General features: G+C 38.3%; 51 protein-coding genes, 1 pseudogene and 1 riboswitch (1 of these 53 running past the window's edge). Of the genes and pseudogenes, 16 read left to right on the plus strand and 36 right to left on the minus strand.

The annotated features are described in order from the left end of the window. Positions 1 to 242: 242 nt before the first annotated feature. The 5 genes from SFC47_RS17895 to SFC47_RS17915 form a co-directional block, all read right to left on the minus strand. Positions 243 to 1709, minus strand: coding sequence for a protein adenylyltransferase SelO (locus SFC47_RS17895; protein WP_411255684.1), 1467 nt, complete (start codon positions 1707 to 1709; stop codon positions 243 to 245). Positions 1710 to 1817: 108 nt separating this feature from the next. Next, positions 1818 to 3725, minus strand: coding sequence for a ribosomal protection-like ABC-F family protein (gene abc-f, locus SFC47_RS17900; protein ID WP_411255685.1), 1908 nt, complete (start codon positions 3723 to 3725; stop codon positions 1818 to 1820). Between the two features lie 560 nt (positions 3726 to 4285). Next, complete coding sequence (locus SFC47_RS17905) at positions 4286 to 5413, minus strand: C40 family peptidase (RefSeq protein ID WP_411255686.1); 1128 nt, start codon at positions 5411 to 5413, stop codon at positions 4286 to 4288. A 198-nt stretch (positions 5414 to 5611) separates the two neighbouring features. Beyond that, entirely contained in the window at positions 5612 to 5983 is a 372-nt protein-coding gene (locus SFC47_RS17910; protein ID WP_411255687.1) for an MmcQ/YjbR family DNA-binding protein, read from the minus strand. A 9-nt stretch (positions 5984 to 5992) separates the two neighbouring features. After that, positions 5993 to 6388 carry a VOC family protein gene (locus tag SFC47_RS17915; RefSeq protein WP_411255688.1) on the minus strand — a complete coding sequence of 132 codons (396 nt, stop codon included), beginning with the start codon at positions 6386 to 6388 and terminating at the stop codon, positions 5993 to 5995. A 218-nt stretch (positions 6389 to 6606) separates the two neighbouring features. Here SFC47_RS17915 and SFC47_RS17920 point away from each other — a divergent pair, with 218 nt between their 5' ends. Together SFC47_RS17920 and SFC47_RS17925 are read left to right on the plus strand one after the other, a co-directional pair. After that, positions 6607 to 6990: a CidA/LrgA family holin-like protein gene (locus SFC47_RS17920; protein WP_411255689.1), complete on the plus strand. Its 384-nt coding sequence runs from the start codon at positions 6607 to 6609 to the stop codon at positions 6988 to 6990. After that, entirely contained in the window at positions 6987 to 7676 is a 690-nt protein-coding gene (locus SFC47_RS17925) for an LrgB family protein (protein ID WP_411255690.1), read from the plus strand. Before SFC47_RS17920 ends, SFC47_RS17925 begins: the two co-directional genes overlap by 4 nt. 125 nt (positions 7677 to 7801) lie before the next feature. Here the strand turns inward: SFC47_RS17925 and SFC47_RS17930 are convergent, their stop codons facing one another. Next, a complete protein-coding gene (locus SFC47_RS17930; protein ID WP_411255691.1) occupies positions 7802 to 9070 on the minus strand; it encodes a mechanosensitive ion channel family protein in 1269 nt (422 codons plus the stop codon). Between the two features lie 276 nt (positions 9071 to 9346). On the opposite strand from SFC47_RS17930, the gene SFC47_RS17935 reads away from it, so the two are divergent. Further along, entirely contained in the window at positions 9347 to 10900 is a 1554-nt protein-coding gene (locus SFC47_RS17935) for an ABC-F family ATP-binding cassette domain-containing protein (protein WP_411255692.1), read from the plus strand. Positions 10901 to 11252: 352 nt separating this feature from the next. On the opposite strand, the gene SFC47_RS17940 is transcribed toward SFC47_RS17935, so the two are convergent. The 5 genes and pseudogenes from SFC47_RS17940 to SFC47_RS17960 form a co-directional block, all read right to left on the minus strand. Then, positions 11253 to 12170: an alpha/beta fold hydrolase gene (locus tag SFC47_RS17940; RefSeq protein ID WP_411255694.1), complete on the minus strand. Its 918-nt coding sequence runs from the start codon at positions 12168 to 12170 to the stop codon at positions 11253 to 11255. A gap of 515 nt (positions 12171 to 12685) precedes the next feature. Further along, positions 12686 to 13387 (minus strand): FAD-dependent oxidoreductase, encoded by a 702-nt coding sequence (locus tag SFC47_RS17945; RefSeq protein WP_411255695.1) that lies wholly within the window; start codon positions 13385 to 13387, stop codon positions 12686 to 12688. Between the two features lie 64 nt (positions 13388 to 13451). Next, positions 13452 to 13823: pseudogene (locus tag SFC47_RS17950) on the minus strand (iron chaperone). Between the two features lie 47 nt (positions 13824 to 13870). Further along, positions 13871 to 14263 (minus strand): SRPBCC family protein, encoded by a 393-nt coding sequence (locus SFC47_RS17955; RefSeq protein ID WP_411255696.1) that lies wholly within the window; start codon positions 14261 to 14263, stop codon positions 13871 to 13873. Between the two features lie 3 nt (positions 14264 to 14266). Next, positions 14267 to 14590, minus strand: a complete 324-nt coding sequence (locus SFC47_RS17960; protein ID WP_411255697.1) for an ArsR/SmtB family transcription factor — start codon at positions 14588 to 14590, stop codon at positions 14267 to 14269. A gap of 768 nt (positions 14591 to 15358) precedes the next feature. Here SFC47_RS17960 and SFC47_RS17965 point away from each other — a divergent pair. After that, the gene (locus SFC47_RS17965; protein WP_411255698.1) at positions 15359 to 19519 is read left to right on the plus strand and encodes a S8 family serine peptidase; all 4161 of its coding nucleotides are present in this window, start codon (positions 15359 to 15361) and stop codon (positions 19517 to 19519) included. Positions 19520 to 19819: 300 nt separating this feature from the next. On the opposite strand, the gene rlmD is transcribed toward SFC47_RS17965, so the two are convergent. The 7 genes from rlmD to cax all read right to left on the minus strand — a co-directional run bounded on the left by rlmD (position 19820) and on the right by cax (position 28393). After that, complete coding sequence (gene rlmD / locus SFC47_RS17970) at positions 19820 to 21217, minus strand: 23S rRNA (uracil(1939)-C(5))-methyltransferase RlmD (protein WP_411255700.1); 1398 nt, start codon at positions 21215 to 21217, stop codon at positions 19820 to 19822. Positions 21218 to 21303: 86 nt separating this feature from the next. After that, a complete protein-coding gene (gene pdaA, locus SFC47_RS17975) occupies positions 21304 to 22113 on the minus strand; it encodes a delta-lactam-biosynthetic de-N-acetylase (protein ID WP_411255701.1) in 810 nt (269 codons plus the stop codon). 63 nt (positions 22114 to 22176) lie between these two features. Beyond that, the gene (locus SFC47_RS17980) at positions 22177 to 23142 is read right to left on the minus strand and encodes a nuclease-related domain-containing protein (RefSeq protein WP_411255702.1); all 966 of its coding nucleotides are present in this window, start codon (positions 23140 to 23142) and stop codon (positions 22177 to 22179) included. Positions 23143 to 24117: 975 nt separating this feature from the next. Beyond that, positions 24118 to 25662 (minus strand): fumarate hydratase, encoded by a 1545-nt coding sequence (locus SFC47_RS17985; RefSeq protein ID WP_411255703.1) that lies wholly within the window; start codon positions 25660 to 25662, stop codon positions 24118 to 24120. Between the two features lie 131 nt (positions 25663 to 25793). Further along, positions 25794 to 25991 carry an SE1561 family protein gene (locus SFC47_RS17990; RefSeq protein WP_411255704.1) on the minus strand — a complete coding sequence of 66 codons (198 nt, stop codon included), beginning with the start codon at positions 25989 to 25991 and terminating at the stop codon, positions 25794 to 25796. A gap of 97 nt (positions 25992 to 26088) precedes the next feature. Further along, the gene (locus SFC47_RS17995) at positions 26089 to 26898 is read right to left on the minus strand and encodes a YfkD famly protein (protein WP_411255705.1); all 810 of its coding nucleotides are present in this window, start codon (positions 26896 to 26898) and stop codon (positions 26089 to 26091) included. A gap of 457 nt (positions 26899 to 27355) precedes the next feature. Beyond that, positions 27356 to 28393 (minus strand): calcium/proton exchanger, encoded by a 1038-nt coding sequence (gene cax, locus SFC47_RS18000; protein WP_411255856.1) that lies wholly within the window; start codon positions 28391 to 28393, stop codon positions 27356 to 27358. Between the two features lie 191 nt (positions 28394 to 28584). On the opposite strand from cax, the gene SFC47_RS18005 reads away from it, so the two are divergent. Then, on the plus strand, positions 28585 to 29763 hold the full coding sequence (locus SFC47_RS18005; RefSeq protein ID WP_411255706.1) for an MFS transporter: 1179 nt from the start codon (positions 28585 to 28587) through the stop codon (positions 29761 to 29763). 178 nt (positions 29764 to 29941) lie between these two features. Beyond that, the gene (locus SFC47_RS18010; protein WP_411255707.1) at positions 29942 to 31858 is read left to right on the plus strand and encodes a heavy metal translocating P-type ATPase; all 1917 of its coding nucleotides are present in this window, start codon (positions 29942 to 29944) and stop codon (positions 31856 to 31858) included. A 205-nt stretch (positions 31859 to 32063) separates the two neighbouring features. On the opposite strand, the gene SFC47_RS18015 is transcribed toward SFC47_RS18010, so the two are convergent. Together SFC47_RS18015 and SFC47_RS18020 are read right to left on the minus strand one after the other, a co-directional pair. Further along, positions 32064 to 32900 carry a YihY/virulence factor BrkB family protein gene (locus tag SFC47_RS18015; protein ID WP_411255708.1) on the minus strand — a complete coding sequence of 279 codons (837 nt, stop codon included), beginning with the start codon at positions 32898 to 32900 and terminating at the stop codon, positions 32064 to 32066. Positions 32901 to 32931: 31 nt separating this feature from the next. Next, positions 32932 to 33312 (minus strand): YtxH domain-containing protein, encoded by a 381-nt coding sequence (locus SFC47_RS18020; RefSeq protein ID WP_411255709.1) that lies wholly within the window; start codon positions 33310 to 33312, stop codon positions 32932 to 32934. A gap of 231 nt (positions 33313 to 33543) precedes the next feature. Here SFC47_RS18020 and SFC47_RS18025 point away from each other — a divergent pair, with 231 nt between their 5' ends. Beyond that, complete coding sequence (locus tag SFC47_RS18025) at positions 33544 to 33771, plus strand: DUF1128 domain-containing protein (protein ID WP_411255710.1); 228 nt, start codon at positions 33544 to 33546, stop codon at positions 33769 to 33771. 28 nt (positions 33772 to 33799) lie between these two features. Here SFC47_RS18025 and map read toward each other — a convergent pair whose 3' ends face one another. Next, positions 33800 to 34552, minus strand: a complete 753-nt coding sequence (gene map / locus SFC47_RS18030) for a type I methionyl aminopeptidase (protein ID WP_411255711.1) — start codon at positions 34550 to 34552, stop codon at positions 33800 to 33802. A gap of 206 nt (positions 34553 to 34758) precedes the next feature. Here map and SFC47_RS18035 point away from each other — a divergent pair, with 206 nt between their 5' ends. After that, a complete protein-coding gene (locus SFC47_RS18035) occupies positions 34759 to 35091 on the plus strand; it encodes a helix-turn-helix domain-containing protein (protein ID WP_411255712.1) in 333 nt (110 codons plus the stop codon). A gap of 53 nt (positions 35092 to 35144) precedes the next feature. Here the strand turns inward: SFC47_RS18035 and SFC47_RS18040 are convergent, their stop codons facing one another. Further along, positions 35145 to 35294: an anti-repressor SinI family protein gene (locus SFC47_RS18040; RefSeq protein WP_411255713.1), complete on the minus strand. Its 150-nt coding sequence runs from the start codon at positions 35292 to 35294 to the stop codon at positions 35145 to 35147. Between the two features lie 32 nt (positions 35295 to 35326). Further along, positions 35327 to 35413: riboswitch (cyclic di-GMP riboswitch) on the minus strand. 615 nt (positions 35414 to 36028) lie between these two features. Between SFC47_RS18040 and SFC47_RS18045 the strand changes: the two genes are divergently transcribed. Then, positions 36029 to 36193, plus strand: coding sequence for a hypothetical protein (locus tag SFC47_RS18045; RefSeq protein ID WP_165979187.1), 165 nt, complete (start codon positions 36029 to 36031; stop codon positions 36191 to 36193). A 512-nt stretch (positions 36194 to 36705) separates the two neighbouring features. Here the strand turns inward: SFC47_RS18045 and hutH are convergent. Next, complete coding sequence (gene hutH, locus SFC47_RS18050) at positions 36706 to 38223, minus strand: histidine ammonia-lyase (RefSeq protein WP_411255714.1); 1518 nt, start codon at positions 38221 to 38223, stop codon at positions 36706 to 36708. Between the two features lie 330 nt (positions 38224 to 38553). Next, positions 38554 to 40743, minus strand: coding sequence for a DNA topoisomerase III (locus tag SFC47_RS18055; RefSeq protein WP_411255715.1), 2190 nt, complete (start codon positions 40741 to 40743; stop codon positions 38554 to 38556). A gap of 170 nt (positions 40744 to 40913) precedes the next feature. Here SFC47_RS18055 and SFC47_RS18060 point away from each other — a divergent pair, with 170 nt between their 5' ends. From SFC47_RS18060 to SFC47_RS18075, 4 genes are all read left to right on the plus strand, one after another. Beyond that, positions 40914 to 42185 carry an MDR family MFS transporter gene (locus SFC47_RS18060; protein WP_411255716.1) on the plus strand — a complete coding sequence of 424 codons (1272 nt, stop codon included), beginning with the start codon at positions 40914 to 40916 and terminating at the stop codon, positions 42183 to 42185. Positions 42186 to 42546: 361 nt separating this feature from the next. Continuing rightward, positions 42547 to 43779, plus strand: a complete 1233-nt coding sequence (locus SFC47_RS18065) for an aminopeptidase (RefSeq protein WP_411255717.1) — start codon at positions 42547 to 42549, stop codon at positions 43777 to 43779. A gap of 78 nt (positions 43780 to 43857) precedes the next feature. Then, the gene (mscL, locus tag SFC47_RS18070) at positions 43858 to 44232 is read left to right on the plus strand and encodes a large conductance mechanosensitive channel protein MscL (protein WP_411255718.1); all 375 of its coding nucleotides are present in this window, start codon (positions 43858 to 43860) and stop codon (positions 44230 to 44232) included. A gap of 92 nt (positions 44233 to 44324) precedes the next feature. After that, positions 44325 to 44933: a Bax inhibitor-1/YccA family protein gene (locus SFC47_RS18075; RefSeq protein WP_411255857.1), complete on the plus strand. Its 609-nt coding sequence runs from the start codon at positions 44325 to 44327 to the stop codon at positions 44931 to 44933. 30 nt (positions 44934 to 44963) lie between these two features. Here SFC47_RS18075 and SFC47_RS18080 read toward each other — a convergent pair whose 3' ends face one another. The 8 genes from SFC47_RS18080 to safA form a co-directional block, all read right to left on the minus strand. Further along, a complete protein-coding gene (locus SFC47_RS18080) occupies positions 44964 to 45470 on the minus strand; it encodes an RNA polymerase sigma factor (RefSeq protein WP_411255719.1) in 507 nt (168 codons plus the stop codon). Positions 45471 to 45567: 97 nt separating this feature from the next. Continuing rightward, positions 45568 to 46896, minus strand: coding sequence for an oligosaccharide flippase family protein (locus SFC47_RS18085; RefSeq protein ID WP_411255720.1), 1329 nt, complete (start codon positions 46894 to 46896; stop codon positions 45568 to 45570). Between the two features lie 162 nt (positions 46897 to 47058). Then, positions 47059 to 47691, minus strand: coding sequence for a response regulator transcription factor (locus tag SFC47_RS18090; RefSeq protein WP_411255721.1), 633 nt, complete (start codon positions 47689 to 47691; stop codon positions 47059 to 47061). After that, a complete protein-coding gene (locus tag SFC47_RS18095; RefSeq protein ID WP_411255722.1) occupies positions 47684 to 48736 on the minus strand; it encodes a sensor histidine kinase in 1053 nt (350 codons plus the stop codon). The genes SFC47_RS18090 and SFC47_RS18095 overlap by 8 nt, the downstream gene beginning before the upstream one ends. Next, complete coding sequence (liaF, locus tag SFC47_RS18100; protein WP_411255723.1) at positions 48733 to 49467, minus strand: cell wall-active antibiotics response protein LiaF; 735 nt, start codon at positions 49465 to 49467, stop codon at positions 48733 to 48735. The genes SFC47_RS18095 and liaF overlap by 4 nt, the downstream gene beginning before the upstream one ends. Before the next feature lie 88 nt (positions 49468 to 49555). Next, complete coding sequence (locus tag SFC47_RS18105) at positions 49556 to 50200, minus strand: PspA/IM30 family protein (RefSeq protein ID WP_411255724.1); 645 nt, start codon at positions 50198 to 50200, stop codon at positions 49556 to 49558. An 18-nt stretch (positions 50201 to 50218) separates the two neighbouring features. Beyond that, on the minus strand, positions 50219 to 50566 hold the full coding sequence (locus SFC47_RS18110; RefSeq protein ID WP_411255725.1) for a lmo0954 family membrane protein: 348 nt from the start codon (positions 50564 to 50566) through the stop codon (positions 50219 to 50221). Positions 50567 to 50706: 140 nt separating this feature from the next. Beyond that, positions 50707 to 51321, minus strand: a complete 615-nt coding sequence (gene safA / locus SFC47_RS18115) for a SafA/ExsA family spore coat assembly protein (protein WP_411255726.1) — start codon at positions 51319 to 51321, stop codon at positions 50707 to 50709. Positions 51322 to 51416: 95 nt separating this feature from the next. Between safA and SFC47_RS18120 the strand changes: the two genes are divergently transcribed. Together SFC47_RS18120 and SFC47_RS18125 are read left to right on the plus strand one after the other, a co-directional pair. Continuing rightward, positions 51417 to 51791: a DUF1360 domain-containing protein gene (locus tag SFC47_RS18120; RefSeq protein ID WP_411255727.1), complete on the plus strand. Its 375-nt coding sequence runs from the start codon at positions 51417 to 51419 to the stop codon at positions 51789 to 51791. A gap of 53 nt (positions 51792 to 51844) precedes the next feature. After that, positions 51845 to 51988 carry a hypothetical protein gene (locus SFC47_RS18125; RefSeq protein ID WP_411255728.1) on the plus strand — a complete coding sequence of 48 codons (144 nt, stop codon included), beginning with the start codon at positions 51845 to 51847 and terminating at the stop codon, positions 51986 to 51988. 40 nt (positions 51989 to 52028) lie between these two features. Here the strand turns inward: SFC47_RS18125 and SFC47_RS18130 are convergent, their stop codons facing one another. After that, positions 52029 to 53168, minus strand: a complete 1140-nt coding sequence (locus SFC47_RS18130; RefSeq protein WP_411255729.1) for a trans-sulfuration enzyme family protein — start codon at positions 53166 to 53168, stop codon at positions 52029 to 52031. Positions 53169 to 53343: 175 nt separating this feature from the next. On the opposite strand from SFC47_RS18130, the gene SFC47_RS18135 reads away from it, so the two are divergent. Continuing rightward, positions 53344 to 54876 (plus strand): FAD-dependent oxidoreductase, encoded by a 1533-nt coding sequence (locus tag SFC47_RS18135; protein WP_411255730.1) that lies wholly within the window; start codon positions 53344 to 53346, stop codon positions 54874 to 54876. A 935-nt stretch (positions 54877 to 55811) separates the two neighbouring features. Here SFC47_RS18135 and SFC47_RS18140 read toward each other — a convergent pair. The 3 genes from SFC47_RS18140 to SFC47_RS18150 form a co-directional block, all read right to left on the minus strand. Next, a complete protein-coding gene (locus SFC47_RS18140) occupies positions 55812 to 55946 on the minus strand; it encodes a hypothetical protein (RefSeq protein ID WP_260631726.1) in 135 nt (44 codons plus the stop codon). Between the two features lie 54 nt (positions 55947 to 56000). Next, the gene (locus SFC47_RS18145; protein ID WP_411255731.1) at positions 56001 to 57470 is read right to left on the minus strand and encodes an amidase family protein; all 1470 of its coding nucleotides are present in this window, start codon (positions 57468 to 57470) and stop codon (positions 56001 to 56003) included. An 89-nt stretch (positions 57471 to 57559) separates the two neighbouring features. Then, positions 57560 to 57671, minus strand: partial view of a DEAD/DEAH box helicase gene (locus SFC47_RS18150; protein ID WP_411255732.1) — the final stretch only. The gene runs 1025 nt beyond the window's last position; the window shows 112 of its 1137 coding nt (coding positions 1026-1137); the start codon falls outside the window, past its right edge — the gene reads right to left on this strand; it ends in the stop codon at positions 57560 to 57562.

The following is a 57671-nucleotide window of genomic DNA, read 5'->3' on the forward strand; positions in this document are numbered from 1 at the left end:
CTTTTTATGATGTTTCGGGCTCTCATTGCTCTTATGAGTGACCGCAGCAACTCTTTTTATAAGGTTTCGGGCTCTCATCGCTTTTATGAGTGACCGCTTCTTCTCTTTTTATGAGGTTCCGGGTTCTCATCGCTCTTATGAGTGACCACTTCTTTCCTTTTTATATGATTACAGTCTCTCAGCTCTCACAAAAATAAAAAGCCTTTCTTAGGAAAGGCTTTTGCTTTGTTAATTCCGTTTTCTCATGTTCCGCAAAAGGTACGATAAGGACGAGCTGCTGGTGCAGGCAGAGTAGTATATTCTAGCTGTTCTGGAGAGTACGCATACGGATTGGATAGGACCTCAAGCAGCTTCTCCATCACTCTATAGTCTCCATTATTCGCCGCTTCGAGTGCCTCCTCTACCCGGTGGTTCCGGGGTATAACAGCTGGATTACTGTTTTTCATCAACTGAATATAAGATTCCTTTGATTCCTGCTGCCTGCCAAGCCTCGCCTTCCACCGTTCCAGCCACTGAGTAAATTCTGCTGTTCCCATGAGAATGGTTTCTTCTGGTTTATCCAAGGTTAGTGCTCTGAAGGTGTTCGTATAGTCCGCCCCGTGCTTCTGCATCATATCCAGCAAGTCTTTGATAAGAGGTTTATCTTGTTCCTCCTCATTAAATAAGCCCAATTTTGCCCGCATGCCCTCGAGCCAGTTCAATTCAAAAAACTGAGCGAAGTCAGAGAGCTTATCTTGTGCAAGGGTGACGGCTTCCTCCTGATTTTCATGCAGCAGCGGCAGGAGAGCTTCTGCTAATCGGGCTAAATTCCATACACCAATATTCGGCTGGTTTCCATAAGCATAGCGTCCTTCTCGGTCAATAGAGCTGAACACAGCAGCAGGATCATAGGTATCTATAAAAGCACAAGGTCCATAATCAATACTTTCTCCACTTATCGTCATGTTATCGGTGTTCATTACCCCGTGGATAAAACCAACCAGCTGCCATTTCGCAATCAGCATCGCTTGTCGTTTAATCACTTCATGAAGAAAAGTCAGATACCGGTTATCATTCTCTTCAATTTCAGGATAATGGCGTTTTATTGCATAATCAGCAAGCGTGCGAAGTTCATCTGCGCTGCCCCATCTTGCTGCATATTGAAAGGTTCCAACCCGAAGATGACTAGCTGCTATTCGCGTTAAAATAGCACCAGGCAAGTAGGATTCACGGGCGATTTCTTCACCAGTTGTTACCACTGCCAAACTGCGGGTAGTAGGAATACCTAAACCATGCATACCTTCTGAGATAATATATTCGCGCAGCATAGGTCCGAGTGCTGCCCGGCCATCTCCCCCGCGAGAGTATGGTGTTCTTCCGGACCCCTTTAGCTGGATATCGAATCGCTCATCTGTTGGTGTTATCTGTTCTCCAAGAAGCACCGCCCGGCCGTCGCCCAACATTGTAAAATGACCAAATTGGTGTCCCGCATACGCTTGTGCAAGAGGGGAAGCACCATCAGGTATTTTGTTCCCAGCAAACACCTGAGCCCCTTCTTCACTTTCCAATTTCTCTCTGTCTAATCCCAGTGACATAGCCAATGATTTGTTAAACATAACAATCTTAGGTGATTGGACAGGTGTTGGGTTCTGGCTGGTGAAAAATACCTTTGGCAAACGAGCATAACTATTATCAAAATTCCATCCTTTTTCACTTAAGTCCTTCGTCATCGAATCCCCCTATTCTTCTAACATCGAAATATTTCGTCATACTCGACTAACTTTTTCTTACTGTCTGCTTATGCTGCTTTATTATACCCAATGATGTCCATGTATAAATTAACTTATGCTTATCCACCATTCCATCGCTGACTCAAGTTCTTCACTTAAGTGGTTTTTCTTCCGGTAAAGATTATTAAGTTCTTCATAATCCATGTGTTCTTTGGCCATAGATATGTCAATTTCTTCAATTTCCTTCTCCAGATATTCTATCCTTGCCAGCGCACTAGTCCTTACTTCCTCTTGGTTTATATTTTCAGACTTCATTCTTTGTTTCTTCTCTTTTTCTAGGCTAACAATTGGTTCCTCTTTAGGCTGCTGACTTTTATAATAAACGTAATTACCTGAATAGCTTTTAAAGCCATAGTCCTCTAATGCAATTACTCTTTCAGCAATTTTATTAATAAAATATCGATCATGAGAAATAAAGAATATCGTACCTTTGAAATCTTCAAGCGCTTCCTCAAGGGTCTCAATCGAATCAATATCAAGATGATTGGTCGGCTCATCGAGTATGAGTAAATTGATGTCTTGATGTAAAAGCATAGCCAGCTTCAGCCTGATTCGCTCCCCGCCTGATAAGTGCTTTACTTTTTTGAAGGGGCTCTTTTTATAAAACATAAATTTTGATAGATATTCTCTTGCCTTCCCTTCCAGGATAGAAATATCTTCCCGAAAAGCTTCAAGAACACTGAGCTCTTCATCTTTAAAGGTAATTTTCTGCGGCAGGTAAGCAGCCATCACATTCGCACCTAATTCGACTATTCCTTGATCTGGCTGTTCCTCACCTAATAACATTTTTAAGAAGGTAGTTTTCCCGCTTCCATTAGGACCTACCATCCCCACTCTTTCACCATACTGAATCATTAAATCAGATTCCCTAAAAATCAACTTATCTTGATACCTTTTTGTAAGCCCAATGGCTTTAATGGTTTCATTTCCAGAGCGCTGTCCTTCCTTGAAGTCTAGTCTCATATTTCGTCTTTCAAAAATGGGTTTATCAATTCGTTCCATTTTATCGAGCTTTTTTTGTATACTGGCAGCTCTTCTGAAAAACTTATTATTATCCGCTCTCATAGCCCAGTCTCTTAAGCTTGTAACTTGCTTTTCCATATTATTGACTTTTTTCTGCTGCTCACGGAAATGTTCATATTGAATCCGCATATTTTCTTCTTTTTGGCTTACAAAAGCTGAGTAATTACCTTTATAAGAAATTGATGCCATATCCTCGATTTCAACGATTTTAGTTGCAACATTGTCGAGAAAGTAACGGTCATGAGAAACGATAATGACAATTCCTTTATAGTTTCTTAGATATCCTTCCAGCCACTCAATTGCCTCCATATCCAAATGATTTGTTGGCTCATCCAGCAGCAGGATATCTGGATTATGAATCAACATCTTTCCAAGGACAACCGTTGTTTTTTCTCCGCCGCTTAATAAATCAAATTCCTTGTTTAAAAAACTTTCCGTAAAATTAAGACCTGTACAAACCTTGCTTACTTTTTCTTCACGTTCGTATCCGCCCTTTACTTCAAAAAGTATAACCAGATCGCTATATTTATTAAGGGCTCTTTCTAGGGCTGTATCCTCAAGCGTTTTCATCTGTTCTTCTAATTGACGCATTTGAAGTTCTAGAGTTTCAATTTCCGCAAAGGCTAAGTGTAAGACATCGATGACTTTTAAGCCTTTAGGATATACAGGCGATTGTTCCAGGTAAGCCTTTGTTGCTCCTCTTGGCAAGTTAATTAAACCTTCATCATAACCATAGCTTGAGGTTTGCGGGTAACCTGGATAATAATGCATCTGTTCGATTCCTGCGATGAGTTTAAGAATTGTGCTCTTGCCGCTGCCGTTTGCACCGACGATACCAACTTTCTCTCCTTCATATGCCTCAAACGTAATATTTTCAACCACAAGGGCAGCTTCCATAAATTTCTTAACGCCATGCAATTTCATCTCTAACATAATATCTCCTCTTTCATCCATAATCTTAGTTATGCATTTATGGACAAGGCTAAGAAGAACCTGCATTTACCTATTAATTTTTTATAATTAAAAAAGACCGTAAGAAGATAGTTCTTCTTACGGTCTGTATAATCAGTGGATAGATTTATTTAAAGTAGTTTCATAAAATACGCACAGTAAAAAAGCGCATATTTATGCCTAACACCTTCCTCAAAAATGGAGGAATACTTCAAATAAACGATTATCTCGATTTCAGTAAAGTAAGTTACCTTCTAAATTGCCATGATTCCATAAGAGCATAACAAATAAACCTACGTCTCATAGGTGAATTTACACTCTCTACAAAATCCATATTCATTTTAAATTGAATGAATATTAGCAATTAGTTGGTTCCATAAACTTACTTTCCCCCTTCAAAATTTTCTATATTATCTCACTTTTTCATTTTATTGTAAACAATGATTCGCCAATATTTTTTTAAAAAAAGAAAAAGGCAACGCCCAATCAGGGTCAGTTGCCTTCATTATTTATATTCGTAATTTCAATTTGATAGTTGAATTCTATTTTAAGACTCTAGATGCTGATGAGAATTTAGACGGATTAAATGGAGCAATTTTCACCACATCACCCGTTTGAGGAGCATGGATATATTGTCCTCCCCCAATATAAATTCCAACATGATAAGCAGGAGATCCCCTGAACACTAAATCCCCAGGCTGTACTTGACTTAGAGATATTCTTGTTCCAACATTTTGCTGTGCACGAGAAGTTCTTGGAAGACTTATGCCAACAGACCGAAACACATAGGATGTAAATCCAGAACAGTCAAACCCGCTTGGCGTTGATCCGCCCCAAACATATGGAACACCCAAATACTGTTTTGCAGTGGCAATAACACTATTGGCTGTTGCAGAATTTGTCACATTGGGCACTGCGACTGATGGTGGTGTTGATTGTGCAGCTGCTGAGTTTTGCACTTGTGGTTGAGTTTCTTGTGCGGTTACTTGTGATGCTTCCCGCTCTGCAGCCTGTTGTGCCTCTTGTTCAGCCTGCTGTTGTGCTCTCAATTCCTGTAGTGTGCCTTTAGCAGCCTCTAAATCTTGTTGAATTTGTTTTTTGTTTTCTTCAATTTGTTTGTGTTCTGAAGCTAATTCAACTTTACTCTTTTCTAATTCGTTAATATGATTTTGTAATTGTTCCTTCGCTTCTTTTAATGTTACTTCCTTTTTTCTTAAACCTTCTAGTAGTTCATTGTCATTTTCAATTATTTTAGAAATCGCAGTAAAACGATTAAAGAACTCAGAAATACTTTCAGCTGAAAGTAACAGTTCTGCGTATGTAACAACTGACTGGTTTCCTTTTACCTGAATGCTCTTTAGTCTTTCTGAATAAACTTCCTTATGATTAGCTAAATCTTCGTCAGCTTCTTTAATCTCAATCTCTGTTTCTTTAATATTTTCTTGTTCTGTGGTAATTTTTTCATTTAATATTTGACTCTTCTCCATAGCTAAAGCAATTTGGTTGTCCAATTGCTGAATCTTTGTTTCAAAGTCTTCAATATTAACTTCAATCGTATTGATTTGTCCATTCGTTACTGGTACTTCTGGATTTGCAAATGCAGGTGCGGCCTGAATTGTTGTCGCTATAACGGTAGAAGCGACGACATATTTTATTAGTTTTTTTATCATTACATAGTCTCCTCTGGTAAACTATCATTTTTAATTTTCTAATATATTCCTAGTTTATATTCCAAAAGGACTAAAAACAATAAACGAGTCGATTTTGTAATTAAAATGTAATTTAATGTAGAAAAATCTGACACAAAGTTAACTCTTTGTCATATACACAACAGTAAAGAAAAGAAGGGCAGATTATTCCGCCCTTCTTTAGCCTTTATGTAATTCATTCCATTCCTTAATTATCCGCTTTGGTGCAGCACGTAAATAGGCTTCTTGCAGCAGGTCTTTCAACTCATCCCAGTCACTATCAGTTGGGTTCTGGATCGACACCCACCCGTGGTGACCAATATAGGGAGTCTTGTAGAAATGCTCCTTCTGCAGCAATATTTCTTGCGTTTCTCGGTCTGACTTGAATGATAGGCTGAAGCCATTCTCGTTTTCACCCGATATTACAAATGACTTTCCATTAATTTTAAAAGTATTATGACCAAAACCGTCGATATGTTCAACTGCTTTAGGCAGGGCAAGACAGATATCCCGTATTTTTTCAAGTATGGCTTCCGATTCTATTGATTTCATCTGCAATTACTATTTCGCATTCGCATCGGGTTGATGAATTCCGAATATGTTACCTTCTGTATCAATATAATACCCTTGCCAAGCCATCCCTGGCAGTGCATATTTTGGCAGTGCCACTTTGCCGCCATTCTCAAGGATCTTAGCTTCCACTGAGTCATAATTTTCGACACCCATTGTACATGCAAATCCATTCAAAGCTTGGCCAGCTTCAGGACCGGCACCTTGACGCTGCATCAATGCACCGTTGATACCAGGTTCACTATCATCACCTGTTACAGCTCCAAAGTATGGCATTCCTGCATACTCACTATAGTCTTGATAGGTCCAGCCAAATACCTCGCCATAAAACTTTTTTGCTCGTTCCATGTCATTCACATGAATTTCAAAATGAACTAACCTGCCCATAATTTTCTCCTCCTCATCCTTTTAGTATTTATTTGTACTTATCATTTCCTATCCTAATTATATCCATAAAAGGTATAATTTAAATATTTAAAATAATTTCATATAGTAAAAATATTTTCACCCAACCTCATCCAAATGAAATACATTGAGCAGGTTGATTGTTAGGAGTAAACTAAAAAAATAATAAATAAACGTTTTTTTTATTTTGGAGGTTATTTATGAAAGTCATAAAAATAATAGTTCAAGTATGTCTGATTTATTTGATTTCATTATTTGGAAATTTCATTCAGGAGCAACTAAATTTACCTATCCCCGGAAGTATTTTGGGATTGCTGATCTTATTTATTTTATTATCCTTCCATATACTTCCTGAAAAATGGATACAAGAGGGGGCGGGTTTTTTACTATCAACCATGATGTTCTTTTTTATTCCCGCAACAGTTGGCTTTATTAATTACTTAGATTTCTTTCAGGGGAAAGGACTATTGTTGGTAGTTGTACTCATTTTAAGTACTTGTCTTGTTTTAATCTGTTCTGGTTACTTAGGTGAAAAGTTGGGGCAAGATAGAGTAATTGAAGATAGGGAGAAATTTTCAGCATGATAACATTTATTATCGGCATAGGTATGGTTTTACTAACAATTTGTTTATTTTTCTTGGCAAAAAAACTCTATAAAAAGTATCCATACCCTTTATTCAATCCCTGCCTTTTCGTTAGTTTTTTTATCATTATGATCCTATTAATATTCAATATTCCATACGAAACATATATGATTGGCGGCGAATGGATTAATAATTTATTAGGTTCAACTGTTGTTACACTTGCATACCCTTTATACAAATATAAGAAAATAATCGTGAAATATATTCGTATCATGTTAACAAGTATCCTTATAGGGGTTTTAGTAAATTTCATCAGCTTATTAATCATTTTGAACCTATTTGGGTATTCAAAAGATATCATGTTTTCGTTTTTTCCAAAGTCTGTTACAACTCCAGTTGCTATTCAAATTGCTGAACTGACTGCAGGCGTTCCTTCATTAACGGTAGTTGCTGTCATGGTTACAGGATTTAGCGGCATGATATTAGGGCCATATATCATAAAAATATTTAAGTTTGAGAGCGATATCGCAAAAGGAATGGCCTTAGGAAACGCAGCCCATGCAATTGGTACAGCAAGGGCGTTTGAATACAGCTTAGAAATCGGTTCGATTAGTTCAGCCGGAATGATTCTATCTGCGATAATAAGTTCGGTATTCATTCCTTTATTTATTTTGATGTTATTCTAATCACTTAACGGTCCCAGAATATAAGAAGAAGCAGGTTATTCCGTTGTCGGAAGCCTGCTTCTTCTTTTAGGACTACCTGCGGCATGCAGTTAACAAGTCCAGATTGTATGTGTATAAAGCGAATATCAATAGCTTCTTTCGCCAATCAAAGTTTTGCTGCTTGATTCGTCTGCCACGGTTTTTAAATCAGCCCCAGATGGATTCTGGAAAATTCTAAGTCCAAACTCTGGTGCAACGGCGAATAGATGGTCAAAAATATCAGATTGCACCGTTTCATACACGGCCCACTGTACATCATTGGTAAAGGCATAAATTTCTAGTGGCAATCCGTTTTCATTATGTGCCAGCTGTCTCACTATAATGGTCATATTCTGATTGATTCCAGAATGATTTTTTAGGTAATTGCTAATATATGCCCTAAATACACCAACATTTGTTAGGGCTCTTCCATTCACACGATTGTTTCGATCTATTTCATTTTTTGCATTGTATTCTGCAATTTCCCTTTCCTTATGAATAATGTAGTCTGAAAGGTAATGCACCTGTATAAATTTCTCAATCATTTCCTCATTGCAAAACGTAATACTATTTGTATCGATATACAAAGACCGCTTGATTCGCCGGCCTCCGGAGCTTTGCATCCCTCTCCAATTGATAAAAGAATCAGAAATAAGTGCATAACTAGGAATCATCGTAATTGTTTTATCGAAGTTTTGAACCTTTACTGTATTTAAAGAAATATCAATAACATCACCATCAGCACCATACTTTGGCATTTCAATCCAATCACCTACCCGAACCATATCATTGGCCGTTAACTGAATTCCTGCGACTAGACCTAATAACGAATCCTTAAATACTAACATTAGAACGGCCGAGAGAGCACCAATACCACTTAATAGCAGAAGTGGACTCTTTCCTACTAGGTTCGAGATCACTAAGATCAACCCGATCGTCATGATAATAATGTTAACCACCTGAATATATCCTTTAATAGGCTTAACCTTGGATATTTCAAAGGTTTGATAAATATCATTGAAGGCATTCAGTAAGCTTTGTATAAACACTAACCCTACAATAATCGTATAGGCAATGGCCAACTTCTCAATGGTTGATTGATAGGTTGGAAAGGTTGAAGAAAACGAGTAAATAATAATTGAAGGGACAATATGGGATAACTTTCGAAAGACTTGTCTATCCAGGATGATTTGACCCCACTTGACCTTCGAGTTTGTCACGATACGAGTAATGATCCTAATCACGATTTTCTTTGAAATAAAATTAGCTGCGATACAGATAAGCCCGATTAGCAGAATCTTGATGATTACCGAAAGATATTCTACTAATCTAGGATCTAGTTCCATATCTAGAAGCAGATTATTAATGAATTGCATCTTTTCTCCTCCGTTTTCAATTGCATCATAAGCAACTTTACGGGGAAAGCATCCGAACTGTCAATTCCTACTTCATCAATAATGAAAAAATGGTACCATAGCCCTGAGTTACTGACATGTACTCGTCTATTTGGTTACCAATGAATGTTTTTTCTGGGACAGACTACAATTTTGTTCAAAACTCAAATAACATTTTTTACAATAAATTCAAGATAGAAAAAGACGCCAAAATCTAGTATGATATCCACATGTGATATTAGATAAGGGGTTAAAAAAATGAGTGTATTAAACGTAAAAAATTTAAGCCACGGTTTTGGTGATCGTGCGATTTTTAATAATGTGTCTTTTCGACTTTTAAAAGGTGAGCACGTTGGATTAGTTGGAGCAAACGGTGAGGGTAAGTCTACTTTCATGAATATTGTTACCGGGAAGCTGCAGCCCGACGAAGGGAAAGTTGAGTGGTCACGAAAGGTGCGTGTTGGGTATTTAGATCAGCATGCTGTCCTTCAAAAGGGTATGACGATGCGCGAAGCTTTGAGTACTGCATTTCAATATCTTTTTGATGCTGAAGCAGAAATCAATGAACTTTATGCAAAAATGGGTGATGAAGGTGCTGATATTGATGCACTGCTTGCAGAAGTTGGAGAGCTGCAAGAAACGTTAGATAGTAATGATTTCTATCAAATTAATTCAAAGGTTGAGGAAGTTGCTCGTGGTCTAGGATTAGACGACGTTGGACTTGATCGAGATGTAGATGATCTTAGCGGCGGGCAGCGTACGAAGGTTTTACTTGCTAAGCTTTTGCTAGAAAAGCCTGAGATCCTATTACTGGATGAGCCTACGAACTATTTAGATGAACAGCATATTGAATGGTTGAAGCGTTACCTGCAGGAATATGAGAATGCATTTATCTTGATTTCACATGATATTCCATTCTTGAACAATGTTGTTAATTTGATCTATCATATGGAAAACCAAGAGTTGAATCGCTATGCTGGTGACTATGATAACTTCTTAAATATATATGAAATGAAGAAGCAGCAGCTAGAGTCTGCTTACAAGCGCCAACAACAGGAAATTGCTGATTTGAAGGATTTCGTTGCACGTAACAAGGCAAGTGTGGCGACTCGTAATATGGCGATGTCTCGTCAGAAGAAGCTTGATAAAATGGAAATTATTGAATTAGGTAGAGAAAAGCCGAAACCAGAGTTTAACTTTAAAGAAGCTCGTGCAGCCAGCCGTTGGATTTTCACAACTGAAGATCTTGTGATTGGTTACAATGAACCACTTTCCCGCCCTTTGAATTTGAAAATGGAACGCGGACAAAAAATTGCATTCGTTGGTGCAAACGGTATTGGTAAGTCCACTCTTTTAAAAAGTATTCTTGGGTTGATTGATCCCCTATCAGGTAAAGTGGAACGTGGTGAGTATCAGCACATCGGCTACTTCGAGCAGGAAGTGAAACAGTCCAACTACAACACTTGTATTGAAGAGATTTGGAGCACGTTCCCAAGTATGAATCAAGCTGAAGTCCGAGCTGCTCTTGCAAAATGTGGATTAACAACGAAACATATTGAAAGTAAAGTCGAAGTCCTTTCCGGCGGCGAAAAAGCCAAAGTTCGATTATGTAAAATTATTAACACAGAAACGAACTTATTAATTCTAGATGAACCTACCAATCACTTGGATGTGGATGCTAAAGAAGAATTGAAGCGTGCTTTAAAGGCATATCGCGGAAGTATCTTGATGGTATCCCACGAACCTGATTTCTATCGTGAAATTGCCACTGATATTTGGAATTGTGAGGATTGGACGACGAAAGTATTTTAAATAAAAGATTAAGGGGTACCTAATGAATAAACCTTCATATTGGTACCCCCTTTTTATTACTAAAGGAGCATTTCCCATGTCTCACCGACTAAATCTTTTCAACCGTTCTAGCGCTTACTAATTGTTGACGTTCACTTTCGGACAATTCTTCAAGGAGCTGAATATTCAAATTTTAATTCAAGAAATATATTATTTTAATGATATCTTCAAGCATAAGAAAACCCTCAAAAACAAAGATTAATTTGCGTTTTTGAGGGTTCACTTTTCCTATTCTCCAACCAAAAGAGTGGTTGCCTCCATATGTCCAGAGGCTGTAACTGCTTGTGTATCGTTTAATACAAGGTTTAACATATCACGAAGACTCTGCTCTATGTATCAGATTCGCAATTTTCCTTGCAAACACTGACCATAAGGGCTTGGGTAGATCATGCCCCATTCCTTCAAATGCGGCAAGCTCAGCACCTGGAATAGCGGCCGCAACGGCACGTCCTCCACTTATATCAATCATTTTATCACTTTCACCGTGGATAACTAGAGTTGGTATCTTAATAGAACGAAGTTGTTCTGTTCTATCACCGGATTTTATTACTGCAACCGCTTGTCGCATCATGCCCAGTGGATCATGGTCCCTATCCCAGGCAAGACCTGCAATTTGGGCAATAAATTTTTCGTTTAAAGGGTATTTTGGAGAACCAATAGCTTTACGTGATTGAATTTGCCATTCGATGTAGGCTTGACGATCATCATAAGGAGGCGAACTAAGATTTGCTAACACTGCGTAGTCAGGCTGTCCTACTGAATGATCCCCAGTAGTTGACATTATAGAGGTCAGTGACCGAACCCTATGAGGATACTCTATAGCTATTGTTTGAGCTATCATTCCACCCATTGATGCACCAACCAAGTGTACACTATCATATCCAAGAGCATCCATAAGACCTACTGTGTCTTGTGCCATGTCAGAAAGAGTATAAGTCACTGTAGAGAAATCACCAGATTGTATCGCGGGAAAATTTGGAACAGGTGCATCTGAAAAGTGAGTTGTAAGTCCAGCATCTCTATTATCGAATCGAATTGGATGCAGATCGTGACTAGCCAGTTCTAAGCAGAATCCTTCTGGCCAGTTAATCATTTGAGCACCAGCACCCATAATCAGGAAGACAGGCTGTAAAGCAGGATTACCAAAGCGCTGATAAGCCATCTTTATTTTCGATGGTCCAACATTTTGAAGACTTTCTTCACCATGAATTTGAACTTTATTTGTGTTCATGATTATATCCTCCCTCTACTAGTATTAATTAAATCAGTAATCTGTAAGTATATTATATGAGTATGCTCTAAAATAAATAGTCTATTATATATTTTTTTACTATATTATAATTAAAGTAGCAGAGATTATTTTTATATCTAAATCCCGTATTCCAGTGTATCAGTTAACGAATTTCGATAAATATAATCAATTCAAACATAAAAGGTTACTTCATCCTGTTTCCTCAACCTTATGCTTTATCTATACTATCAACTCACCACTTGCCAACTATAGAATCATATTTTATAAAAAAAATAAACCCCCGATATTTCGTATACAAATATCAAGGGCTTTGAGCCGAATGGATAGATTCTTTAATTTTTTGAAGCCAGTATTTTCACGGCTTTTCGAACTTTACTTTTTACCCATGCTCCATTAAATTTCATTCAAAAAGGATATTTTTATTATCTCTTCGCTTCATAATTCAATACGGTGGTGTGGTTCCATATATGAATTCAACCACCTCAACTCATCCTTTAATAACCATAAAAAGCATCTTTTTTAATATTCTTTTTTGAAATACTATTACTTTGTAAGCTACTAGAGATTGAATCCACCATTGACTTCGGCCCTGCAATCAGATATTGACCATTGTTCTGATAAAGATTAGAAAACTTAACAATCTCCTGATGTAAGTTATTACTAGAGTCAAGATACGTGGTACTAATTGAGTCATTGTAAGCATCAAGTTCATCTTTAAATATATAAGACTTTTCACTATCCATATAGAGTAGGTGTATTGGCTTCTTATTACCTTTTCCTTCTGTCTCGATTTGTTTTAGTATGGATCGAAATGGCGTGATTCCAATTCCTCCAGCAATAAGGACAGTAGGAAGTTCCTCGTTTAAATTAAATGCCCCTAAAGGTCCAGACATCCCCATTGTCATTCCCTTTTTTAGTTCTAACATTGCCTTCTTAAATTCACTTGGGTTATCATTTATTTTCATTGTTAATTTGACTACATTTTCACTTGGAGCAGATGCAATTGTAAATGGTTTAGTAGGATTTTTCACTTTTTTATGAGTAATACTAAATAAACCATGCTGCCCTGCTTTCCAGGTTAGATCTTTCTCTTTTTCAAAAACAAAGGTATATACATTCTCTGATTCTTTGTAGCTCTCAATAAATACTAATTGTCTCTTTTTAAATACAGCAATCATATCTTGAAAAAAACTCATTTCGCCATCTCCTTTAAGCCTCACAGAATCCCTCATACACTTTCTAAGGCTACCTTATATTTTTTTATTTCCTCCAGGGAGTTGTACAGTTTGCCTTGTCTTTAATATTAAAATCAATCATTTTCTCTATTAGTGTGTAGTCTACCGGACTCTTCCAAGGGATACGTATGATTTCCTTTGTGTAATCATAGCCAGCCTTTACAATAGCATCCTCTACATGTGCAATCGTTACCTTTCAGGAGCGACAGCTAAATGCTTTTTAGATACGCTAAAAGCCTATAATATATGTGCCATGATCCGTAAACATTGGTTGCTTCCATTTAATTTCTTTCTTTAAATTTGGATATTTTTCTGTTATCCAAGTAAGTACTTCTTCCGTTCTTTCTCTGTGAAAAGGGTCATCTATTCCCGCTAAAAAGTCAGCAAAAACTTCCAAGTAATTCCCTCCTAAAAATTAAATTTATGCCGTTCAAAAGTTGGGTCTTACAGTTCCTCTAACAATTTTTTTAGCTCTTCAATTTTATATTGCCAACCATATTTCGCACCGTTGAAGGCTGGAATATTTTCATTTTCAAATCCAGTTTGCTCAAGTTGTACGTAAGTTGTTCCATTCTCTTCTTTCAATGTCCATGTGACTATCGTGTTAATCGGACCCCCCACCCATGTGTAAGATAGCTTATGAGGCTTGTCTACTACCAATACTTCACTATCCACGATTAAATCTATTTCCTCATTTCGAAACTGACATTTATATCCTACAATTGGTTTAAAATTATTTTCCATTACCCATTTTGCAAGTGTATTCGAATCTGTTAACGCATCCCATACCTTATGTATTGGTTTTTTAAATTGGAAATCTAATGATAAATCTGCCATATTTTATTCCTCCTCCAATATATTTTTTAGCAACAATACTCTTTCATTCCAAAACTTTTCATAAAAAGATAACCAATCTTTCACTTCCTGTAAGGGAGCTGGATTTAGTTTGTACTTTGTTTCTCTACCTATTTTACGGTTAGTAACTAAATCTGCATCTTTTAGGATAGCCAAATGTTTAGATACAGCAGTACGACCCATTTGAAAATGAGGAGTTAATTCGTGAAGAGGTAACTCCTCAGCACTAGCCAACAAACGTATTAATTTACGTCTAGTAGGATCTGCAATTGCTACAAAAACATCATGCTTTTGGTAAGTAGTGTTCAAAATCCTCCCCCCTTTTAATGAAACCGACACTTATTGGTGTCATAAATTATATGACACCAATAAGTGTCTAGTCAATAGTTTATTAACTATAGAACATACGCTGCACGAACCTTCTAATTAATTTTGTCATATTGTGCAATAATTTTGAGACTTGAGCAGACCAAAGAATATTATTAATTCTCAATTCATATCCACTCATGAGTGGATTCCTTTTCTTCGACATCTCAATAAAGAAACTGAACCCATATTGGATTCAGCCTGAATTTGAATAGATTTGATTTAAAGAATGATTGACTGCATTTTTACAATTTCAACACTAACTGCGACACGCACTCAACATGTGCCGAGTGTATGTGGCAACAGGAGTGCTGGTGAGTTATTTTGTTTAACAACAATTTTCCCTTCTCTTCTTCTTCTTCAATAAAAGGTGTTAGTACATTTTAAACTTCATAAGTATCTCCTGAAAAATCATCTGCACTACTATCACATCAAACCAATCGTCAAATAAATATGAATTGTATTAAAGGTATCCAGTATGTCTAATACATAATTCATCATCAGTTTTCAAATTTATTAATCTTAGTTCAGCATAATTTTTTAGACACTCAAAAACAGGTATGGTTTCTCCATAAGTTAACTGGTATTTAATGATTGTTAACTATCATGTATTTTACTCTAAAATTATTAAAAGTTAAAATATAAAAAATATTATATATATTTCTATTAGTATAATATTTTTTTTATTTTACGATGATGAGGAGAAATGAAATGAAGAAAATAAAGACTAGCAGGATTCTTGCAGGCGCTCTACTTGTTGGAATGACATTATCACAAGTGCAGCCGTATAACGTGTTAGCACAAAATAATATTAGGTTAGAATCAACTGACACTATTAACCTACTAAAGAATTTGACACCTGCACAACGTGAAGCTCTTCCGAAGTTGGCTGCACTAGATCAAGAAGGGCTACAACTATCGTCTGATGTAAATTTAGATAGTTCAAAACCTGTATCAGTTATCGTACAGTTCAAAAACAAACCTCATAAAGTGGCTGTATTAAACGCTGCTGTAGACGGACATGTCTTATCTGAAGCTCAAGCGAAAAAGAATGTTGATGGCGATCATGCAACATTTAATAATGATTTGAAAGCTAATTTTAAAACGAAATCTGATGGTTCTTATAAAGTAATACGCGAATACAAAAACGCATTTAACGGAGTAGCGTTGGAAGTTCCTGCAAACAAACTGGAAGGTTTAGTGAAATCAAAAGCAGTACAAGCGATTTACAGTAATTCAGTAGTAACGGTAGAACAACCTGTTCAAGAAGCTGCACCTTCAAAAGAAGCAAAAGGACAAGGTATGGCAGCAGAACGTTCTTTCCTAAATATTGACAAATTACATGAAGAAGGTTTCACAGGGAAGGGAATAAAAGTAGCAGTATTAGATACTGGCATTGACCACAAGCATCCAGACCTTAAAGATGCTTATGTAGGTGGATACGATTTCGTTGATAACGATAACGACCCAATGGAAACAACATATGATGATTGGGTAAATGCTGGTAAACCAGGAGGCACTTCAGGATCAGCAGCTTATGTGACAGAACATGGAACACATGTATCTGGTACGATTGCAGGCCAAGGAACAGCTGATAGCGCTTATGCCACTACTGGTGTCGCTCCTGACGTGGACCTTTATGGGTATCGTGTACTTGGTCCTGGTGGTAGTGGTACATCTGAAGCTATCATTGCAGGAATTGAAAAAGCAGTTTTAGATGGCGTAGACATTATGAATCTATCATTAGGTGCCAATTATAATGACCCTTTAACACCACAGGCAATTGCAATTAACAACGCAGTATTAAATGGTGTAACCGCAGTTGTTGCAGCTGGTAATGCAGGCAGTGAAATGTACACAGTAGGTACTCCAGGTAACGCACCATTAGCACTGACTGTTGGGGCAAGTACTGTTCCAGGTGAAATTGCTACAATGAAAGCAACTGTAGATACTCAAACCGCTGACTTACGATTAATGGCAAAAGGATATGAAAGTGATTTGAACACATTATTATCACCAACTCAGCCATTCCAATTCGTATATGTTGGATTAGGTCTAGGATCTAATTACACTGGAGCAAATACTCGAGTAGACGGGAAAATCGTTGTTGTTCAAAGAGGAAGCAATACAATGAACGATAAAATTTTACAGGCGAAAAACCGAGGTGCTGTCGCGGTGATTGTGATTAATAACAATCAAACCGAAGGACACTTACCTTTTAATATAGGGGAAGGCGTAGATTTTGTTCCTGCTTTCTCAATGACGTATACAGACGGGGTTGCTTTACTACAAAAACTAAATACTGGTAAAAATCAAATTTCATTTAGCGATATCGGTGAACTGCCTACACCAGGAGATGTGTTAGCAGACTTTAGTTCTCGTGGACCCTCTCGTTTAACGTATGATATTAAACCAGAAGTTGTAGCTCCTGGAGTAAATATGTTATCAACAGTACCGGGGTTTATTAATAGTCCAAATGATCCTACGAATTACGATTATGCATATGGTCGTATGTCAGGAACATCAATGGCAACTCCGTTTACATCAGGCGTTGCGGCATTACTTTTAGAAGCTAAACCAGAGCTGCAACCTGAAGATGTGAAAGCGATTTTAATGAATACTGCTGACCCATTAAGTAAGCCATACAGTGTATATGAAGTTGGAGCTGGACGTATTAATCCTTACAATGCCATTCACTCAAATTTTGAAATTGTGGTAGATGACAAAGCGCCTACTATCGTAAATGGCAAGCAAAAATTAATAAACGAAAAAACAGCCGCAATAAGCTTTGGGAATAAAGCTTATAACGACAGAAATATAACAGATAGTCGTTCTGTTACATTGTTTAACCATGGCGCAAACACAAAAACATTTAACGTAAGTGTTAAATTTAATCCGGATTTACGAGGTTCAAAGGATGCATCAGCAAACGGAGTAACACTAACTACAGATTCTAGCATTACAGTAAAAGGAAACGCTAAAAAGAAAACAACGGTTGCGTTGAGAATTCCGAAAACAGCTGAAAAAGGAATTTACGAAGGATATATTGTTTACACAAACAAAGATGATTCTTCAGAATCATATGAAGTTCCTTTTGGTGTTCATTTTGTTGAGTCAGGTATTGAAAACTTTACATTATTTAAACAATCTGGCCCAGAATCACGTGTTAGGACATCTCAAAAATATGATCCATGGACTGGTGCTTTTGTAACTTTAAAATCGCATATGAAATATATCGATGTGATTATTTCAGACGCAAAAACTGGCAAGGATTTAGGCTACCTTGGTACGTTTAACGGTTTGGCAATGTTAGAAGGCGTACAATACGGTGCAGCTGATTTCTATCGAGGCTATTACTTCCCGTTTACAAATAATCCAGCTAATCCAATCGATACGAACGTTGATAATATTGTCGTTCCAAAAGCAGGACACTATCTAATGAAGTTAGTTGCGGTAGATGATTATGGAAAAACGTATACAGTTACACAAGACTTCTTTGTAGATGGAACAAAACCAAAGTGGGACATGCACATCGAAGGTGAAATTCCAGGAAAGCAAGTCGTTGAATACAAAGATGGACAATCATTACTTGATGTAACAGCGCAAATTACAGACGATAACGTTGAACTAAAACAAGCGATTGGTATAAAAACGGATCAATCACAAAACGAAATTTATTACACTTATAATAGTTTCTTCCCAAACGGGAATTTAACACTTGATAAAGATGGTAATGCAACTGATCAAATCGCTATGCTGCCTCAATTACAAGTGCTGGATGTGAAGTTTGAAGGAATGGATGAAGCGACAAATGGTTATCTTCAAAAACAATATTACTTTGTAAATGAACATACACCATATGTGCATGCTCAGCCAAATATCTCGACGATCCACAATCGTGTAATGATTGAAACAGGCAAGACATTCACGATGACATTAACTGCAAATAATGTTAGCAAACTAATGAAAGCGAACTACAAGTTCCAAGATACAGATGCAACAAAAATTACAAACATTTCTTTAAACCCGGAGGCACAAAAGCTTGGCGGTACTCTAGATGTTAAACAAACGGCATTAGGAAGCGCAACGTCATCAGACGTTACCGTAAACTTTAATAGCACTACAGGTGTAGATGGTGATATTCCAATGGTTGACTTAACGGTTCAAGTTCCAACATCATTATCGCCATTTAAGCTTCAATCGTTTGATATGTACGGAGTAACATCAACTTTTACGAATGTAGATAATGTATCAACTAAACCATTTACAGACGTACCACCAATCGTTGTCTTAGGAGATCAAACAGAAGTAAAAGGTTTTGTGCAAGCACAAGGATTGTTAAATGCACAAGGCGGCAAAGACATAACAAGAGATTTCTCGAAAATATCTCCAATTGTTACGGTTACTGATAGTAAAGGCAAAGAAGTAAAAACAGAAGTAGTCACGAAAGGTGGTCAGTTTGTTATCGCAGGACTTGATCCATCCAAAGATGATTACCTGGTTAAACAAGACATTCCAGGCCATTTCAATACGTATAAAACGTTCAATGCTCACTTTGAATTAGATGGAAAAATTTATGGACATGGTATTAACAATCTAGGTTCAGCAAAAGTCCCAGTAGCAATTGCTGGAGACGTAAACAAAGACGATGTAATCGATATTATGGACGCATTAGCAATCCAAACTTACTGGGGCACAAATAAACGTAGTACTGATATTAATTTCGATGGCACTGTCGATGCAAAAGACTTTGCGTTTGTTGAAAAGAATTTCTCAATGCAAAATCCATGGGTAACAACGCCACCAAAAGCTAAAGAGAAATACAAAGGTAAGACGTTAGAAATTATTAAAACAGAATTAACAATTAAATAATAAGTTTAAATTGCCTGATTTCTTAATGGAACAATGTCTTTTGGTTCATCTTCCAACACGCAGCTAAATAATGCAATAGCCCTTCTCGATATGAGAAGGGCTTTCCATTCCTAGTATAAAAGGGAATCGCGTCTCTATTGTAAAGACAAATTAATAGTCAAACCGTTTTCATCTGCTGTTGGACGGTATCTGAAATCTTGCACGAATGGTAAAGTGTATTGAAGTAAACGCTAATGGAATACCTGGTATGCACCTATCTATTTTCGGCTCCAAAAATGGAATAAATGCAGCAGGAATCCCCTATTTTGGGCCTGCTGCTTCTTTTAAAACTATCTGCGAGACGCACTCAACGTGCGCTGTCTGCGGGAACATATCCACAGGCTGCATATATTTCACATCGTATTTAGCACTCAACATTTGGATATCTTTCGCCAAAGTAGATGGATTACATGAGATGTAAATCAGCTTTTCAGGTGCTGTCTGCAAAATTGTTTGGATTAACTGCCCGTCAAGCCCTGTTCTTGGTGGATCCACGATAATCACATCTGGTTTCCAGCCCTTTTTCACCCATTTCGGCAATACTTCTTCTGCTTTTCCCGGAACATATTTGGTGTTGGTGAACCCGTGACGCTTTGCATTTTTCTTTGCATCATCAATTGATTCTGGGATTACGTCCATACCCCGTACTTCCGCTGCCTGGTCTGCAAGCCATAAACCAATCGTTCCAACTCCACAATAGGCATCCACGATTTTTTCCTTCCCTGTCAACGCCGCAGCCTTTTTCACTTCATTGTATAGCTTAATCGTTTGAACAGGATTTAATTGAAAAAACGTTCTAGCAGACAGTTCAAATTGAAGGTCTCCTAATGTTTCTTGGATAAACTCTTCTCCCGCTAACGGCAATGTTTCCTCCCCAAAAATAAGTGATGTTTTTTGTTCATTGATGTTTTGAACGATGGATTTGACATTAGGCAATCGTTTTTGAATTTCCTGCACAATTTGTTCCTTTTTCGGTAATTCTTGTTGATTGGTAATGAGCACCACCTGAAGTTCACCACTTTGAACCCCTACACGGGTAACAATCGTACGAACGATTCCTTTACGTGATTTTTCATTATAGATGGTAATTTTAAGCTCTTCGAGAATCTTTTTCACCGCATTAACTGCTTCGTTTGTTTTTGAATGCTGAACGGCGCAGTGTTCGATATCAATGAGCTGATGCGAGTTTAAACCATACAAACCAGCTAAAACCTTTCCATCTCTCCCAGCGAGTTGAAAGCTGCTCTTGTTCCTGTAGCCCCACGGATTTTCCATGCCAATGGTTTCCCGAATATCGAGTTTGTCCACTTGCAGCCTAGTATGACGTTCAAGCGATTGGATTACAATATCTCGCTTTTCTTTCAATTGCTGGCTATATGCTAAATGCTGAAGCTGGCAGCCGCCGCATTGCTCATAGACCGAACAAGGCGGCTGAACACGATGCGGCGATTTAATCCGTATCTTTTTAATTTTTGCCTCAGCAAATTTAGGGTTAATTTTTGTTGCCTCAACCACTACCTCTTCACCCGGAAGAGCCCCAGGCACAAAAACTACTTGCTTTTTGAAATACCCCACACCTTCCCCATTAATGCCAAGTCGTTTGATGGTTAAAGGAAAAGTCTGTTTTTCTTGTATTTTAATTGATTGATTTGTTTTCATTTATTCACTCCACATTTCGCTTCCAGTTTGATTCACCGTATTATAGCATTATTAACAGAGAAAAGCCGAATTCATTCGAATCCGGCTTAGTTTTTACCCAATCTTTGGAAAAACGTCGCAATTTTATTCTTTTTCTTCTTTGGAAAGTCGTCGAGACTTTTAAATTTATAGCCCTTCTTCTTTAAATCTTTAATTGCTGTTTCAAGGGCATCTGCATTATCCTTTGAAACGGTATGAAGAAGTAAAATACATCCTGGATGGATTTGCCTCATAATATTATCGTATGAATATTGCCAGCCTCTTTGCGCATTGGTATTCCAGTCCACAAATGCCAATGACCAGAACACATGCGTATAGCCCTCTTCCTTCGCAATTTCCATGGTTCTCTCACTAAAAACCCCTCGAGGTGGACGCAGATACTTCATTTTCTTCTGCCCCGTGATCTCTTTCGTTTTATCTTTCACTTTTTGAAGTTCTTCCCGGATCCGTTCATCACTGATTTGTGTCATATCGGGATGATGCCAGGAATGGTTTCCGATTATATGGCCTTCATCGACCATCCGCTTTGTCAATTCAGGCTGAGAAAGCAAATAATGCCCCGTCACAAAAAAGGTTGCCGGCACTTTCTCCTTTTTTAATACATCTAAAACCTGTGCGGTATACCCCGCTTCATATCCATTATCAAATGTAAGGTATAGCGTCTTTGATTCTGGATCTCCTACAAAAAAGGCACCATATTTTTCAAGTACTTTTTCATACTCCGCCCCGGCATCTGGCGGCTGTTCATCGACAGCTTTCTTAAATCCCCAATGAATAGGCTTATTGGGAGCGGAACCATAAGTGACCTGAGGCACCATTAACAGCAGCAAACTAAGGATGCATAATAATTTCTTCATCCATGTTCCCCCTATTTTGTTTTTTATAGTGTTTGTTTGTAATTGGGAAACATGATTAGTATTTTAAGGAAAAAGTAGTGGCTGGCGGTAGATGCTGTCACTAGTGCGGCCTGTTCGAGAAAGTTTAAGGAATGATAATATGTATCCAGCGGCTCTTGGGGAAGGTAGATTGAGGAATATCCTAATTTCTGAATTCGTAAACCATGGTTTGAAGATTAATAAATAATCATTTATAGCTTTTATATGGGCATCCTTTGAGGTAACTTTACACGCAGTACACTTCCACTTGTTTCCACAATAATCCATCGGGGCAAATAAACATTCAGGGCATTGAACTCCAATAATAACGTCGGACTCAGAAACTTGGAATTGCTGCAGTATATCTACCCTTTTTGGTGTATGGTCTCTTAATAGCAGGTTACTTAGTTTTAAAATATTTTGTTCACTCATACAGTTTTTTTTATAGTATCCCTCCAATTCTTCGATTTTTTTTAGTAAATCATGTGACTTACAAATTTTATTTTCGGCTTCTTTGTAGCCTGGAGCTATAATGATTTCGCTGGAAGATCTCGTAAAGGCAACTAAGTTATCCAAAAATATTGGAGGTAATGTATTTGCCTCTATCCAATTTCTCAGTAATATTTTGTGTCGATTTGTCTGAGATATAGGATTCTCATAAATCTCTCTCGTATCCGCCGTTTCTTGAATCATTTGATTTCGCTCAATGATTATTTTGCCTGAGTGATTCTTTCCATCAAGAATAATACAAATTTTCGGTGATAGAAGCAGTACATCAATTTGAAATAATGTTTCACCTGCAGGGAGCCTTAGGTCATGAAAAATGTGGTATTTATGATGAGGAATTTGCCCTAATTGGTAATTTAACTCTTTTTCGCCATTGTAACCTGACTTTAATATCTTAATGTTATTTTTTAATTCTGGCATTTTTTCATGATTGATCTTAAGTCTGCTTTCAAGTGCCTCCGCCTGAAGAAGTGGTATTGGTTTTGTTAAGTTTTTATCAAACAATAAGTTCCCTCCTAATTGGTTTTATGTAATTTTTCTTTATTATGTTGGTATATCCTTCTACTATTTGAGTTTTATTATGAAGGTTTGGTGACAATTTAAAGTTCGCTTATTAGTTTGGTGGTTTTAAATCTGTGGGGGACTTCATGTTCTACACATTCTACACAAAACTGTACAGGTTCTGCATAAAACCATACAGTTCCTACACAAAACCATACAGCTTTTACATAAAACCGTACAGTTTCTACAATACCAAACCTGCTTCTACACAAAACCGTACAGATTCTACACATAACTATACAGTTCCTACGCAAAACCATACAGCTTCTACACAAAACCGTACAGCTTCTACGCAAAACCATACAGTTTCTACACAAAACCATACAGGTTCTACAAAACCAAACCTGTTCCTACGCAAAACCATACAGCTTCTACACAAAACCATACAGTTCCTACGCTAAACCATACAGTTTCTACACAAAACCATACAGGTTCTACAAAACCAAACCTGCTCCTACACGGAACCTTACAGGTTCTACACAAAACCGTACAGGTTCTACACAAAACCATACAGCTTCTACACAAAACCGTACAGCTTCTACAAAACCAAACCTGCTCCTACACAAAACCATACAGTTTCTACACAAATCCGTACAGTTCCTACGCAAAACCATACAGCTTCTACATAAAACTGTACAGGTTCTACAATACCAAACCTGCTCCTACACAAAACTGTACAGGTTCTACACAAAACCGTACTGTTCCTACGCAAAACCATACAGCTTCTACACAAAACCATACAGCTTCTACAAAACCAAACCTGCTCCTACACAAAACCATACAGTTTCTACACAAATCCGTACAGTTCCGACACAAAACCATACAGCTCCTACACAAAACTGCACAGATTCTACAAAATCCCACCCCTCACACACAAAAAAAAACAAGCCCACAAAAGTGAGCCTGCCCCCAAACCTCTTAGTTAAACACCCGATCCTTAAACTGTGCTAATTTCTCTAATGAAGACTTATCTACATCTGCATGCAAGCTGTTTCCATGAGAATCCATGGTTACAACAGCAGTGAAGCCTTCAACGCGCAGGTGCCACATTGCTTCAGGGATACCAAATTGCATCAAGTCAACCCCTTCAACACCCTTGATACAGTCTGCATAATACTGTGCTGCGCCGCCAATCGCATTTAGATACACGCCGCCATGGTCTTTAAGAGCTGCCAGTGTACGAGGTCCCATTCCGCCTTTTCCGATAACAGCACGAATACCAAATCTCTTCATAATGTCGCCTTGGTAAGGCTCCTCACGAATACTTGTGGTTGGACCAGCTGCTTTGACATGCCAGTCACCATTTTCATCTTTTAACATAACAGGACCACAGTGATAGATCACTTGTCCATTTAAATCTACTGGCGAGTCATTGTCAGATAGGTATTTATGAATCGCGTCACGTCCTGTGTACATCATACCGTTAATCTGAACAACATCGCCCACCTTCAATTCGCGAATTTGTTCTTCTGTGATTGGTGCTTGCAGTGTGATCACGTCAGTAGCACGTGCTGCAGCTGTTTCTTTTTCAGCTTCAGTTTCTGTGAAATCGATGAAATCACCTTCTTGATACATCCATTCATTAATTTCGCCAGATACTGGATCGACACTTACGCCTAAGCGGCGGAATGCCCAGCAGTTGTAAGCGACAGATACATAGAAGCTTGCTGGAATTCGATTCATAACTCCAACTTTACAGCCTAACAATGTAGCTTCACCGCCAAAGCCCATCGTGCCAATTCCTAATTTATTCGCATTTTCTAGAACATACTCTTCTAATGCGCGTAATTCTTCGTTTGGATTCACATCATCTAAAGAACGGAATAGTTGTTCTTTTGCTAAATCATAACCAGAAGAACGGTCACCGCCGATACCAACACCAATGAAACCAGCGCTGCAGCCTTGTCCTTGAGCCTGGTACACGGAGTGCATAACACACTTACGAATCCCATCAAGGTCACGTCCTGCGCGTCCTAGTCCTTCTAACTCACAAGGAAGACTATATTGGATGTTTTTATTTTCACATCCGCCGCCTTTTAAAATCAGACGAACATCGATATAATCTTTTTCCCATTGATCAAATTTAATAACCGGCAGGCCGGCCCCCAGATTGTCACCGCTGTTTTCACCTGTTAGGGAATCAACAGAGTTTGGGCGCAGCTTTCCTTCTTTGGTTGCGATTACAATTGCGTTTTTAATCGCTTCTTTTATTTCTAATTGGTTAACACCAACTGGAGTTTTAATTTTAAATGTAGGTAACCCTGTATCCTGGCAAATAGGTGAGACTTGGTCATCTGCCATTTTAATGTTATTGGTAATAGTAGCAAGACTCATTGCTGCACTTGTACCAGCATTCTCTTTCGCCTTTGCTGCACTAACTGCACGACGTACATCTTTTGGAAGCTTTGTAGAAGTTTCAACGACTAATTTGTACATACTCTCCTGGAATTTCTCGATATTCACCTAAAGTACCCCTTTCCCCTTGTCCGATTCGCAATCTATTTAAAAATTACAACTATTTGACGCTATTATTATACTCCTATAAGCAGATGATTGAAAGATAAAGGTTTTGCCAATAAACAAAGAGCCTGTAATTATACAGACTCTGGAGTTTCACGATGATTGAATTCCTTACATTTGTTTTCTAATTCATCGATCATTTTAATTAAGTTGTCGATATCATCAAGATCGGTATCTTCTGGATCGATTGCATCTAATACATCTAGGAACATGTTTAAACGCTGTTTTAAAAAAGTAACTTGTGAATTTTTATCATGTGTCGGACTGCCCACGTTGATTCTCCCCCTTCTATTTCACTATCCTACACTTTCTGCAATTCTTTTTCAAAAAAGAACCCCTACGACCGTTGTAGGAGTTCCTTCTCCAAAATCATCTTGGTCTTTCTGATGCAGCAAATCCAAATGAAACATGATCCTGTACCGGGATCCATGCTCCAATTCCTTGTGAGGTTACATTTTTAATGACAATGGTTTTTTTATTCCCTTTAAGCATCAAATATACTTCACCGTAAGTAACTTTACCCTTTTCATTGACAGCAGGTGCGTATGCGTATAAATATCCTAGGCGATTAACTGGGATATTATAGACATGGTCGTTCTTCGTTCCTGCGCCAATAATCGTTTCAAATGCCAGCGGAAGACGTGTTTTTTCCATTGCCTTTAACAGCATCATCTTCTTTACATCCTCTGCATTTGGGATTTTTGCTGTTAGCCCGCCGCGGATGATTTTTTGAGCCTCTTGTAAATAATGAATCTGGTAGGGTACTTTGCCGCCGCGATTGTCATAGTAGTTTGTATTGATTTTTTGATACTCCCAGTTCGAAGACGTTTCCGTTGATTCATAATTTAATGGCCATTGACCAAGGTAGACAATTGCACGGTAACCGATTGCAAACGGTGTGCTGTTAATACTTGATTCATTCAGCATACGAATTAAATCGGGATTTTCAATCTTAACCTTGGAAGAATCAATCAGTTGTTTCGTTAGTTCACTCGGCTGCAAGGTGGGCAGGTCCTGAGTTGAATTGGGATAGGTATTTTCCTTCGTAATATTACGAACCGAAGGAGGAACTTGGTAGGTTACTGGTTCTTTTTTTGCATTTGCCTTTTCAGCAGAAGCCGTTGGAAGGAAAGCTAGTAGTAATAGCAATGTTATTACTACAGAGATAAACTTTTTCACAAAGAAAAACTCCTTTCACACTATATCAATAATAAGTCTGGTCATAGTGTTTTCGGAGTTGAAAACTTTTATCCATTCCTTCGAAATATTTCAATAGCATGCCTTTAAAAAATTTTTTATCAAAAAAAATAATAATCTGAACATTTACAAAATTCAAATAAACAGTTATAATATCCTTAACCTTAAAAAAGGAGGGCAGTAATCAATCGGCGAACCATTTACCATTAAGGAGGTTGGGATTCCACTCATATATGAAATTCAACACTCGTGTTTTTCTATTATAAAATAAACATGAAGGTTGGTGATTGATGGTCCCAAGAAAACGCGATTGGTTTTACCCGTCAGCAAAAAGGATATAAAAATATAATGTAATTCCAAGAAATACCCTTACATCGAATTTAAAAGTTATAAAAAAGACTCTGTGCCTTCTGGCTCAGAGTCTTTTTACTTTACTACTTTATAAAAGAAAGAACCCTATACCCATAATGAAGTAAGCTGCAAGTAAGGTCAGTCCCTCAAACCAGTTTGATTCTCCGTCATTTGATATTACTACCATCAACAGTACAGAGGTTACCATGGCAATTAATTCTGGCATGGTAAAAACAAGCGGCATGGTCTGGGTGAAGAATAGGGAAATCAGGACTAATACTGGAGCAACAAACATGGCAATCTGGAGTGTTGATCCTATGGCAATCTCTACGGCAATATCCATTTTATTTTTAAATGCCATTACAATCGCTGAAGCATGTTCGGCCGCATTCCCTACAATGGCCACGATAATTACCCCAATGAATAACTCTGTCCAGCCAAATGACTCTGCTACATATTCAAACGTATGAACAAGATTTTCAGATATATAAGCAACAGCTAAAGTAGCAGCTAATAGAACACCTATTGCCTTCCCTTTACCCCACTCAGGCTCCTCCTCATGATGTGTCTCGGCATTCTCGCTCTGATAGACCCCTCGATGTGTAACTAGTTTAAAGAAAAGGGCTGCTAGATAAAGTAAAATTAGAATAACAGAGATCCCAATACTTAGTGTTAAGGTCCTCGACTCATTCATTTCCATCGAGAATACTTCAGGAATGACAAAGGCAACAATTACAGCGAACATTAATAAACCAGAATTATGGCGTGCATCGTGCACATTAAAAGTCTGCCTTTTAAATTTTAACCCGCCGATAAAAAAGGACAGCCCGGCAACTAGGAGGAGGTTCCCCAAAACGGACCCTGTTAAGGACGCAAGGACGACTCCAATCAGCCCTTCCTTTAAAGCAAAGATGGAGATGATTAATTCCACAGCATTCCCAAAAGTAGCATTTAATAGTCCACCCACCCGTGGTCCAGCGACAATGGCCAAACTTTCGGTTGCCCTTCCCATATAACTAGCTAATGCGATAATGGATACACAATACACAACAAAAAGAATCATCGTTGGCCAGTGCATGAGTGTCCCTATCACTGAAAGCGGAACACCAATGATCGTAAGCAGCATGAATGTTTTTTCCACATTTATCCCTCCTTAAAAATCATATAAAAAAATACAGATTGTTATGTATGGATTGTATTAAAATTCTGTTGATTCCAGAGTAATAAATATTTTACTTGCAAATGCCCAATTTTCTCGTTACCATCTTTTTTGGAACCTAAAATAGTTACCAATCATTACAATACGAGGATCATATCATGACTAAAAATAACTTTCGGTTTTGGATTCTAGTCACCATAGTGGCCATTTCTGGTTTTTCACAAGGAATGCTCCTGCCGCTAATTGCCGTGATTTTTGAACAAGGCGGGGTTTCTTCTTCCCTAAATGGATTAAATGCCACTGCACTCTACATTGGAATCCTTCTCGTTTCTCCCTTTATGGAAGCTCCACTGCGAAAATATGGCTATAAACCAACGATTATTTTCGGAGGCGGGCTTGTCGTTTTGGCACTTGCACTGTTTCCATTGTGGAAATCCTTTTGGTTTTGGTTTTGTTTGCGGGCACTAATTGGAATTGGCGATCATGCCTTACATTTTGCCACTCAAACTTGGATTACCTCATCCTCACCAGCTGATAAAAGAGGACGGAATATTTCACTGTACGGCTTGTTTTTTGGGATTGGATTTGCAAGTGGACCTTTGATGACACCGCTTGTAAATATTAATGAAGCATTACCATTTATCGTTTCCTCTGCTTTATGTTTAATTGGCTGGGTATTTGTATTTACACTTAAGAATGAGTTCCCGGAACAAGAAGTAGGAATCAATTCATTCTTCAATACCATTAAACGCTTTAGGAATACGCTGAAATACGGCTGGGTAGCTTTTCTACCACCTTTTTGCTACGGGTTTTTAGAATCATCCTTAAACGGGAGCTTTCCTGTATATGCACTCCGAATGGATATTAACGTAGCAAGTGTTTCCTTGGTGTTAACGGCCTTTGCGATTGGCGGTATTATTACGCAGCTGCCATTAGGAGTTCTTAGCGATTCATATGGCAGAAGGAATGTCTTAATGATCGTTCTTCTTCTCGGATTTCTAACTTTTACATCTGCAAGCATATTTGAGCATTCTTTTATTGGACTATTCATTTCCTTCCTTTTATCAGGAATGGTCGTGGGATCAACCTTTTCACTTGGAATCAGTTATATGACCGATTTAGTGCCGAAGAATTTGTTAGCAACAGGGAATTTGTTATGCGGTATATTCTTTAGCTTAGGAAGCCTGAGCGGACCCATTATTGGCGGTTTATTTATTCAGTTCTTCCAAAGAATCAGTTTCTTTTATATTATAAGTACCATGCTGCTTACCTTATCCATCATTATTTATGTCTTTGGTAAAAAAACGTATTCGATGGTGGAGCAGCATAACTCTTAAGAATATTTGGAGCACTTTCATTTAAATAACATAAAATGTATGATAAAATTAATTTAATCTAATAATTGTTTTCGGAAGTCCGCTGTCATCTTTATTGATGACAGCTTTCGTGTTTTTTAGGGGTAATGATTTTGATTATATTTCTCATTTAGATAAAGATTGGGGAGGGGAATTGAAAATGAGTACAGATGCTAAGAGGTTAGCGAACGCCGTTCCAAAGGTAGGACTAATTGAAAAAATCAAGCCACACGCTGAACTTATTGCAGCAGGATTAAGTGGGGTGTTCATTGCAGCCGGATGGTTTACGGACAAAATGGGGGATCACGTTACTTCCGTTATCTTCTATTTATTGGCTTTTGTGATAGGCGGGTTTGCTAAAGCGAAAGAAGGAATTGAGGCTACGTATGAAAACAAAGAACTAAACGTAGAAATGCTGATGATTTTTGCAGCGATTGGTTCTGCGGTTATTGGCTATTGGACAGAAGGCGCCATTTTGATTTTTATCTTTGCTGTCAGCGGTGCATTAGAAACCTATACAATGAACAAGAGTCACAAAGAAATTTCGTCGCTGATGAAGCTGCAGCCGGAAGAAGCACTTCTTATCCGAAATGGGGTTGAAAGGCGTGTACCGGTTTCTGAGTTAATCGTGGGCGATGAGATTCTCGTAAAGCCAGGGGAAAGAATTCCATCGGATGGAGTTATTAAGAATGGGCATACGAACATTGATGAGGCGGCTATTACTGGAGAATCGATGCCTGTCTCTAAAGGGCTTAATAAAGAAGTGTTTGCAGGTACAGTCAATTTAACAGGAGCCATTACCGTTCAAACAACAAAAGCAAGTAATGAAACACTCTTTCATAAAATTATTGAACTTGTTCAATCCGCTCAAAGTGAAAAATCACCATCTCAGTTATTTATTGAGCGCTTTGAAGGCACCTATGTAAAAGCTGTCTTAGCTGCTGTCTTATTGATGATGTTCCTCCCCTACTTCCTGCTTGATTGGAGCTGGAATGAGTCATTTTATCGAGCCATGATCTTATTGGTGGTTGCATCTCCTTGTGCGCTAGTAGCGTCAATCATGCCAGCAACTTTGTCTGCCATTTCAAATGGTGCAAAACGGGGTATTTTAGTTAAAGGCGGCGTACATTTAGAGAATCTCAGCCATTTAGAAGCTATTGCTTTCGATAAAACAGGTACACTGACGAAAGGAAAGCCTGAGGTTACGGAAATCATTGTCAATGAAAATTTTGATAAGCTGGAGCTTTTACGGAAGACTGCATCGATTGAAAATCAATCGAATCATCCGCTTGCACAATCGATTGTCAAGTACGTGAAAGAAAGTCTAGAGCTTGACCTTATTCATCCTGAAAACCTTGAGGATGTTTCTGGATGGGGCATTAAAGCAGAAATTTGCGGGGAACAGTGGAAAATAGGTAAAGCAGATTTTGTTGGGAAAGAGGCCGCCTTTACATTTGCTGATGGCAGAGCAGCTGACCTGGCCAGCCAAGGTAATACACTTGTATTTGTTCAAGTTAACGATTGTTTAGCCGCGATGATTGCTTTAAAAGATGTTGTCAGACAAGAAACAAAGCTTGCCATTGACCATTTAAAAAAACAAGGTATTTACACGGTCATGCTGACTGGCGATAGTGAGAAAACGGCGAGTGCCATTGCTTCAGAAAGTCATGTGAATCAATACTTTGCTGAATGTCTGCCTGAAGATAAAGTGGAGCAGCTTAAAAGGCTCAAGGAAAAGTATAAAACGATTGCGATGGTCGGTGATGGAATTAATGACGCTCCGGCATTAGCCATTGCCAATGTTGGAATAGCAATGGGTGAAGGGTCTGATGTTGCCTTGGAAACAGCGGATGTCGTCCTAATGAAAAACGATTTGCCAAGGATCGCAGAAGCCATCCATCTTTCGAAAAGGATGAATAGAATTATTAAACAAAATGTCATTTTTTCCATCACTGTTATCATGATATTAATTTCTTCTAACTTTTTTCAGCTTCTGGATTTGCCATTTGGGGTTATTGGTCATGAAGGCAGTACCATTCTTGTGATACTAAATAGTTTAAGACTGTTAAAAAAATAGTGAACCGGGCATCTGCCCGGTTCTATTTAATGATATCCGTTGCTGCCGTTAGCAGATCCAGATGTTTTATTACCTTTGCTGCCTTTACCTTTTTGTTTCGTGCCGCCATCTTTTTTGGTTTTCTTAGTCATCGTGCGTCCCCCCTGTTGTTATCTGTTCCCCATCTATATTGTTTGCAATAAAGGATTTTTCATAAAGAAAAATTTTAACAGTTGGACTTATTCTTTTCACTATAGAAAGCATTGATCTCGCCGCCGAGAATAATGATAAACCCCGATATGTATAACCAAATGAGTAAAACAATAATAGCTCCAATACTTCCATAGGTCAGTGAAAAGTTGTTAAATTTACTCACGTAATAAGATAAAGCATAGGAGGAAAGAATCCACCCAATGGTCGCAAAACCGGCTCCTGGGAATGCACTTCTGCAGCGTAATTTAACATTGGGAGCAATCCAATATAGCCCAGTAAATATTAAAAATAAGATAAGCGCACTAATGACTAATCTTAACATTTCCCAAATGCGGAGGAATTCCAGCTTAAAGCCTAAGTACGAGAAAAGAAATATCCCAATTTCCCTACCGAAGATTGGCAGCAGCACCGCAACAATAAAAACTAATATCATCCCGACCGTCAGCACGATAGCCATCGCTCTAGAAACAATAAAAGATCGGCTTTCTTTCACATTGTAGGCTTTGTTAAAAGCTCTCACTAAGGCATGAATTCCATTGGATGCAGACCAAATGGTACCGATAACACCGAATGAAAGTAATCCGCCATTTCGATTATTCATGACATCATTTACATTCTTTTCGATTAATTCCATCGTTTGTGGAGGGGCAAATTCACCAATCCCCCCAAGGATATCCAGGTGTTGAATGGGCAGATATGGCAGTAGAGTAAAAATGAAAATAAGGAGCGGAAATAGCGATAGAAGAAAAAAATACGCAAGTTGAGCTGATAATCCTGGTATATCATCTTCTTCTATTCGGTGCCAAAGCATCCTAAACAAAGATTTTCGAACATTAACTGCTTTCCCCATTTTTCACTCTCCTTTAGAACAAATCCAATTGCTACTTGTCTGTTGATCCTTCTTCCACATTAACCTCTTTTAACAATTCTTCTACATCGGAATCTTCATGATTTGAAAATGTACTCTTCGTCTCTTTAACGATTTCCTTTACTTGAGGAGTTAACTCACGAAGTTCGTCCACTTTCCCAGTAATATATGAAATATCCTCGCTAACCTGTTCAATTGTATCTCTAATTTTTTCTGCCGTCGCTTTAACATTGTCTGTGATCTCCTTAGGATGGCGGGCAGCATAAGATACTTGTTCATACGCCTTTTTTACATTTACCTTCATATCCTGTCGTGTTTTCTTATCTAATAAACTAAGAACTCCTCCTGCAATCGCTCCATAAAAAACGCCTTTAAAAAATAAATTCTTTCCCATTTTTTAACCTCTCCTTCTATTTGGTCTTTATCATTGATTTAATCATTATGAAATAAATACCAGCATTCATTATTTCTATTTTGCTTTAAGCTTAGTGTTAAATGCAATAGCAAGACAGATTTTCACCATATTATTTTAATACCCGCAAGTGGAAGTAAATAAACAAGTTTAGATTGACATCTAGTAGTGAAAATGAAAAGATAAAATTACGAATGTTGAAAGGGTGACGGGATGAATCTATCAGAAAAGACAGTAGAAAATGTAGAATACATGATTGAACAGATAAAAGAAAAATTAAAGGTATTAAATCTTGGAGCCATTAAACCTTCACACTTTGATGAAGAAATGTACGAGGAATTAAAAGAAATTTATGACATGGTCATGAAAAAACCTTCGTTTAGCCCTAATGAAATGCAGGCATTAGTAGAAGAACTAGGCAACCTTCGTAAAAATAAGTAAAACAGATCTCAAGACGAGATCTGTTTTTTTATTTATCCTGTTCAGTTAAAATAATCGTTCCTTCCTTAGTGATGGCGATGGTATGTTCATATTGCGCAGAATACTTGCCATCAATGGTCCTCGCTGTCCAGCCGTTTGTATCCATTTTGGTTTGATACATCCCTACATTGACCATAGGCTCGATGGTAAAAACCATGCCTTCTTTAATTCTAGGTCCTTTTCCTGGCAGTCCATAATGCGGAACATCAGGTTTCTCGTGAATGACAGCGCCAATTCCATGTCCAATAAAGTCACGAACAACCGAAAAGCCTTCCCCTTCAACATAACTTTGAATGGCATGACCAATATCACCAATCCTGTTTCCAGGGACCGCTGCTTCAATACCTTTATAAAGTGCCTTCTTTGTGACCTCTAGTAAATGCTCTGTTTCCTTGGAAACACGTCCAACAGCGTAACTCCATGCAGAATCAGCTAACCCTCCGTTATAATTAACGACCATATCGATTGTGACAATATCGCCTTCCTTTAATGGTTGCTTTCTAGGAAACCCATGGCATATTTCATCATTAATACTTGCACAGGTAGCATATTGATATCCCTTATAGCCCTTTTGCTGCGGGGTTGCATTATGTTTAATAAGAAACTCATCTACAAATTGATCAATTTCCCAAGTGGTTACGCCAGGCTTTATCATTTTTGCAATTTCTTTATGGCATAATGCAAGAATTTCTCCTGCCTTTTTCATCGCATCAATTTCCCGCTGTGATTTAAGAACAATCATCTCTTCCCAACCTTTTTTTATTATTTTTATGTATTATACTAGAATTGGAAACACTCTTTAATATTATCGCTATCAAACCATTATTTCAAAAAGTTTTCGCTGATTAGGAATAATTTTGTGGAAATCAATCGTTCTTAATATGGAACTTTTCCATCTTTTCTGATAAAATTATTGTAGTAATAATAAATATTAGGTGTGTGAGCCCAATGATTGGTGATCGAGTTAAAAAACTTCGACTAGAAAAGAAAATGTCATTATCTGAGCTTGCTGAGCAAGCAGGAGTTGCTAAATCTTACTTAAGTTCTCTAGAAAGAAACCTGCAACGAAATCCGTCTATTCAGTTCTTAGAAAAGATTTCAACTGTATTAAATGTACCCGTGGATCATCTCATTAATGAACAGATTAACAAAGACGAATTAGATAGCGATTGGATGAATATTGTAAAAGAAGCTATGGAGTCGGGTGTATCAAAAGAACAATTTCGCGATTTTATTGAATTTAATAAGTGGCGAATCGGTCAAAATAATAATGAATCATAAAAAAACAAAGCATACTACTTATTTTGGCAGTATGCTTTGTTTTTTTATGTATCTTAGCGATTCTTTACTAGGACCTCTCTAATTTCGTTCTGATGGAGAAAGTCAAGAATTGTTTCCTTTGAAATCCCTAGGGCTTTCGCTTCTACGATTAGAGCCAGCCATTCTGCATCCATTCCATTCGTCACACTATCAGTTACTGCCACTTTCATTCACCCCTAAAATACTTATTCGTATTCCAGGCAGCCCGGCCATCATAGTAATAAAACACCTTAGATCCTCGGCTTTGCGTCCCCAATTTTCATTGAGTTTGCCTTTTTCTGTTTCAAATTGCTCATAATCATTGATTATTCAGTAAATTCAGTAGACAACTCTTCCTAATTCATAATTACTATGTTCATTATATATAGTACTTTTTTAGTATAGTGTTGTATTTTGTCAGATATTTCTATTTTTCGAACCTTTTTTTTACACAAAATATTCCATTTTCCGACAAAAATACCGTTATGTATTATACATAACGGTGAATTCATCGTAGTTTATTGGAAGTTTAATGGAAAATATAGGGGTTTATAGTCGAAAATGAGTTATTTTCCCTAGGGAAAAACTTTGTAAAATAGTCTGAAAAGACTAGTTTTACCGGAGAATTTTGTCTGTTTTGTGACAATTGACATTTAATGTTAACAACATTAAAATATACTAAATATTAAAAATATTCTAATAAAGGTGGTGAATTTAGCTTATGACCGCCATACATGTGTTAAATTACGCTATACCAATTGCCTTTTTAGTATTTTTTGGTTTTCTTATTGACTCCATGTGCAGTCCAGCAGCCTCTGATGATAAAACGAACGAAGATTAATTCAGGAACCTTTCCTCCTCACTAATAAATTTCTTTCGTTTGGGAATGATACATTCGTAGACGAAAGGAGTGTTTGATTTGGCACGTGGAGAACATTTTAATCATAAAAAGAAAGGTCATCCTGGAAATTTACCAAAGGATAACCAAACGGAGAGACATTCAAAGGACGCCATCGGCGATGAAGAGTTTCTTGTAGTAAGAGAAGCATTTAAGAATAGAGTTGAAACGGAAGATATAGAATAAAAAAGGCGTGAAATTTCACGCCTTTTTTTATTTTGTTAATAACGAATGAGTGGATCTAACCCCTAACAAGATATGTATCAGTGTCCCCTTATGAGTGACCGCTTTTTCCCTTTTAATAAGGTAATGGGCTCTCATAGGCCTTATGAGTGACCATCTCTTCCCTTTTAATAACGTTACGGGCTCTCATCAATCTTATGAGTGACCGCTCCTTCCCTTTTTATAACGTTACGGGCTATCATCAATCTTATGAGTGACCACTCCTTCCCTTTTTATAACGTTAAGGGCTCTCATCAATCTTATGAGTGACCATCTCTTCCCTTTTAATAACGTTACGGGCTCTCATCAATCTTATGAGTGACCGCTCCTTCCCTTTTTATAACGTTACGGGCTCTCAGCCGCCTTATGAGTGACTGCTTATTCCCTTTTCATAACGTTACGGGCTCTCATCAATTATTCCTAACTAGTTTTAATAGATAAAATAAAAAAGGCGTGAACTTCCACGCCTTTTTTGCTTATATTACATTATCAAAGCTTTGGATGAGCTTCTTTAGGTCCCATTCTTTTAGGCCTTCTGCTGCTTTCTCGATATCTTTTGAAAAGATTCGATCCTTCTTTATTGAAGGAACAAGCTCTCTCCCCTTCTCATACATCTTCTTTGTTTGGCTGGCCATTTTCTCAACCCCGCGGATCTCAACTGCCTGCATCGCACATATGAATTCAATTGCCAGTACTCGCCTAGCATTCTGAATGATTTGATAAGCGTGTCTTGAGGCGATTGTCCCCATGCTTACATGGTCTTCTTGATTGGCAGATGATGGAATGGAATCAACACTTGCTGGATGGGCGAGTGTTTTATTTTCTGATACTAACGATGCGGCAGCATATTGCATGATCATTGCACCAGATTGTAGACCAGGTTCTGGGCTTAGAAAAGGCGGCAGATCGTTTAACTGAGGGTTAACTAACCGCTCAATCCGTCTTTCAGAAATATTCGCGAGTTCACTTACTGCAATCTTCATAAAATCCATCGCAAATGCAATCGGCTGCCCATGGAAATTCCCTCCAGAAATCACCTTTTCTCCATCATCAAAAATGAGTGGATTGTCTGTTGCTGCGTTCATCTCAATTTCTAATTTTTCCTTAACATAATCAAGCGCCTGCCAGGATGCACCGTGGACCTGTGGAATACATCTTAGCGAATATGCGTCCTGGACACGGTATTCTCCTTGAACACTAGTTAATAAACTATCACTTAGATACCTGCGAATCCTTGCAGCTGTATCTATTTGCTGCTTATAACCTCTTGCCATGTGAACTTCCTCAGCAAAAGCATCGATAATCCCATTTAACCCTTCCATTGTCATGGCTGCAATCAGTTCGCTTTCATACGCAAGCTGCTCAGCTTCTAGATAGCCGACAACTCCCATAGCTGTCATTGCCTGTGTTCCATTAATTAGAGCAAGGCCCTCTTTTGCCTCTAAGGTTAACGGCAGGACTCCTTCCATTTGAAGCGCATGAATCGAGTCCATCCGATTTCCCTTGTAGAATACTTCCCCTTCCCCAATAAGAACTAAAGCTAAGTGTGAAAGCGGGGCAAGGTCACCGCTGGCTCCCAGCGAACCTTGCTCTGGTATTACTGGAATGATTTCTTTATTTACTAGTTCTATCAGTTTCTCAATCACTATCGGTCTAACACCCGAATAGCCTTTTAAAAGGGCATTTGCACGCAAAAGAACCATGGCTTTTGAAACCACTTCTGGGAAAGGTTCGCCAATCCCGCATGCATGGGAACGTATTAAGTTAAGCTGTAAGTCCCTTACATGTTCTTGCTCAATTAATACATCACTAAACTTCCCAAATCCCGTATTAATACCATAGACTACTTTGCGCTCCGAAACGATTTTCTCAACCGCTTGGCGGCTCTTTTTTACAAGTTCCATACTTTTTTCCGAAGCAAAAACCTTCTCTTTACGATATAAAACATCTTTCATTTGACCCAATGTTAAACTTTGACCTGTTAGCATAATCATATTTCTCACCTCTACCACTTTAATAGAATAAAGAAAGAGGCTGGATTCCATTTCTCATTAGATTTGGAGTCCAGCCTCTTTTATAAATATTAGCTCTTGTAATTTTGCTTTTGAATGCCTCATAGATAATCATTCCATCCCATTGAATTCTATATATTTAATAATTATTGTATGTGATAAAAAGTTTAATTGTCAATAGAATTGTCAGAATTTTAGCACGATAACACTTTAGCAGGATAACATATCATCAATTTTTACTAAGATTAAACAAAATAAAAATTGGAGTGTCCATCTAAATTTCTAGAAGGACACTCCAACTGTTAATCTCATTTAATCAAATTTTATCCCTTTTAATAAGTCTGCAAATGCATTGTTAATCGGTTCAGCTTCTTTCTCCTGCTGTTTTAAGTACTTTTGTACGGTACGTTTATCGACTTTTCCACCAGATTCCTTTTTACGTCGTGCTTCAAAAGCAGATAGTTTCTCGCGGTATCCACATTTACATGCGAAGATTTGACCTTGGCCCTCACCACGAAGCTCCATTTTCTTTTTACATTGAGGGCAGCGTGCATTGGTGAGGCGTGCAACATTCTTTTTATGACCACATTCACGATCTTGGCAGACTAGCATTTTGCCTTTCTTGCCGTTTACTTCTAACATTGGTTTACCACAGTCAGGGCATGATTTTGTGGAAATGTTGTCGTGCTTATATTTTTTGTTACTTGCTTTAATTTCAAGTACGATTTTTTTTGTATGTTCTTTCATTTCATTTATGAACACATCTTTTTTTAATTTTCCTTTAGCAATCAGCTCAAGTTTTTGCTCCCACTCGGCTGTTGTCGCAGGTGACTTTAATTCTACAGGTACTAAATCTAGCAGCTGACGGCCTTTAGACGTGATATAGATTTCTTTGCCGCCGCGTTTTTCAATTAGAAATGAATTGAATAATTTATCAATAATATCAGCACGTGTTGCAACTGTGCCAAGTCCGCCAGTTGATTTTAATGTATCTGCAAGCTTCTTGTCATTTGTTTCCATGTACTTCACAGGGTTTTCCATGGCTGACAGTATGGCAGCCTCTGTAAAACGTGCAGGAGGCTTTGTTTGACCAGATGTTTCTGCGATTAACTTTGTTCTTAATACATCACCTTTTTCAAGACGAGGTAATAACTGTTCTTTTACATCATCACTTGCTTCATCATCATCGAATCGGTTTTCGTACACTTCTTTCCAACCAGCTTTGATTACCGTTTTTCCTTTAGCAATGAATGTTTCATCATCAATTTTTGCCTGTACTGTTAACTGCTCGTATTCAAAAGCAGGGAATAATACAGCTAAGAAACGCTTTACGACAAGGTCATAAATCTTTCGTTCTTTATCTGTAAACGCCGAGAAATTCACATAGCCTTCAGTTGGGATGATGGCATGGTGATCACTTACCTTCTTATCATCTACAAAAGCGTTTGTTGCTTTAATTGGCTTTGATAATACTTTATTAGCAAGGGAACGATATTCACCGCCGCCACACGCCCTTAGACGTTCTGGAAGTGTACTGACAATGTCTGAAGATAAATAACGTGAGTCTGTACGAGGATAGGTTAACACTTTATGCTGCTCGTACAGTTTTTGCATGATATTTAGTGTTTCTTTCGCTGAATAACCAAAGATTTTATTGGCATCACGCTGTAACTCTGTTAAATCATAAAGTGCAGGTGAGAATGTTTTCTTTGCTTTACGGTCAATCGAGACAACCGTCGCATTTTTACTTCCGAGTGATTTAACGATTGTGTCGATTTTTTCTTTATTAAAGCTGCGACTATTACCATTCTTATCTTGCCATGTTAATTTAAGCCCATCTGTTTGCACTTCAATGCCATAGTACGTTTGGGATTTAAAGCTTTTTATTTCATCTTCCCTTGCCGCAACCATAGCAACTGTTGGTGTCTGTACGCGGCCACAGTTTAATTGAGCATTAAACTTGGTTGTTAATGCACGAGTAGCATTTAAACCGATGTACCAATCTGCCTCTGAACGTGCAACTGCAGATGCATATAAGTTTTCATAAGCTTTTCCAGGCTTTAAGTTATTGAAACCATCTTTTATCGCTTTATCTGTTACAGAGGAAATCCACAGACGCTTGATTGGCTTACGAATATTAGCTTTTTCAATAATCCAGCGTGCGACTAATTCTCCTTCTCTCCCTGCATCCGTAGCAATGATGATCTCATTTACATCACCACGGCTTAATTGTGTTTTCACAGCATTAAACTGCTTGCCAGTTTGTTTCATGACAACTAATTTCATGCGTTCTGGAAGCATAGGAAGATCTTCCAGGTTCCAGGTTTTATATTTATGATCATAAGTTTCGGGATCTGCCAAAGTTACTAAATGTCCTAGTGCCCAAGTGACGATATAATTGTTTCCTTCTAAAAATCCATTGCCTTTCTTCGTGCACTTCAAGACATTTGCAATATCACGTGCAACTGAAGGTTTCTCAGCAATTACTAAACTTTTTGCCATTTTATAAGAACTCCTTTACTCACTATGTATCGTCTAATATACCATAATTTCAGTGTGGGAAAGGTATAGTTACTCTTATGCACTCTATCTCCTGCTTTTTTCTTGTATTTTCCTATTTCCGGATAGTATGATGAATTAGCTATCATACATATTGGGTTTGGGGGTACAACGTGAGGATTAGAGATTGGGATCCTAATTTAAAAGTTCGCTTATTTAGCGAAGCTATGATGAACATTACCTTTTGGATGTTCTTTCCGTTTTTGACCATTTACTTTGCTGATGCGTTTGGCAAGAATAAAGCCGGATTTTTGTTGGTGTTTTCACAGGTTTTCTCCGTTTTGGCCAATTTAATGGGTGGATATTGTGCAGACCGTTTTGGAAGGAAAAGAATGATGGTTCTCTCCGCCTTTGGGCAAGGGCTTTCTTTTATCGTATTTGCCATTGCAAGTTCTCCTTGGCTGGAATCACCATGGCTGGGATTTATCTCCTTCGCGATTGCGGGGGTATTTGGTTCGTTTTATTGGCCTGCCAGTCAAGCGATGGTTGCAGATGTGGTTGCTGAAAAAGATAGAAGCAATGTTTTTGCCATTTTCTACACTTCTATCAATATCGCTGTTGTCATTGGTCCTATTTTAGGGGCAATTTTTTATGTAAATTACCGGTTTGAAACGTTACTTTTTGCTGGTATTGTTTGTATGCTGCTCGGCTTAATATTAGCAAAATGGACGAGGGAGACAGCCCCTATACATAAGGCAGATCATTTGGAAGGTGACCGTAAATGGTACTATTTCCTACAGAACCAGTTGAAGGATTATGGCCTAATTATTAAGGATAAAACCTTTCTTCTCTTTATTATTGCAGGTGTCTTAGCCGGCCAAACTTTTATGCAATTGGATTTATTATTCCCTGTTTACATGAAAGAGGTAATCGATCTTCAAACTCTGTTTTCAATAGGAGATTGGTCATTCACTGTTAAGGGTGAGCAGGCCTTTGGCATTGTTCTTGCTGAAAATGGATTCCTTGTTGCATTACTGACGGTTGTTATTACGAAATGGATTAGCAAGTATAAAGAACGGAATGTATTTGTGCTTTCCTCTATTGTCTATGCCATCTCCATCGTACTATTTAGTCAGACTCATTGGATTTGGGGATTTATCATCGCCATGGCCGTTTTTACCTTTGCAGAATTAATGGGAGCTGGAATACAACAAAGTTTTGTTTCAAAGCTAGCCCCTGTGCATATGAGAGGACAATATTTTGCTGCTGCTAGTCTGCGGTTTACCATCAGCAGAACGATTGCACCGTTATCAATTCCATTAACCGTATTGATTGGGTATGAATGGACATTTTTGGTACTTTCCCTGTTGGCTCTAGCAAGTGCCGGACTGTATTGGATTATGTTCTATTCATTTGAAAAGAAGACCGCATTGGATCCTAATTAGGATCCTTTGTTGTTCAAATAATTGTCATTAAATTGTACTGGAATGTTCACATTTTACCGGTTTACTATTATAATTAAATTGTAATCGGTTTCTATTATAAGGATGGTGGAATTGATGGAATTATCCCAATTTATGTCTCCTACTTCATGGTCAGGTGTCATTACATTTTTAGTTTTATTTTCAGCAGGTGTTTATTTAAATATAAAATTATACGGCAGTAAATTAGAGTAGAGAGTAACATCCCTGCTTATTTTTTTGCCTAGATTTCTTAGCTCATCAACACATCAATTGTTATAAGTTTCTTTTTAACATGAAAAAGGCTAAAATAAATGAGAAGATTCTCAAAAAGGGAGACTAAAATATGAGTGAATTTCAAAAGAACCTTGAGAAATATGCTGAACTTGCCGTTAAGGTAGGGGTCAATATTCAGAAGGGTCAAACTTTAGTAGTTAACACTACCTTAGATGCTGCGGAATTTGTTCGCCAGGTTGTTAAAAAGGCATATGAAGCAGGCGCACATAACGTTGTGGTAAACTGGACCGACGATGTGGTATCTAGAACCAAATATGATTTAGCACCAGATGATGCTTTTACTACATATCCTGTTTGGCGTGCAAAGGAAATGGAAGATTTTGTTGACCAGGGTGCTGCTTTTATGGCGATTGTATCTTCCAGCCCTGACCTATTGAAAGGTGTTAATCCAGAACGAATTTCTAACTTCCAAAAGGCTGCTGGAACAGCATTGGCTAAATATCGCCAGGCCGCACAATCTGATAAAGTCAGCTGGACAGTGATTGCTGCTCCATCTCCTCAATGGGCTGCTAAGGTTTTCCCTGAGGCACCTAGCGACCAACAAGTTTCATTACTTTGGGATGCAATCTTTAAAGCTGTACGTGTGGATGCCGATAATCCAGTGGAAGCGTGGAAAAAGCACGATGAAACCCTTCATGAAAAGGTAAGCTATCTAAATGAAAGACGCTATCAAAAACTTCACTATACTGCACCAGGAACAGATTTAACTATCGAACTCCCACATAACCATATTTGGGTTGGTGCTGGAAGTGTAAATGAAAATGGTTTTGAATTCATGGCAAACATGCCTACGGAAGAGGTCTTTACTGTACCTCATCGTGAAGGAGTAAATGGTACGGTTGCCAGCACGAAGCCATTAAGCTATGGAGGAAACATTATCGACCGGTTCTCCGTAACGTTTGAAAACGGAAGAATTGTTGATTATAAGGCTGAAGAAGGTGAAGAGTTCCTTAAACGTTTAGTAGAAACGGATGAAGGCTCTCATTATCTCGGTGAAGTAGCACTCGTTCCTTTCAATTCACCAATTTCACAATCTAACGTTCTTTTCTATAACACGTTGTTTGATGAAAATGCTTCGAACCACTTAGCAATCGGAAGTGCTTATGCATTCTGTATTGAAGGCGGCAAGAAAATGTCCCCTGAAGAACTGAAAGAAAATGGACTCAACGAAAGTATTACACATGTTGATTTCATGATAGGCTCAGAGGAAATGGACATTGATGGCATTAAAGGTGATGGCACAACTGAACCAGTATTTAGAAAAGGCAATTGGGCATTTTAATAGTATAATCTTGTGGAGCAGCTCCCTTCTTGGCAGCTGCTCTCATAAATTTCAACAATATTATTCTGGAGGTTTCTTATGTGGAATGAGTTTAAAAAGTTTGCGATGAAAGGCAACGTAATTGATCTCGCTGTCGGGGTCATTATCGGTGGTGCATTCGGTAAGATTGTTTCTTCGCTTGTGGCAGATATCATTATGCCGATCGTTACCATCCTTGTTGGAAAAGTGAATGTTTCTGACTTGGCATATGGACCATTAAAATATGGTATTTTTATTCAGTCTATTATTGATTTCTTAATTATTGCTTTTTCAATATTCTTGTTTATAAAATTCCTATCCCGCTTTAAAAAGAAAGAAGAAGAAGTTAAAGTGGTCGTTGAAATTGACAAGAAAGAAGAGCTTCTTGCTGAAATACGAGATCTATTAAGAGCAGAAAAAGATTTTTCTAAATAAAATGAAACATCTTGGCCACTCCCTCGTATATTCTATATATAAATACACTTTGAGGTGAAGAAAAATTGTACACACATACATCTACTGAATTTATGCCATCAGTTATTAGGACATTTGCTCTTTCTCTGGCCATTGCCTTTGTCGGGACCATGGCAGGTACCTTTGTTCCACCGGCATTATTTTTACCATTAGCAATCCTAGAATTTGTTTTATTGATGATTGCCTTTTTCTTTAGACGTAAAAAAGCCATTTCTTATACGTTCCTGTATATTTTTACATTTATTTCAGGTATTACTTTATATCCAATCGTATCTTATTATGCCATGACTGCTGGAGCAAATGTAGTCTTGATGGCTTTCGGAAGCACCACAGTCGTGTTTACTGGAGTAGCCATCTATGCAACAGTATCCAAACGAAATTTCTCCTTTTTAGGCGGATTCCTGTTAGCAGCCTTATTAGCTTTAGTCGCGATTTCCATTTTCAATATTTTCATGCCGCTTAGCTCAACAGGGATGCTTGCATTCTCGTTTATCGGAGTTTTAGTCTTTAGTGGATATGTATTATTTGACTTCAACCGCATGAAGCATTACGGTGTCACGGCTGAAGAAGTACCATTAATGGCATTGAACCTGTACTTAGACTTTATCAATTTATTCGTAAGTATTTTACGTATTTTTGGTATTCTGTCATCAAAGGATTAATAAAAAAAGCCGGGAGCTCCCGGCTTTTTATTATGCTAAAGATTGGAGCTTTGGTTTAAGGTGCTCCTTTCCCCTTTTCATTCTAGTTTTCACTGTAGATATAGGGACATTCTTTCTTTTGGATATTTCAATTAAGGTGAGGTCTTTAAAGTAATAGAGATCAATTGCAGATTGATAGATTTCTGGCAGTGTTCTAACACTCTCTGCCATCTTTTCCACTGAATATTTATGTAGAACTTCTTCTTCAGGAAGAGGAGGTTCTTCCACTGTTGAAGTGTAGGAATATACCTCTTCCTTCCAAAATTCTTTTCTTTTGTTTTCTTTTCTCCAATAATCCTTGCACTTATTTCTCGCGATGGTAAACAACCAGCTTTTTAGCCGTGAGGGCTCCTTTATTGCATGAAAGGATAAATAGGCAGATATCCATACCTCCTGATAGAGGTCCTCGGCTAATTCTTTTTCTCTAACTAAGGAAAATATATAGTTAAAAATGGCTTTCCCATGTTGTGTTACCATCTCTTCAAACGAATCAATCATTCCATCCCGCATATACTAAAACCCTTCTTTCCTTTAACACTCTTATACTAATAGACGGAATTGGTATGTTTAACCCCTACAGATAGATTTAATCTTTTTAATTATTTTTCTGGATAAAGCCTTTCATAAATATAGAAACTCCTATTTTTTTGCATATGCTTAGATAGTGCAATAAAGCCAATAAAACGGATCCCGTATTCATCGCGATGATTACGCCTTCCATCCGCCATTCGGGGCGTGAAGCAAGTACAATGATAATCGCAAACGAAACGATGGTAGACCAAATAGCATGTATAAATGTCTCCTTTATTAGTCCTAAGCCAATCAATATTGCCTGCATTGGCATCACAAAGAAATGGAAAAGAAAAAATGGCCAAAGCATTTGTAAATAAATCGCTGCAGTAGATGACTCAAAGAAGATAGACGTGAGCGGGCGGGCAAATATATAGAAAATGACCACGGCTGGTACGCCGTACAGGAATGTAAGTGTCATGACTTGGGAAAGCATTTTTTGCAGTGTGCTGTAATCTCGTAACGAATACGTTTTGGAGACAGCTGGTATTAGAACCGTCATTAACGAATGAGCAATAAAGGCAGGGAAAAATCCAATTGAAACGGCAACCCCCATGAGCATCCCAAAATGTTCGGTAGCAATGGTTTCAGAAAGTCCAGACTGGACCAAGGCTGACTTAATCAAAAAGGGTTGTATCGCACCTGTGAGTGCAGAGAATAGTCGTAATCCTGTTGTCGGAACAGAGACTGCCATTAAATTTTTTCGGACTGCCTTCCGATTTAAATTGGAAAAGGGCATCCGTTTCAGCTGCTGGAATTGAATAATTAATGTGTAGCAAAGATAAAGAAATACAGCAATTTCACTGCCAATAAATGAAGCAATCGCAATCAATACAGCTGCTTCTGATTCAAATTGGAAAAAACGGAACAACAAAAATAACAAAACGAGTTGTACGGATTTTCTTAAAAAATTGGCAACTGCGATTTTCCCCATCTGGTGCCTGCCCATAAAATACCCCCGGGCCACTGAGGTAAAGGATATTACAGGAACGAGCAGGATAATGAGCCATCGTGTATATGGATGATAGCCATTAAATACGGATATAAAAGGAATGAGAGCCGTAGCAGCCACCAACAGGATACACGTAAAAATAATCGTGATGGTAATGGCATGATATAGGATATTTCGGTGAAACTTCTCCTCCTTTTCAGCAACAAACTTCGAAATGGATACCGGAAGTTCAAAGCTTGACAAAAGAACGAGCAAATAAATCGAGGGAAGGATAGACATATATAAACCTAATCCATGCTTGCCCAATTCTTTTGCAAGAATTAAATTAACTAAGAACTCTACACCTTCTCCCAAAAAGGCAGAAAGGGCTAAAAATAGTATTCCTTTGTAAAAGATCGCCATGGCCAAACTCCCCTTTAAACACAATCTCACTTTTATAAACCTATGAGACAAGTTTAAAGATTAGTAGGGATTTTTTCATCAGGCTGTGCATTGAGGATGGCGAATGTTGATTTCCTGTGCACAGCCAAATAAAAAAAGGACCTTTAGTCCTTTTTGAAAGAGTTATTTTATTAGTGAATGTTTAAATGCGTAGATAACTGCCTGTGTTCGGTCTTGCACGTTTAGTTTGCTTAGGATGTTGCTGACATGGGTTTTTACGGTTTTTAGGGCGATATATAGCTCATCTGCTATATCTTGATTTGTTTTTCCCTCTGCCATTAACATAAGTATTTCCATTTCACGGCTGGTAAGCTCTTCATGTGGCAGCTGTTGATGCTTCTGGCGCATTTTCACCATCATTTTCCCTGTTACTTCTGGTTCTAGAACGGACTGGCCATGATATGTAGCGCGCACAGCGTTAGCGATTTCATCAGCCTTGGATGTTTTTAGCATGTAGCTGGTAGCTCCAGCTTCTAGTGCAGGATATACTTTTTCATCATCTAAGAAGCTAGTGACTATAATTACTTTTGCCTCTGGCCATGCTTCAATAATTTGTCTTGTCGCTTCGATTCCATCCATTTCCTTCATTACTAAATCCATTAAGATAATATCGGGTCTTAGCTCCAGTGCCAGTTCCACACCCCTTTTTCCATCTGCGGCCTCACCTACTACTTCAATGTCCGGCTGTGCGGATAAATAAGCGGAAACCCCTATTCTCACCATTTCATGATCATCGACAAATACTACTCTAATCATTTACACCATCTCCATTTATCATAACCGGTACCTTTACTTCCAGCCTTGTACCTTTACTCTTTACACTAATCACCTTTAACGTGCCCCCAACTTCAAGCGCACGCTCATGCATGTTCTGCATTCCATAAGAACCAGCTTTCATGTGGTCGACTTCAAAACCAACCCCATCATCAACAATTCTTAATATGACCAGGTCATCCCGCTTAATCAATAACACATCTAGCTTATTCGCTTTTGAGTGCCGTAGTGTATTGGATACAGATTCTTGGAGGATTCGGAAAAGGTGATCTTCAATACCCTTATCGAGCGGAAAGGCTTCTACCTTCCATTTAATTTCCATAGTTACTTTCTGAGATAATTCGATTAATAACTCTTCAATTCCTTCCTGCAGCGTTTTATTTTTTAACGCAACAGGACGCAAATGAAGAAGCAGGGCACGCATTTCAAGTTGTGATTGATGAATCATCTCTTCAACCATTTTCAACTGCTTTCTCTCCCTATCCTCTTCACTGGCATTTTGTTTGGTTGTATTAATCGCAGACATCATCATCGAGGCAGCAAAAAGCTGCTGACTGACTGAATCATGTAATTCACGTGCGAGACGGTTTCGTTCCTGTTCAATAATTTCTTGTATTCTCGCTTCCTGGTCTTCTACTTTTTCTGTAGCTAAACGCTGTGAAAGCTTTGCCTGTTCAGAAATTTGCCTGCCTATCTTATCAATCTGTTCCGCAATGCTTTGCATTTCCGTTATAGACTGCTTTTCAGTAAATACACTTTGCTTTCCCTGCTCTAATTGGTGCAGAGAATGTTCTACAGACTGAAACTGCCTTCTATAGAAAATACCTGAAAAGATTCCTAATAGGATTCCAATGGCAATACTGAATGCCGGAATAAAAATAACAAATGGGATATCCATGAAATGTCGATTCCATAATTCGGACCAATCCGCAATAGGAAAAACAATAATAAAGGAAGCAGCCACAACAAGAGCAATAATGACAGAAAAGCCGATATTCCAAATAACCTGCCTTTGGATGGTGCTCATATCCGGCTCACCTCTAAATTCCCCACCAGCAAGGAGGTGAATATTTTCACCTTTTGCTCAGCCTGGTCATAACCAGCTGTCTTTAGATGGAAGGCCTGGTTAAAAACCTGGTTCTGATGGTTTTCAAAAACAGTGGTAGAACCTACAACACTTGAATGATTTACACTTACTTCTGTTTCATAAGGTACTTGAATTTGTATATTACCAATAACATTTCGAATAAAGATAATGGTCTCACCCTTCGGCAAAACCGTATAACTTAGATCTATGATGGTATCTCCAATTCCAGATTGGATGTTAATGTCATTCCATTCATAAACATTACTAGGCGTTTTTTGCTGCCCAAAAAATATATTCTCAAAGAGCGGCTTGGTTCGAATCAGGGTCTCTTCCCGCCCGGCCTGCTCTGATTCTTTTAGACTTAAGGTAACTTTATTTGGATTCTTTTTAGAATTAGAATATTGAATAATAAAATGTAAGAGAATAGCGAGTAATAGAAACCTAAAGGTCATCATGCTAAACACACTAATTAATAGAAAAATAATTCCTGCAAGGAAAAATACTTTCCCACTTTTTTTCCCTGCTCTTCTTCTGCCTATATAGATCAATCCGCCCGAAAATATTAAGGAGAAGATAAGCCCGCTGTTGAAAAATAGAATTTCTAGCAGCAGAACGACAACCCCAATAACCACAAGCCATCCTGTATAATCATTCTTTGCATTTTTTAACATCTGGCCGACCCTCCCTTAAATGTCTCTTTTCATTTCAGGCCAAAAGGTGCAGAGGTCTGCACCTTACTAGAATACCATGTTTTGGTTATTAAATGGACTTCTCTTCATCTAATTTCATTTCTTTTTCTAATTGAGCAATTTTAGAATCAATGGTATCTCGGTAATATGAACTTTTTACCTGGTGTTCTAAACGTTCTAAGTAATGATCGATTTCTTGAAAACGTGAATTTGCACTATTTGTTATATTATTTGAGTCTAATACTTGATTCATTCGGTGATTAGCGCGGGTTACGTTCTCACGGCCCATTAATTCCAGACGCCTGATTTGCATATCCTTAAGCTTATGCTTCATTTCCTCATACTTTCTTTCTAATTCTCCCAGCTGGCCTTTCACTTGCAGAAGGGAAGTTCCTAGACGTTCAACACGGCTTGCGTATTGCTGTTGTTCAAGCTTTGCAAATTCATATAGCTCCATTTCTCCTGCCTTAGAAGCAACCTCTGCTTGATACTTTCTTTTTTCTGCCAGTTCTTGTGCCTCTGAATATTCTCTAGTGAATTCGTCTTTCAGCGCATATTGACGTTCTAATAGCTTTCTTACCTTTTCAGTTTCCTGCTCACATTGACGAAGATATTGGTTAAGTAACGCAATTGGGTTTTTCTTTTCCTTGTGGTCAACAGCCGCATGTAAATCCGCCATAATTGTATCTTTAATTCTTGTTAATAAGTTAGTCATTTTATCTCTCTCCTTAGATTAGTTTTTATTTAATTCATTCCATTGTTTTTCAAAGTTTACAAATGGGTCGCTATCCTCTTTTACAATACTTTTTTTGCTGCTATTCCAGTTCTTATAAACGAGGTATAGGACATAGGCTGCAAGAACACCGATGATCGCCGGTGCGTTATGAATTGAGGCCATTAGGACAAAAAATCCGATAATCCCAAGAACTATCTTGCCTCCGGTTGATTCAGCCTTTATGAACTGTTTGAAAATGAAGTATAGAATCGCAAGGCCAACAAGTAAGCCTACCATCGGACCTATCGATGAAAATAAAATGATGGCTGCAATTCCACCAGCAAGTAATAATCCAAACTTTTTCATTTGTTTTTCCTCCTTTCTTTATCTTGATATCATCTTACCTCGTATCATGATTTCTCATAACGAACCTGCGCTTTATTTTCATATCGGTCTCTAGACGTAGAAAAGGTCAGTCCCTTGATAGGAACTGACCCGTTTGTTGTTTATTTTGATATAAACATTTGCGTCCAATAATGTCTTTGTGATCCGCCTTTCGCGTATCCAACACCAATATACGTATAGTTTCCACTTAAGATATTGGCACGATGTCCTGGACTGTTCATCCAAGCTTTAACCACTTCTTGAGGTGTTGTTTGCCCGGCTGCAATATTTTCTGCTGCCGCCCGGTAAGAAATTCCGAAGTTCTTCATCATCGTAAAAGGACTGCCATAAGTTGGACTCGTGTGGCTAAAATAATTTTTATCTCTCATGTCCATCGATTTATAGCGTGCCACCCTCGATAGTTCCCAATCTTGAGTTAAAGGTCTTAAACCATGTTTCGCACGTTCCTGATTTGTTAATTGGACAACCTGGTTTTCAATGCTTTTCGTTGCATCAAGGCTGGGAATCGTCACCTTATCTCCTGGATAAATAAGGTTTGGATTTTTGAATTGCGGATTTGCTGAGATGATTTCAGAAATCCCAACCTGGTAACGAACAGCAATCTTCCAAAGTGAATCTCCTGGCTGTACTGTGTAGACCTGCTGTGCAAATGAAACACTAGGAATTCCAATAAGTGAAAGTAACAACATAAAACTAAACCAAAATGATTTTTTCATTTTACGCCTCCTCCGATATATATTTTTAGATTTCAGGTTCAAAATATACAGAGTGCAAAAAATAAAATTTTTTATGTAAGTACGGAGGAAAAAATTTGAGAGATATTTCATGGATCACCTTTGTCATGTTAATTTTGGCAAGTTATCGCTTAACTCATTTAATTGTTTTTGATAAGATTACAGAATTTATTCGCAGACCATTTATGAAAAAAGTTAAAGTAGAAACCAATCACGGAATTGAAACTAAGGAAGTACCCAAAGGCATGTTTGGATATTTATTGAAATGTTATTGGTGTGCCGGCGTTTGGAGTGCGATTCTCCTTGGAGGCGGATATTTACTTTTCCCCCGGATTACCTTTGTGTTTATTTTGATTTTCTCGATTGCAGGCGGTCAATCCATCCTTGAAACCTTTGTAGGAGTAAACCTTAAAAAGGTTGATTATTATGCTGATTTAGATAAGAAGAAATAAATAACGAAAAAAATCTCCCCTTTCGCATAGACATTAGTAAAGGGGGGATTTGAATGGCTGGATGGTGGGTTGCTGCCATTGGGTTTATCATTTGTCTTGGTCTTGTTGGGGGTACTATGGTTTATTTTTTAAGAGGTAGTCTTAACTCTGAGGATTCCACCCGTATTGATCCCGTTAAAGAGGACGTTGACCAATAAAGAAAAAAAGAACCTTGGAAACCCAGGGTTCTTTTTTTGATTATAATGATTTCTCTATGGCCTGCTCAAATTGTGCAATAATATCATCGGCATGTTCAATTCCTACTGATATCCGTACTACTTCTTTTGTAATCCCTAAAGCTTCACAAGCTTCCTGTGGGAGTGACCTGTGTGAAGTAGTAAGTGGATGAGAAACAGTCGTTTCGACTCCGGCAAGAGTGGGAGCAATTTTGATCCAAGCTAATGAGCTGAAAAATTGATTGATATCTACCGTTTTTGAAAGCTCAATGGTTACCATTGCACCAAAGCCCTCGCTGTCTTGCTCGAAAGGGTAATAAACTTTCTCGACAAAGCGATTTACTGACAAAGCTTCTGCCAATTTCTTTGCGTTGCTTGATTGTGCTCTCATTCGCAGCGCTAAAGTTTTTAACCCGCGGCAAGTCAGCCATGCCTCAAAAGGACTTACATTTGTACCCAGGTTCACAATTTTCGTACGAGCACTGGCAACTAAATCTTCTCTGCCAGTTAGAACTCCAATGGTTACATCGCTATGACCGCCAATATATTTGGTTGCACTATGCACCACCAAATCGATTCCCATTAAATAGGGCTGGCAATGGTATGGAGTCGCAAAAGTATTATCTACAAGTGTATTTAGCTGGTGCTTCCGGGCCAGCTCAACAACGCCTTTAATATCCTCCACCCTTAATAAAGGATTTGTAATGGATTCCGTATAAAGCAGTTTCGTATTATCTTTGATTTCCTTTTCTACTTGCGCTAAATCTTGAAAGGAAACAAAACTAGTTTCAATTCCAAAATGATTTAATTCTTCTTTCAACATATGGTAGCTGCCGCCATATAAATCATCTGCAGCAATAATATGGTCCCCGTTTTTCACTACGGCTAACACACCGGCTAAAATAGCTGACAATCCAGATGACGCTGCTACACCGCTAGGAGCTCCTTCTAGCCTAGCAACAGCTTCTCCTAACTCATCGGTATTCGGATTTCCTACCCGTGAATACAGATATTGACTATTTCCATGATAAAATCCTTCTAATTCATCAAGATCTTTAAATGCGAATGCAGAGGTCTGATAAATTGGTGTAACTTTACTAGTTATTTTACTATTACTTTTCTTCCTGCCATGTAAAATCTCCGTCTCAAACTTCTTCCCCATATCAGCACCCTCTTTTTAATTTACAAAATAGTTATTATATTGAAAATATCAATACCTGAATCTTTCGTCAATCTAAATCTATTTCCAGATAATATTTTTTATAAATGGAACTCCTACATGATTTCGCTAAAATTGGAAAAATTAATCCTATGAATATCTTACTGGAGGTCAGCAAATGAGTTCAACTGAAAATACCCACCAATTCCCTCGTACCTACTGGCGGGAAATAGAATTACCTGCATTTGAAAAGTTAAATGAGGATATAACTGTAGATGTGGCCATTGTTGGAGCCGGAATTACAGGCATAACCGCCGCTTATTTACTTGCAAAGGAAGGGGTAAAGGTTGCAGTTATAGAGGCTGGCGGAGTCTTGAACGGTACAACAGGACATACCACAGCTAAACTTACTGCCCAGCACGGGTTAATCTACGATGAATTAATCGGTCATTTTGGTGAAGAAAAGGCGAAGCTATATTTTGAATCAGCCTCTAACGCCATTAAATTTGTTGAAAGTACTGTGAAGGAAAAGGGAATCGACTGTGACTACAGCCAACAAGATGCCTATGTATACGCTACCTCAGACCACTATGCCGAGAAGCTGGAAACAGAGCTGTCTGCTTATCAAAAACTAGGAATTGATGGTGAATTAGTGGGGAACATCCCATTTGATATTCAAATCAAATCTGCTCTGTTAATGAGAAATCAGGCTCAGTTTCATCCACTGAAGTTTTTAAAAGGGCTATTGGATGAAGCTGTGAATGCAGGCTGTTCTTTTTATGAAAATACGACAGCCGATACAATAGAGGATGAAGATACATCCCAGCCAAAGGTTGTTACCAAGGACGGAAATAAAGTCACCTGCAGGCATGTAATCATTGCGTCACACTTTCCTTTTTATGATAAACCTGGTCTTTATTTTGCAAGGATGTATGCGGAACGTTCTTATGCGATTGGGATTAAAACAGATATGAAGTATCCAGGCGGCATGTATATCAGTGCAGACAGTCCATCCAGGTCTATACGCTATACTCCGCTTGAGGGAAGCAATCTCCTTATTCTTGGGGGTGAAAACCACAAAACTGGACAGGGTATGGATACACTCAGACATTATCTTGCCCTTGAATCCTTTGCGAAAGAGGTATTTGATTTATCAGAATATCATTACCGGTGGTCAGCTCAAGATTTGGTTACATTAGATAAAGTTCCATACATCGGACCTCTAACAAAAAACAAGGAGCATGTCTTAGTAGCAACTGGCTATAAAAAATGGGGGATGACCACGGGTATTCTTGCAGCTCATGTATTGACCGATTATATAGTAAATCGTGATAATCCATATAAAAACTTGTTTACACCATCACGTTTTGATGCTGACCCAGATATTAAATCCATTGTTACCACAAATGCTGATGTAGCTAAGCATTTAATAAAAGGAAAGCTTGAATTTGTGCCAAAGGATCCTGGTGATTTGAAAAATGGAGAAGGCTCAGTTGTCATGCATAACGGACAACGTGCAGGTGCTTATAAAGATGATAACGGTAAACTTTATATTGTTGATACCACTTGTACACATTTAGGCTGTGAATGTGAATGGAATCATGCGGAAAAATCATGGGACTGCCCATGTCATGGATCCCGCTTCTCTTATGATGGCAATGTAATTGAAGGGCCGGCTAAGAAGCCGCTTAAGAATGTTGGTGATGCATGATAGTAGTGAGATTCTGTTTTTTTATAATTATGGGCTCTCAGCGCTTCTATGAGTGACCGTTTCTTCGCATTTTATAAGGGTCCGGGCTCTCAGCGCTCCTTTGAGTGACCGTTGCTTCGCTTTTTACGAGGTTTCGGGCTCTCATTGATTCTATGAGTGACCGTTTCTTCGCTTTTTATGAGGGTTCGGGCTCTCATCCCTCTTATGAGCGACCGCTTCTGCTCTTTTATTAAGGATTCGGGCTCTCATCGATTCTATGAGTGACCGCTTCTGCTCTTTTTATGAGGGTTCGGGCTCTCATCCCTCTTATGAGCGACCGCTTCTGCTCTTTTAATAAGGTTTCGGGCTCTCATCGATTCTATGAGTGACCGTTTCTTCGTTTTTTCGAGGATTCGGGCTCTCATCGATTCTATGAGTGACCGCTTCTACTCTTTTTATGAGGGTTCGGGCTCTCATCCCTCTTATGAGCGACCGCTTCTGCTCTTTTAATAAGGTTTCGGGCTCTCATCGATTCTATGAGTGACCGTTGCTTCGCTTTTTACGAGGGTTCGGGCTCTCATCGATTCTATGAGTGACCGTTTCTTCGCTTTTTATGAGGGTTCGGGCTCTCATCCCTCTTATGAGCGACCGCTTCTGCTCTTTTATTAAGGATTCGGGCTCTCATCGATTCTATGAGTGACCGCTCCCTCTCTTTTTATGAGGTCTCGGGCTCTCAGCGCTTCTATGAGCGACCGCTTCTGCTCTTTTTATAAGGTCTCGGGCTCTCAGCGCTCCTTTGAGTGACCGCTTCCTCTCCTTTTTTGAGGTAACGGGCTCTCAGCGCTCTTATGAGTGACCACTACCGTCCTTTTTATAAGGTTTCAGGCTCTCATCCTTAATGAGTAGCCATATCACCAAAAATATAACACGCCTCCTAAATCAGGAGGCGTGTTCCTTTATTTACCATGCGGACGATTTCGTTTTAAATCTTCACCTGTTGAAAACTCAACAAGTTCAGCACTGTTTTTCATTCCCTTTTTGCGATTGTTATTTCTCTGAGCATTGGCATTACCGAGTTTCTGTCTTCCCATACTATCAACTCCTTCTAGAGAAATCATAAATAGTATGAGTGAAATTAAATGAAGTTATTCTCCTTCAAGAACTGGTGCTTTTCGGAACTTTGTTAACTGTTCAAATGCATAAGCTGCTTCAATCAGCTGTGGTTCACTATAAGCGGTCCCTGCAAAGGTTATTCCAACGGGTTCACCTTCAGAGGTATATCCTGCAGGAACAGCAATAGTTGGATAACCAGCCTTAGCGCTAATATGCGAGCCCTCTTCATTTGGGAAAAGAATCATATCTAATTGAAACTCCTTTAAAGCATAATCAATACCCTGCTCGGTCGATAGGTATTGATCAAACTCTAATGCCTTTACGTATGCTGATTCAGTTAACGAGCCGCTTGTAGCTTCTGATTCCAATAATACTGCCTGTCCATACTTAAGCATTACTTCTTCATTTTCTTTATTAAATTGAATAAGATCATTTAACGACCTCACTGGTATAGCAGGATGAAGGTTACTTAAATATGCATTTAGATCTGGCTTAAATTCATAAGTTAAAACATCATACGCCCATTCTGTCTTGGCTGAGGGAATTTCTATCTGTTCAATAACTTCTGCCCCGGCAGCCTCTAATATCGCGACTGCGTCATGGTGAATTTTTTGCTTTTCGTCACTTAACATTTCAATGAATCCCTCTAAAGCAATTCCGATTCTTTTACCTTTGAGTCCTTCCTTGAGTAAATGCTCTGTAAAATCCTTTTCCACATGCGGATTTGTCTTAGTAATTTGGTCTTCATCATCTCTTCCCGATAAGGCACTCAAGAGGATGGCTGCATCCTTGACTGTTCTAGCCATTGGTCCAGCTGTATCCTGTGTATGGGCAATGGGGATGATTCCTTTCCTGCTGATAAGCCCAACTGTCGGTTTAATTCCAACTAATGAGTTTTGGCAGGCAGGATTCAGGATGGACCCAGATGTTTCCGTTCCAATCGAAGCAGCAGCTAAATTGGCTGCAATTGCTGCGCCAGAACCTGAACTAGATCCGCCGACTTCAAATTGATCTGGTCCATATGGATTTAATACCTGACCGCCCCGCGAGCTATAGCCGCTTTTCATACCATTGGCCATAAAATTTGCCCATTCAGTCATATTTGTTTTCCCAAGGATAACAGCACCTGCTTTCCGCAGCTGCTCCGCAACATAAGAGTCCTTTAAGGCAATGGAATCCTTTAAAGCTAAAGAACCAGCACTTGTATGCATTTTATCAGCAGTATCAATGTTATCTTTAATTAAGATGGGAATCCCATGTAACGCACTTCGTGGTCCGGTTTCTTTGCGCTCTGCATCAAGAGCACTAGCGATATGTATAGCATCTGGGTTAACTTCTAGGATAGAGTTTATATTTTTATCATAAACAGAGATTCTATGTAGATACATCATCACAAGCTCTTTAGAAGTAAGTTCTCCGTTCGACATCATTTCCTGCATCAGAGTGATTGTAGCTTCCTCAATCCACTCATAAAGGTATTTCTTTAACTTAGGATTTTCCATGGTTATCCCCCCTGTGATAAAGATTTTATAAAATTTATCGAAATCTTGCAAATTTTAAAAGACAGCAGGGATCCCTGCTGTCTGAGAGGTTAACGCCTTGCTTTTTGTTCTGGTTCAGCAATTTGGCCTTTGTAAAATATTCTCTTATGCGGCTTGACATCGAGCTCTTGTCCGTAACGTTTTAATTCTCTCTCTTCTCGT

Source organism: Neobacillus niacini, from assembly GCF_046591715.1.
Taxonomy (GTDB): domain Bacteria; phylum Bacillota; class Bacilli; order Bacillales; family Cytobacillaceae; genus Neobacillus; species Neobacillus niacini_L.

Bases quoted from the DNA above. Each gene is read 5' to 3' on its own strand.
- SFC47_RS17895 (WP_411255684.1), bottom strand. From the start codon at position 1,709: ATGACGAAGGACTTAAGTGAAAAAGGATGGAATTTTGATAATAGTTAT.
- abc-f (WP_411255685.1), bottom strand. From the start codon at position 3,725: ATGTTAGAGATGAAATTGCATGGCGTTAAGAAATTTATGGAAGCTGCC.
- SFC47_RS17905 (WP_411255686.1), bottom strand. From the start codon at position 5,413: ATGATAAAAAAACTAATAAAATATGTCGTCGCTTCTACCGTTATAGCG.
- SFC47_RS17910 (WP_411255687.1), bottom strand. From the start codon at position 5,983: ATGAAATCAATAGAATCGGAAGCCATACTTGAAAAAATACGGGATATC.
- SFC47_RS17915 (WP_411255688.1), bottom strand. From the start codon at position 6,388: ATGGGCAGGTTAGTTCATTTTGAAATTCATGTGAATGACATGGAACGA.
- SFC47_RS17920 (WP_411255689.1), top strand. From the start codon at position 6,607: ATGAAAGTCATAAAAATAATAGTTCAAGTATGTCTGATTTATTTGATT.
- SFC47_RS17925 (WP_411255690.1), top strand. From the start codon at position 6,987: ATGATAACATTTATTATCGGCATAGGTATGGTTTTACTAACAATTTGT.
- SFC47_RS17930 (WP_411255691.1), bottom strand. From the start codon at position 9,070: ATGCAATTCATTAATAATCTGCTTCTAGATATGGAACTAGATCCTAGA.
- SFC47_RS17935 (WP_411255692.1), top strand. From the start codon at position 9,347: ATGAGTGTATTAAACGTAAAAAATTTAAGCCACGGTTTTGGTGATCGT.
- SFC47_RS17940 (WP_411255694.1), bottom strand. From the start codon at position 12,170: ATGAACACAAATAAAGTTCAAATTCATGGTGAAGAAAGTCTTCAAAAT.
- SFC47_RS17945 (WP_411255695.1), bottom strand. From the start codon at position 13,387: ATGAGTTTTTTTCAAGATATGATTGCTGTATTTAAAAAGAGACAATTA.
- SFC47_RS17955 (WP_411255696.1), bottom strand. From the start codon at position 14,263: ATGGCAGATTTATCATTAGATTTCCAATTTAAAAAACCAATACATAAG.
- SFC47_RS17965 (WP_411255698.1), top strand. From the start codon at position 15,359: ATGAAGAAAATAAAGACTAGCAGGATTCTTGCAGGCGCTCTACTTGTT.
- rlmD (WP_411255700.1), bottom strand. From the start codon at position 21,217: ATGAAAACAAATCAATCAATTAAAATACAAGAAAAACAGACTTTTCCT.
- pdaA (WP_411255701.1), bottom strand. From the start codon at position 22,113: ATGAAGAAATTATTATGCATCCTTAGTTTGCTGCTGTTAATGGTGCCT.
- cax (WP_411255856.1), bottom strand. From the start codon at position 28,393: ATGCTGCTTACGATCATTGGTGTTCCGCTTTCAGTGATAGGGACACTC.
- SFC47_RS18005 (WP_411255706.1), top strand. From the start codon at position 28,585: ATGACTAAAAATAACTTTCGGTTTTGGATTCTAGTCACCATAGTGGCC.
- SFC47_RS18010 (WP_411255707.1), top strand. From the start codon at position 29,942: ATGAGTACAGATGCTAAGAGGTTAGCGAACGCCGTTCCAAAGGTAGGA.
- SFC47_RS18015 (WP_411255708.1), bottom strand. From the start codon at position 32,900: ATGGGGAAAGCAGTTAATGTTCGAAAATCTTTGTTTAGGATGCTTTGG.
- SFC47_RS18020 (WP_411255709.1), bottom strand. From the start codon at position 33,312: ATGGGAAAGAATTTATTTTTTAAAGGCGTTTTTTATGGAGCGATTGCA.
- SFC47_RS18025 (WP_411255710.1), top strand. From the start codon at position 33,544: ATGAATCTATCAGAAAAGACAGTAGAAAATGTAGAATACATGATTGAA.
- map (WP_411255711.1), bottom strand. From the start codon at position 34,552: ATGATTGTTCTTAAATCACAGCGGGAAATTGATGCGATGAAAAAGGCA.
- SFC47_RS18035 (WP_411255712.1), top strand. From the start codon at position 34,759: ATGATTGGTGATCGAGTTAAAAAACTTCGACTAGAAAAGAAAATGTCA.
- hutH (WP_411255714.1), bottom strand. From the start codon at position 38,223: ATGATTATGCTAACAGGTCAAAGTTTAACATTGGGTCAAATGAAAGAT.
- SFC47_RS18055 (WP_411255715.1), bottom strand. From the start codon at position 40,743: ATGGCAAAAAGTTTAGTAATTGCTGAGAAACCTTCAGTTGCACGTGAT.
- SFC47_RS18065 (WP_411255717.1), top strand. From the start codon at position 42,547: ATGAGTGAATTTCAAAAGAACCTTGAGAAATATGCTGAACTTGCCGTT.
- mscL (WP_411255718.1), top strand. From the start codon at position 43,858: ATGTGGAATGAGTTTAAAAAGTTTGCGATGAAAGGCAACGTAATTGAT.
- SFC47_RS18075 (WP_411255857.1), top strand. From the start codon at position 44,325: ATGCCATCAGTTATTAGGACATTTGCTCTTTCTCTGGCCATTGCCTTT.
- SFC47_RS18080 (WP_411255719.1), bottom strand. From the start codon at position 45,470: ATGATTGATTCGTTTGAAGAGATGGTAACACAACATGGGAAAGCCATT.
- SFC47_RS18085 (WP_411255720.1), bottom strand. From the start codon at position 46,896: ATGGCGATCTTTTACAAAGGAATACTATTTTTAGCCCTTTCTGCCTTT.
- SFC47_RS18090 (WP_411255721.1), bottom strand. From the start codon at position 47,691: ATGATTAGAGTAGTATTTGTCGATGATCATGAAATGGTGAGAATAGGG.
- SFC47_RS18095 (WP_411255722.1), bottom strand. From the start codon at position 48,736: ATGAGCACCATCCAAAGGCAGGTTATTTGGAATATCGGCTTTTCTGTC.
- liaF (WP_411255723.1), bottom strand. From the start codon at position 49,467: ATGTTAAAAAATGCAAAGAATGATTATACAGGATGGCTTGTGGTTATT.
- SFC47_RS18105 (WP_411255724.1), bottom strand. From the start codon at position 50,200: ATGACTAACTTATTAACAAGAATTAAAGATACAATTATGGCGGATTTA.
- SFC47_RS18110 (WP_411255725.1), bottom strand. From the start codon at position 50,566: ATGAAAAAGTTTGGATTATTACTTGCTGGTGGAATTGCAGCCATCATT.
- safA (WP_411255726.1), bottom strand. From the start codon at position 51,321: ATGAAAAAATCATTTTGGTTTAGTTTTATGTTGTTACTTTCACTTATT.
- SFC47_RS18125 (WP_411255728.1), top strand. From the start codon at position 51,845: ATGGCTGGATGGTGGGTTGCTGCCATTGGGTTTATCATTTGTCTTGGT.
- SFC47_RS18130 (WP_411255729.1), bottom strand. From the start codon at position 53,168: ATGGGGAAGAAGTTTGAGACGGAGATTTTACATGGCAGGAAGAAAAGT.
- SFC47_RS18135 (WP_411255730.1), top strand. From the start codon at position 53,344: ATGAGTTCAACTGAAAATACCCACCAATTCCCTCGTACCTACTGGCGG.
- SFC47_RS18140 (WP_260631726.1), bottom strand. From the start codon at position 55,946: ATGGGAAGACAGAAACTCGGTAATGCCAATGCTCAGAGAAATAACAAT.
- SFC47_RS18145 (WP_411255731.1), bottom strand. From the start codon at position 57,470: ATGGAAAATCCTAAGTTAAAGAAATACCTTTATGAGTGGATTGAGGAA.